General features: G+C 44.1%; 44 protein-coding genes (1 of these 44 running past the window's edge). 27 read left to right on the plus strand and 17 right to left on the minus strand.

Going from position 1 to position 57,671, the window contains the following annotated elements:
* Window positions 1-1,563 (plus strand): Ig-like domain-containing protein (locus QNI24_RS10905; RefSeq protein WP_283708711.1); only part of this gene is annotated, 1,563 nt, incomplete at its 5' end.
* A 66-nt stretch (window positions 1,564-1,629) separates the two neighbouring features.
* Here QNI24_RS10905 and pdxH read toward each other — a convergent pair.
* From pdxH to QNI24_RS10925, 4 genes are read right to left on the minus strand one after another with little or no spacing between them, the layout of a single operon-like run.
* Window positions 1,630-2,265 (minus strand): pyridoxamine 5'-phosphate oxidase, encoded by a 636-nt coding sequence (gene pdxH / locus QNI24_RS10910; protein WP_267177668.1) that lies wholly within the window; start codon window positions 2,263-2,265, stop codon window positions 1,630-1,632.
* Window positions 2,266-2,273: 8 nt separating this feature from the next.
* Window positions 2,274-3,431 carry a Gldg family protein gene (locus tag QNI24_RS10915; RefSeq protein ID WP_267177669.1) on the minus strand — a complete coding sequence of 386 codons (1,158 nt, stop codon included), beginning with the start codon at window positions 3,429-3,431 and terminating at the stop codon, window positions 2,274-2,276.
* Window positions 3,428-4,177, minus strand: a complete 750-nt coding sequence (locus QNI24_RS10920; RefSeq protein WP_267177670.1) for an ABC transporter permease — start codon at window positions 4,175-4,177, stop codon at window positions 3,428-3,430. Before QNI24_RS10920 ends, QNI24_RS10915 begins: the two co-directional genes overlap by 4 nt.
* Entirely contained in the window at window positions 4,167-4,856 is a 690-nt protein-coding gene (locus QNI24_RS10925; RefSeq protein WP_267177671.1) for an ABC transporter ATP-binding protein, read from the minus strand. Before QNI24_RS10925 ends, QNI24_RS10920 begins: the two co-directional genes overlap by 11 nt.
* A gap of 113 nt (window positions 4,857-4,969) precedes the next feature.
* Between QNI24_RS10925 and QNI24_RS10930 the strand changes: the two genes are divergently transcribed.
* Complete coding sequence (locus QNI24_RS10930; protein ID WP_267177672.1) at window positions 4,970-6,178, plus strand: DesA family fatty acid desaturase; 1,209 nt, start codon at window positions 4,970-4,972, stop codon at window positions 6,176-6,178.
* Window positions 6,179-6,256: 78 nt separating this feature from the next.
* Here the strand turns inward: QNI24_RS10930 and QNI24_RS10935 are convergent, their stop codons facing one another.
* Together QNI24_RS10935 and QNI24_RS10940 are read right to left on the minus strand one after the other, a co-directional pair.
* Window positions 6,257-10,069 carry an Ig-like domain-containing protein gene (locus tag QNI24_RS10935; RefSeq protein WP_283708712.1) on the minus strand — a complete coding sequence of 1,271 codons (3,813 nt, stop codon included), beginning with the start codon at window positions 10,067-10,069 and terminating at the stop codon, window positions 6,257-6,259.
* Between the two features lie 247 nt (window positions 10,070-10,316).
* On the minus strand, window positions 10,317-12,083 hold the full coding sequence (locus QNI24_RS10940; RefSeq protein WP_267176149.1) for an ExeM/NucH family extracellular endonuclease: 1,767 nt from the start codon (window positions 12,081-12,083) through the stop codon (window positions 10,317-10,319).
* 333 nt (window positions 12,084-12,416) lie between these two features.
* On the opposite strand from QNI24_RS10940, the gene QNI24_RS10945 reads away from it, so the two are divergent.
* From QNI24_RS10945 to QNI24_RS10960, 4 genes are all read left to right on the plus strand, one after another.
* Entirely contained in the window at window positions 12,417-12,974 is a 558-nt protein-coding gene (locus tag QNI24_RS10945) for a hypothetical protein (protein ID WP_267176150.1), read from the plus strand.
* Between the two features lie 158 nt (window positions 12,975-13,132).
* On the plus strand, window positions 13,133-14,377 hold the full coding sequence (locus QNI24_RS10950) for a lipoprotein-releasing ABC transporter permease subunit (RefSeq protein WP_267176151.1): 1,245 nt from the start codon (window positions 13,133-13,135) through the stop codon (window positions 14,375-14,377).
* Window positions 14,370-15,062 carry a lipoprotein-releasing ABC transporter ATP-binding protein LolD gene (gene lolD / locus QNI24_RS10955; protein ID WP_267176152.1) on the plus strand — a complete coding sequence of 231 codons (693 nt, stop codon included), beginning with the start codon at window positions 14,370-14,372 and terminating at the stop codon, window positions 15,060-15,062. The genes QNI24_RS10950 and lolD overlap by 8 nt, the downstream gene beginning before the upstream one ends.
* A 26-nt stretch (window positions 15,063-15,088) precedes the next feature.
* Window positions 15,089-17,320 carry a DNA internalization-related competence protein ComEC/Rec2 gene (locus tag QNI24_RS10960; RefSeq protein WP_267176153.1) on the plus strand — a complete coding sequence of 744 codons (2,232 nt, stop codon included), beginning with the start codon at window positions 15,089-15,091 and terminating at the stop codon, window positions 17,318-17,320.
* Between the two features lie 32 nt (window positions 17,321-17,352).
* Here the strand turns inward: QNI24_RS10960 and QNI24_RS10965 are convergent, their stop codons facing one another.
* The gene (locus QNI24_RS10965) at window positions 17,353-18,474 is read right to left on the minus strand and encodes an OmpA family protein (RefSeq protein WP_267176154.1); all 1,122 of its coding nucleotides are present in this window, start codon (window positions 18,472-18,474) and stop codon (window positions 17,353-17,355) included.
* Between the two features lie 299 nt (window positions 18,475-18,773).
* Here QNI24_RS10965 and QNI24_RS10970 point away from each other — a divergent pair, with 299 nt between their 5' ends.
* Genes QNI24_RS10970 through QNI24_RS10980 form a run of 3 tightly spaced genes read left to right on the plus strand, consistent with a single transcriptional unit; the run spans window position 18,774 to window position 21,175 of the window.
* Window positions 18,774-20,171, plus strand: coding sequence for an ATP-binding response regulator (locus QNI24_RS10970; RefSeq protein ID WP_283708713.1), 1,398 nt, complete (start codon window positions 18,774-18,776; stop codon window positions 20,169-20,171).
* Window positions 20,158-21,024, plus strand: coding sequence for a response regulator transcription factor (locus QNI24_RS10975; protein ID WP_267176156.1), 867 nt, complete (start codon window positions 20,158-20,160; stop codon window positions 21,022-21,024). The genes QNI24_RS10970 and QNI24_RS10975 overlap by 14 nt, the downstream gene beginning before the upstream one ends.
* A 4-nt stretch (window positions 21,025-21,028) precedes the next feature.
* Window positions 21,029-21,175, plus strand: a complete 147-nt coding sequence (locus QNI24_RS10980; RefSeq protein WP_267176157.1) for a DUF2256 domain-containing protein — start codon at window positions 21,029-21,031, stop codon at window positions 21,173-21,175.
* Here QNI24_RS10980 and QNI24_RS10985 read toward each other — a convergent pair.
* A complete protein-coding gene (locus QNI24_RS10985) occupies window positions 21,172-22,494 on the minus strand; it encodes a DASH family cryptochrome (RefSeq protein ID WP_267176158.1) in 1,323 nt (440 codons plus the stop codon). The two genes, QNI24_RS10980 and QNI24_RS10985, sit on opposite strands and share 4 nt — an antisense overlap.
* Window positions 22,495-22,526: 32 nt before the next feature.
* Complete coding sequence (locus QNI24_RS10990; protein WP_267176159.1) at window positions 22,527-22,793, minus strand: TIGR03643 family protein; 267 nt, start codon at window positions 22,791-22,793, stop codon at window positions 22,527-22,529.
* A 66-nt stretch (window positions 22,794-22,859) separates the two neighbouring features.
* On the opposite strand from QNI24_RS10990, the gene QNI24_RS10995 reads away from it, so the two are divergent.
* The 6 genes from QNI24_RS10995 (at window position 22,860) to QNI24_RS11020 (ending at window position 35,618) form a co-directional block, all read left to right on the plus strand.
* Window positions 22,860-24,368, plus strand: a complete 1,509-nt coding sequence (locus tag QNI24_RS10995; RefSeq protein WP_267176160.1) for a cryptochrome/photolyase family protein — start codon at window positions 22,860-22,862, stop codon at window positions 24,366-24,368.
* A gap of 326 nt (window positions 24,369-24,694) precedes the next feature.
* Window positions 24,695-26,173, plus strand: coding sequence for a choice-of-anchor Q domain-containing protein (locus tag QNI24_RS11000; protein WP_267176161.1), 1,479 nt, complete (start codon window positions 24,695-24,697; stop codon window positions 26,171-26,173).
* 332 nt (window positions 26,174-26,505) lie between these two features.
* The gene (locus tag QNI24_RS11005) at window positions 26,506-28,623 is read left to right on the plus strand and encodes a cadherin-like domain-containing protein (RefSeq protein WP_267176162.1); all 2,118 of its coding nucleotides are present in this window, start codon (window positions 26,506-26,508) and stop codon (window positions 28,621-28,623) included.
* On the plus strand, window positions 28,620-31,415 hold the full coding sequence (locus QNI24_RS11010; protein ID WP_267176163.1) for an InlB B-repeat-containing protein: 2,796 nt from the start codon (window positions 28,620-28,622) through the stop codon (window positions 31,413-31,415). Before QNI24_RS11005 ends, QNI24_RS11010 begins: the two co-directional genes overlap by 4 nt.
* A gap of 55 nt (window positions 31,416-31,470) precedes the next feature.
* Window positions 31,471-35,031 (plus strand): FG-GAP repeat protein, encoded by a 3,561-nt coding sequence (locus QNI24_RS11015; RefSeq protein ID WP_267176164.1) that lies wholly within the window; start codon window positions 31,471-31,473, stop codon window positions 35,029-35,031.
* 5 nt (window positions 35,032-35,036) lie between these two features.
* A complete protein-coding gene (locus QNI24_RS11020; RefSeq protein WP_267176165.1) occupies window positions 35,037-35,618 on the plus strand; it encodes a hypothetical protein in 582 nt (193 codons plus the stop codon).
* A 108-nt stretch (window positions 35,619-35,726) separates the two neighbouring features.
* Here the strand turns inward: QNI24_RS11020 and QNI24_RS11025 are convergent, their stop codons facing one another.
* Window positions 35,727-36,242, minus strand: a complete 516-nt coding sequence (locus tag QNI24_RS11025; RefSeq protein ID WP_283708714.1) for a DUF3592 domain-containing protein — start codon at window positions 36,240-36,242, stop codon at window positions 35,727-35,729.
* A gap of 202 nt (window positions 36,243-36,444) precedes the next feature.
* Here QNI24_RS11025 and QNI24_RS11030 point away from each other — a divergent pair, with 202 nt between their 5' ends.
* From QNI24_RS11030 to QNI24_RS11045, 4 genes are all read left to right on the plus strand, one after another.
* Window positions 36,445-38,730: a winged helix-turn-helix domain-containing protein gene (locus QNI24_RS11030; RefSeq protein ID WP_267176167.1), complete on the plus strand. Its 2,286-nt coding sequence runs from the start codon at window positions 36,445-36,447 to the stop codon at window positions 38,728-38,730.
* A gap of 15 nt (window positions 38,731-38,745) precedes the next feature.
* The gene (locus QNI24_RS11035; protein WP_267176168.1) at window positions 38,746-39,144 is read left to right on the plus strand and encodes a hypothetical protein; all 399 of its coding nucleotides are present in this window, start codon (window positions 38,746-38,748) and stop codon (window positions 39,142-39,144) included.
* A gap of 136 nt (window positions 39,145-39,280) precedes the next feature.
* On the plus strand, window positions 39,281-39,808 hold the full coding sequence (locus tag QNI24_RS11040) for a cytochrome b (RefSeq protein WP_267176169.1): 528 nt from the start codon (window positions 39,281-39,283) through the stop codon (window positions 39,806-39,808).
* Between the two features lie 295 nt (window positions 39,809-40,103).
* Window positions 40,104-42,677 (plus strand): hypothetical protein, encoded by a 2,574-nt coding sequence (locus tag QNI24_RS11045; protein ID WP_267176170.1) that lies wholly within the window; start codon window positions 40,104-40,106, stop codon window positions 42,675-42,677.
* A gap of 83 nt (window positions 42,678-42,760) precedes the next feature.
* Here the strand turns inward: QNI24_RS11045 and QNI24_RS11050 are convergent, their stop codons facing one another.
* Window positions 42,761-44,440, minus strand: a complete 1,680-nt coding sequence (locus QNI24_RS11050; RefSeq protein ID WP_283708715.1) for a patatin-like phospholipase family protein — start codon at window positions 44,438-44,440, stop codon at window positions 42,761-42,763.
* A gap of 402 nt (window positions 44,441-44,842) precedes the next feature.
* Window positions 44,843-45,364: a cob(I)yrinic acid a,c-diamide adenosyltransferase gene (locus QNI24_RS11055; protein ID WP_267176172.1), complete on the minus strand. Its 522-nt coding sequence runs from the start codon at window positions 45,362-45,364 to the stop codon at window positions 44,843-44,845.
* Between the two features lie 91 nt (window positions 45,365-45,455).
* Here QNI24_RS11055 and gcvT point away from each other — a divergent pair, with 91 nt between their 5' ends.
* From gcvT to QNI24_RS11095, 8 genes are all read left to right on the plus strand, one after another.
* Window positions 45,456-46,526 carry a glycine cleavage system aminomethyltransferase GcvT gene (gene gcvT, locus QNI24_RS11060; protein WP_267176173.1) on the plus strand — a complete coding sequence of 357 codons (1,071 nt, stop codon included), beginning with the start codon at window positions 45,456-45,458 and terminating at the stop codon, window positions 46,524-46,526.
* A 30-nt stretch (window positions 46,527-46,556) separates the two neighbouring features.
* Window positions 46,557-46,949 (plus strand): glycine cleavage system protein GcvH, encoded by a 393-nt coding sequence (gcvH, locus tag QNI24_RS11065; protein ID WP_267176174.1) that lies wholly within the window; start codon window positions 46,557-46,559, stop codon window positions 46,947-46,949.
* Between the two features lie 43 nt (window positions 46,950-46,992).
* Window positions 46,993-48,351 carry an aminomethyl-transferring glycine dehydrogenase subunit GcvPA gene (gene gcvPA, locus QNI24_RS11070; protein WP_267176175.1) on the plus strand — a complete coding sequence of 453 codons (1,359 nt, stop codon included), beginning with the start codon at window positions 46,993-46,995 and terminating at the stop codon, window positions 48,349-48,351.
* Between the two features lie 69 nt (window positions 48,352-48,420).
* Window positions 48,421-48,921, plus strand: coding sequence for a DUF2937 family protein (locus tag QNI24_RS11075; RefSeq protein ID WP_267176176.1), 501 nt, complete (start codon window positions 48,421-48,423; stop codon window positions 48,919-48,921).
* A 102-nt stretch (window positions 48,922-49,023) separates the two neighbouring features.
* Window positions 49,024-50,397, plus strand: a complete 1,374-nt coding sequence (locus QNI24_RS11080; protein ID WP_267176177.1) for a hypothetical protein — start codon at window positions 49,024-49,026, stop codon at window positions 50,395-50,397.
* A gap of 2 nt (window positions 50,398-50,399) precedes the next feature.
* Window positions 50,400-51,863, plus strand: coding sequence for a hypothetical protein (locus QNI24_RS11085; protein ID WP_267176178.1), 1,464 nt, complete (start codon window positions 50,400-50,402; stop codon window positions 51,861-51,863).
* A 255-nt stretch (window positions 51,864-52,118) separates the two neighbouring features.
* Window positions 52,119-52,448, plus strand: a complete 330-nt coding sequence (locus QNI24_RS11090) for a DUF3301 domain-containing protein (RefSeq protein WP_267176179.1) — start codon at window positions 52,119-52,121, stop codon at window positions 52,446-52,448.
* Window positions 52,445-54,199 (plus strand): ABC transporter ATP-binding protein, encoded by a 1,755-nt coding sequence (locus QNI24_RS11095; protein ID WP_267176180.1) that lies wholly within the window; start codon window positions 52,445-52,447, stop codon window positions 54,197-54,199. Before QNI24_RS11090 ends, QNI24_RS11095 begins: the two co-directional genes overlap by 4 nt.
* Window positions 54,200-54,321: 122 nt before the next feature.
* On the opposite strand, the gene QNI24_RS11100 is transcribed toward QNI24_RS11095, so the two are convergent.
* The 5 genes in view from QNI24_RS11100 to lysS are tightly spaced (at most 40 nt apart) and all read right to left on the minus strand, a layout consistent with a single transcriptional unit that may run on beyond the window.
* Entirely contained in the window at window positions 54,322-54,768 is a 447-nt protein-coding gene (locus tag QNI24_RS11100) for a hypothetical protein (RefSeq protein ID WP_267176181.1), read from the minus strand.
* A 40-nt stretch (window positions 54,769-54,808) separates the two neighbouring features.
* Window positions 54,809-55,408 carry a hypothetical protein gene (locus QNI24_RS11105; RefSeq protein WP_267176182.1) on the minus strand — a complete coding sequence of 200 codons (600 nt, stop codon included), beginning with the start codon at window positions 55,406-55,408 and terminating at the stop codon, window positions 54,809-54,811.
* Window positions 55,401-56,027: a LysE family translocator gene (locus QNI24_RS11110; RefSeq protein ID WP_267176183.1), complete on the minus strand. Its 627-nt coding sequence runs from the start codon at window positions 56,025-56,027 to the stop codon at window positions 55,401-55,403. Before QNI24_RS11110 ends, QNI24_RS11105 begins: the two co-directional genes overlap by 8 nt.
* A gap of 34 nt (window positions 56,028-56,061) precedes the next feature.
* Window positions 56,062-56,409: a PilZ domain-containing protein gene (locus tag QNI24_RS11115; RefSeq protein ID WP_267176184.1), complete on the minus strand. Its 348-nt coding sequence runs from the start codon at window positions 56,407-56,409 to the stop codon at window positions 56,062-56,064.
* A 7-nt stretch (window positions 56,410-56,416) separates the two neighbouring features.
* Window positions 56,417-57,671, minus strand: partial view of a lysine--tRNA ligase gene (lysS, locus tag QNI24_RS11120; RefSeq protein ID WP_267176185.1) — the 3' portion only. It continues 224 nt past the right edge of the window; the window shows 1,255 of its 1,479 coding nt (coding positions 225-1,479); its start codon lies beyond the right edge, outside the window; it ends in the stop codon at window positions 56,417-56,419.

The following is a 57,671-nucleotide window of genomic DNA, read 5'->3' on the forward strand; positions in this document are numbered from 1 at the left end:
GCTACCGTAACCGACGCTGCTGGCAATACCAGTAATGCCGATGCCTTCTTTACCTTAGATAACACGCCACCAGCTGTGGCTGTGTGTACTGTCACACCTGATCCAGCCAATGATGGCACCGCCCTGACCGCTACTTGTACTGGCGTTGAAACCGGCGCAACCGTCTCTATCCCAGGTTACGTTTGTGGCGCTGAGGCCGGTAACGAAGTGGTTTGTACCGCAACTGCTGGCCAGAATGGTGTTGATGGCGATGAAGTAGCTACCGTTACTGACGCTGCTGGCAATACCAGTAATGCCGATGCCTTCTTTACCTTGGATAACACCGCACCTGATGCACCGGTTTGTACAGTCAATCCGAATCCAGCCGCAAGTGGCACAGCAATTACAGCCACTTGTACCGGTGTTGAGACTGGCGCCACTGTGAGCATCCCAGGTTATTCCTGTGGCGCAGAGGCCGGTAATGAGGTGGTCTGTACTGCCACTGCTGGTAGCGAACCAGGTCAAGTCAGTGGTGATGCCACAGCAACAATAACCGATTTGGCAGGTAATGCTTCAACAGCTCCAGTAACGTTTACTTTAGATGATACCGCCCCAGTGGCACCGGTTTGTGTTGTTACACCAGACCCTGCCATGACGGGTGATACTGTAACTGCACTGTGTACTGGCGTCGAAACTGATGCAACAGTCACCATACCTGGCTATGTCTGTGGTGTTGAGACAGGCAATGAAGTTACATGTACAGCCACCGTGGGTGTCGATGGTGTGAATGGCGATGAAACTGCAACTGTCGCGGATTTGGCCGGTAACAGTGTCGATACGCCAGTCACATTCACAATCGATGACGAGGCGCCAGAGGCACCAACCATCAACTCACCCAGCAACGGCTCTAACGTTTCTGGCACTGGTGAGGTGGGTGCCACTGTGACTGTTGTGACCGATTCAGGAGCCACCTGTTCTGCTGTGGTTCAGGCTGATTCATCTTGGTCTTGTGACTTATCACCAGAGCCAGTTGATGGTGAGACCGCCACAGCCACTCAAAGGGACGATGCGGGTAATGAATCAGGCCAAGCAACAGCTGTCATTGCGTATGTTCCTGACTTATCAAGCTTCATAACCAATTGTGTGGCCGGGGTCAAACCCAACCAAACACTGCTTTATGAAGTCAGCATCATGAACTCTGGTAATTTCACCATCAATGGTGCTCAAGTGACCACGGCCTTTGGTAACTCATTGAGTGAAAGCGCTTGGGTTTGCCAAAGCCTGGGTGGAGCCAGTTGTGACAATGCCGCTGGCAATGGTGATTTGAATGAGCTGGTAGATTTACCAGCAGGTTCAGGCTTGGTTTATATGTTTGAAACAACAGTAACTGGTACTTTGTTAGATTTCATTGATGTCAATGCCACAGTAATGATGCCTAATGGCATCACAGATGTGAATGGTTTTGATAACTCGAGCTTTGACAGTGACTTAATTTACAACTTCATTTTCAAAGATTCATTTGAGTGTGCTGCACCAGGCACTGTCGAGGAGACCATGAATTTACTTGAGTCATTGTTGCAATGAAGCCACAGTAAATAGCCAAAAAAAAGCCGAGTAATCACTCGGCTTTTTTTGTGTGTAGTTAATTAATCAAGGCGCCAAACGATTGATGTGCCAATGGCCTTCATTAAGCTCATATTTAAATCGGTCGTGTAACCTGTTGGCTCTGCCTTGCCAAAATTCAAAAGATTCTGGCATGATGCGGTAACCACCCCAACTATCAGGCAAAGGAATTTTGCCGTCTTTGAATTTCTCTTTGACTTGATTCATCAATGTTTTTAACACTGTTCGACTGGATATGACCTGACTTTGTTCAGAAATCCATGCACCTAATTGAGAGCCTTTGGGTCTGGAGGTAAAGTACTTGAAAGATTCAGCTTTTGATATTTTTTCAACTTGACCGCTGATTCTGACCTGTCTTTCAAGATCTAGCCAAGGAAATAACAAGGATGCTTGTGGGTTGGCATCAATTTCTTGCGCCTTGGCACTGTTATAATTGGTAAAAAAAACAAAACCCCTTTGATCAAATAATTTCAATAATACGGTTCTTACCTGTGGCATACCATCGGCACGCACCGTGGCAATACTCATGGCATTGACTTCTTTTAATTCAGCCTCCCTGGCCTGTTGAAACCACTTCTCAAATTGAGCAAAAGGGCTGGCAGCCAAATCCTCTCGATTCAAACCAAATTGTGTGTATTCTTTTCTGATTTCACCAATATCCAAAATTCACCTCATTTATTTTTACGCCAAAAGATCACAGCCAACAGCAAAAACACCGCAGGGAGAAATAACAACATGATGCCAGAAAACCACAATACTTCACCCCGTTCATAGTAAAGCTGGGTGCCATTGTTACCAATTGTGGGTAAATCAATTCTGTCATCATACCTGAGTAACCAATCTACCATGCGGTATGACATTTCCAAATTTCCACCGCTGTCAATTTGTGCATTATTAAGAAAATCACTGTCACCCACTACCATCAAGCGCGCGCCATTAAGTTCTTGTGTTGCTGCCAGAGTTTGACCCTGGGTATTCTGCCACAACACCTGACTGCTGGTTGAAAATGGTAAAACACCACTCAAATCCAATGGCCTGTCAAAGTTTCTATTGATGTCATGATTCGGAAAGTTTTTTAACACCAGCTGTCCCTGATGATAAGCATCGGTTCGCATCACATCAAACATCAAAGCCAGTTGAGGCTGTTGTTGGATGGTTTCAGGATCTACCAACCAAAGCAGGCTGATGCCACGCATCACAGTTTGTTCCAACCACGCCATCTGCGCTTCATTCAATGGCTCTTGTGGTGACGCCAGCACCAACAACTTAGTCTGTTTGGGCAACCTTAGTTTGGCATCAAAAGGCAAAACAATTGATTTGTAGTTGGCTTGAGACAAGGCATTGATCCACATATTGAGTCCACTCAATTGATCTTTAGCAAATGATTTACTGCCCTGACCATCTAAAAAAACCAACCAATCATCGTTGTTGTTTTGACTGATACTTTTCAAGCCATTGAAAAAAGCTTCGTATGATAATGTAGCCAATTGGAACTCGCCTTTTTCATTGGCTATGATCATTTCACCTTGTTTGCGGATGTTGTATTGATCCACCAATGCAGCATGCTGATTCATATCAAGGTAATCAACTTCAACATCAGCTAAATGTGTGCTCAGGGGTTGTAAGAAATTTTTCACCAACACCGCTGCAGGAGAATCTGGCAAAGCAAAAACAGTGATTTTAAGTGTTTGCTGAGCGGATAAAACAGTGACAGCCTGAGGTGTTATTAAATCATCGTAGGTAGCAGCATGACGCCAATTGGGAATGTATTTTGCTGCCATCACCATGCTTATCACCCAAAGTAATATCAACAGCAGACGTTTTATCATGATTTTTTTACCGCATTGAGATTCATAACTGCAAGCTTTAGAAATACAGCTGCACCAGCCAAAAAGTACAACAAAGAGCTGACCCCTATTTCACCACTGCATAACCAGCGTAAATGATGAACAGGTGACAACAACAACAACCAATTCAAACCAAAACCCTGGTTATTGGATTCATAGCCAATGAGCCAAAACAGTATAAATACCAGTAAATTCAACAAAACTGCTGTTCCCGTGGATTGTAGTGCGGCAGAAATCATCAATCCTAATGCTGACAACCAAATAACATACAAGGCCATTCCCAACGCAGCACTGAATAACTGCAACAAATTAACATCACCACCATTAATCAATAATAATGCCACAACTAACATCATTAACCACGCAAAAAAAACAATCACCAACTGCGCTTTGAACTTTTGCCAAATCACAGCACCACTGCTGCTGCGGTTAATCAACAAATACCACAGCGTCTGTTGAGCGCGTTCTTGTGCCAGCGATAAACCTGTGGTTAATGCCACTGGCAACATCATTAATTGTGCCAGAGTAATCACAAATGGCTGCCACAAGGTGTCTGTTATATTGGGTGGGTTGGGTAAAGCACTGAAACTGCTCTGTAAGCTCACATACCTATCTAACATTTGCCAAACCAGCCATGAAGATATAAAAGTTATGATGGCCAAAACCAACCAGATTAATGGGCCTCGCCAAATACTTCTCAAGTCTTTTTGTGTGATACTAAATGACATTTGTTGTCTGTTTAATGGTCGATGATTGATTAAAATCTTGCAGTAAATTGCGGTACAGTTCATTGAGGTCTTCACCCTTGTAAGCTGCTGAATACAATACTTGCCCTTGGTGCATCACCACCACCCAATCAGCCATGGCTTGCGCCTCATGGATGATGTGAGTTGCCATCAAAATCACTTTTGACTTTCGCCATTGATTGATTTGTTGTTGAAAAACATCCATCACCGCTGGATCCATGCCATTCATCGGCTCGTCCATGAGTAATAAATCAGCATCAGTGACTGTCAGTTGTGCCAATGACAAGCGTTGCCGATAACCCAATGAGAGGTGTTTGGTTAACTTTTTATGCTGCTCATCTAATTGCCACAAATTGATGGCCTGATTCACTTGATTGGCGCTGGCACCAAACAAATCAGCAACAAAACTCAACTGCTCATTGACGGTTAGCTGAGGGTAAAAGCTCGCTGGTTCTGGCAACAAAAAAACATGCCGCAGGCCTGCAAAATTGATACTCCCGCTGCTTGCTTGACTCAGGCCAGCCAAAACCCTCAATAAACTCGACTTACCAGCACCATTGGCACCGATCAAAGCAGTCAACCCAGGGTTGGGTAGCGATAAGCTGAGGTTTGAGAGAATTTTGTGTTTTGAGCGGTTTAAACAAAGCGCTTTTAATTTCAACTGTTTATCCTCATTTAGGGGCTTATACCATACGTTTGGGTATGCGTTTTTAACTGGCTATTGGAAAACTAATTCATTATAGTAACCAATCCTACGAAAACAAAACAATTATTATGCATGAATTTTTAAACTTCCTCGAAACCGGTTTATTAAACCTGTCTGCATGGCAGTTGGTGCTGTACACCTTAATCGTGGTTCAGATAACTTTATCCGGTGTCAGCTTGTATTTACACCGAGAACAAACCCACCGTGGCATACAAATGCACCCAGTTATACAGCATTTTTACCGCTTTTGGCTGTGGTTCACTACAGGTATGTTGACCAAAGAATGGGTGGCCATTCACCGCAAACACCATGCTTACTGTGAAACTGAGGATGACCCGCACAGTCCACAAATCCATGGCATCAAGAAAGTACTGTTTCATGGCGTTACGTTGTACACAGCGGAAAGAAAAAATACCGAAACCATGGAAAAATATGGCAAAGGAACCCCTGATGACTGGCTTGAGAGAAACATCTACACCCGCTTTCATTATGTCGGTATCGTTTTATTGGCATTCTTGAATGTAGCCTTATTCGGTGTGATTGGTTTGCTGATTTACGCCATACAGATGATTTGGATTCCTTTCTTCGCAGCAGGCGTGATCAATGGCATCGGACATTTTGTTGGTTACCGCAATTACCGCACCGATGACTCTTCTCGAAACATCACCCGATTTGCTTTTTTTGTGTTTGGCGAAGAATTACACAACAACCACCATGCTTTCCCTTCATCCAGTAAGTTTGCCCATAAGAAAGGCGAACATGACATTGGTTGGTATGTGATTTTGGTGTTGAATAAGTTGCGTTTGTGTAAAATCAAGAAAGTGGTACCTGACCTATATGTAGACGAAGGCCATGCAGAAATTGATGGTGAAAATGTCAAAGCCATATTGACGCATAAATTCAACGTATTACAGGTCTATATCAAAGACGTCATCAAACCCTCTTTGACTGATGAGTACCAAAATGCATCCAAATCGTTCAAGAAAAAAATTAAGAAGTACACCCACACATTGTCATTGGACCCGCAGTTCTTAAAAACAGATATCAAGTCCAAATTCAATAACTATTTTCACGACAGTAAATCGCTCAACACCTTGCTTGAGTACAAAGCGGAACTACAAGCCATATGGGACAACAACTCGAAAAGTGTCGAAGAAATGGTTGCTGACTTCAAAGCCTGGTGTGCCAAAGCGGAAGCCAGTGGCAACAAAATGCTGCAAGATTTTGCCGTTTCTTTACAGCGTTATAAGCTACAAGCCTTTGCGCCAAGCCTTTGATAGCTAATAACTGTAGTTCATAACAGGCATAAAAAAACCGGGCAAACACCCGGTTTTTTTTGTATTCAAAGTAATTGATTACTGACAAACAAGCTGTTCAAAATCACTTCTAAAAATATAATCCTGAACATTCACAGTGAAACTGTAAGTGGGTGAAGTGTCATCGCCACTGTTAGCCACACCACCATCATCTTGTAATGCAACGGTCACCTCTGCTGCACCTGCGTTGCCACTGAATGTGTAGCTGACTTGACCGTTGTTATCTATATCGATACTGGATAATACGCCATTGGGATCTGACTGTATACTCACCAACATATCAGAAACTGACTGTGACGCATCTTCATTATCAGGACCGAAGTCAAACTGACATGCCACTGTCTGGTTCGGTGGATTACCGACTTCACTCAGGGCCACAAATACCATGTCTTCAACTGTCATCGATGGTTCGTCGTTCACACAATCTACCGTCACATCAACCGTGGCTTGGGTGCCACCATTCAAATCATAAACAAAGGAATCACTGCCACAGAAGTTATCATTGGGGGTGTAATCCACATTGTTACCGCTTTGCACCGCTGAACCGTTACTGGCTGAACCTACAGCTGTTATATTCAATGGGCCAGCATCGATATCGGTGTCATTACTGGTAACCAAAAGTACATTCAGACCGGAATCTTCATTGATTGTGAAAGCATCATTGACTGCCACTGGGTCATCGTCAATAGGGTTAACAGTGACTGTGACTGAAGCTGAATCCGAGCCGCCTTCGTTATCGATTATTGTGTATTCAAAAGTGGCCTGACCATTGAAATCTGCAGCTGGTGTAAAGGTACAAAAGATACCATCCAGCACCACACTGCCATTGCTGGCATTAAAACAAGATGTCGCTTGCAATATATCTCCATCAACATCTGAATCACCATTAACAACATCCACAGATACTGATGTATCTTCATCCGTATTCGCTGCATCATCTGCTGCCACTGGGTCGTCATTAACTGCATTGACCGTTACTGTCACTGAGGCCGAGGCGGTGCCGCCCTGACCGTCACTGATGGCATAGTCGAATGTACCCTGGCCGTTGAAATCTTGGGCTGGGGTGAATTCACAATTATTGCCGTTGCGATTGACTGAACCGTTACTGGCATTGCTACACGAGGTCACGCTCAGGGTGTCACCGGTGTCTACATCAGAATCACCATTCAATACACTCACCGCAACCAACTCATCTTCATTGGTGCTTGCCGCATCGTTTACGGCCACTGGGTCGTCATTAACTGCAGTGACCGTTACTGTCACTGAGGCCGAGGCGGTGCCGCCCTGACCGTCACTGATGGCATAGTCGAATGTACCCTGGCCGTTGAAATCTTGGGCTGGGGTGAATTCACAATTATTGCCGTTGCGATTGACTGAACCGTTACTGGCATTGCTACATGAGGTCACGCTCAGGGTGTCACCAGCATCCACATCTGAATCACCATTCAATACACTCACCGCGACCAACTCATCTTCATTGGTGCTTGCCGCATCATTCACGGCCACTGGGTCATCATTGACACAATCAACAGTCATATTGACTGTGGCACCAGAACCACCGTTTAGGGTATAAGTAAATGCATCACTGCCACAGTAATCGTCATTGGGGGTGTAATTGATGTTATTACCATTTTGTGCCGCCGTGCCATTACTGGCTGAACCCACAGCTGTGATATTCAAAGGACCACCATCAGGATCAGTGTCATTGTCAGTCACATCAAGTGAAGTGGTTCCGCTGTCCTCGTTAACCGTGTATGAATCAGCGACAGCCGTTGGTGGTGAGTCAGACAATGTGATACTGATGCTGACTTGACTGCTGGTACATTCTTGGGGGCTGCCATCATCACAGGCGTTGTAAGTAAAGGCATCGCTGGCGTTGTTGCCACCGTCATGGGTATAACTGAATGTACCATTGGCATTGAGATTAAAAGCACTGGCCTCTGTTGGACCACTGGTTAATACAGCGGAGATTGTGTCATCGGCATCGGCATCTGAATCATTGTCTAAGACAGAAGTCGCGCCACCAACCAAGGTGGTCACTGTTTGTCCATCATTAACTGCGATGGTCTCAACACCTACTGCTGGCGGTATATTACAAAACTCGCCAAAAGCCGTTTCATACAGGCCATTTTCACTGGTTGCTCCACTGCTGCGGGTAACAGCATGCTTATTATAAACCCAGAAACATTCGTCATTAGGATCGACAGCCACAGCTGAATAATCACCCCAGCGGTTGGTGCCACCGAAGGTGCGGTGGTAAAAATCTGTCCCTGGTCTGATAACTTGCGAACCTCGCATGGTCCCTGCCGCATCAGCTGGCGAACGCATGGCGAAATACGAACCTGGGAAAATGCTTGGCGATGAGGCGGAGAAACCCACACCAATACCGCCATCAGCATTAACCGCTATGGAAGGGAAAAAAGTGAATGTCCCAGCGGCAATATCCTCACCATCAATGATGCCAAAATCATTGGTGACGACGCCACCACCATTGGCATCAAAAACATACCATGAGGCCGAAGTTTCACCGACCTGACTGCCACTCTCGATGGTTGCGGAAGTAAATAATTGACCATCACGCCACACCGCATCCAACGCTCTGGGGTCATTGGTTTGTACCGTCAGTCCTGTGCCTGATTGTGGTGCTGAGGGCAATGCACCTGCTGTGGGTGGTTCTATATCACCCACAAAAATAAAACCTTGGGTGAATGAAACAGCTCCTGTGGGGTTGTCCACTCGCACAAACTGCCAGAATTCATTTGTACCATCTGAGAGACGAGAATAACCCATCAAATAGGTACCCATACCTGCTGGTGGATTACCATAGGTATGAGCCGGTTGTGAAGTCACTTCAAAACCACCACCGGCAAACGGATCAAGCGGACCTATGACTGTGGCACCGCCACCGGCATAAAAGGTGGTTTTATCAATCATCCACATCCTGACACCACCAAAGGTACCGGCATTGCCATAACCAAACATGTTGCCAGTCAGGTAAATCACTTCTTCATCAACGGCAAAGCCTGGGTAATCAAACCAACGATCAGCTCCATTAATAAAAACCTCACTGTTAAAAGCAGTCATGAACCACGCGCCATTAGGATCTGAAGTGGCTGATACCGCAACCAAAACACGTGATGTGTTATCTGGGTCGCCACCGGCTGTGTCTTGCCTTTCTAGGGTGACCACCACAAAGCGATCCTCATATTGGTCATAAAGAACTTTGGGGTCAAAGGTAAAATTAAGTGGTGACACCGGAGCAAAAAATGACTCCAGTGAACGGCTGCTGCCATTGCTACCGTCTTTGTCATAGAATTCGATTGATGTATTGAAGACATTGACCACCTGATTGGGACCGGCTGCCCCATGAGGATCTGCTGGAATAAAGATAAAACCACCGTTGTTGGCGGAATTAGTTAACTGTCCACCGGCACTGATGGATGAGACCAGACTTTTATTCTCATTACCACCCGGTTTTAAGGACCTGTCTTGTAGCTTGTTTTTTTCATCGTCACTGAGCTCCTCATACCTGAAGCCACCCTTGCGAAATTTAGGCGTGGTATCAATCATCGCCGTCAGACTGTCTTGCAGTTCTGGGTTCAGCATTTTATAAGTGGCTTGTGGTGTAACCATCCTACCGGGCACTGCAATGCCATAGGCAGTCCCGCTGGATAAAGCATTGAATGTGGCTGGCATTTCATCAGCGGGTAAAAAACCAATGTCAGGTTTGTTGGTTGTTTCAATAGCTGTTGAAACGTCAATACCCGACTCAGTTATTTCATCTTGAATTGAAAACAGATAAACCACTGGTATCACTACCACTAACAATCCAATCAGTAATTTTATTTTCATCTATACCCCTCGTATTTATCAATTATTTAATATTAAATAGACTATCATCGCAGAAACAGATTTGCACTGGTTTTCAAGCCAACCAAGTATATATTTCAATAAATATACACAAAAAACAGAAAATCAGTTCAAGCTTCAGAGGTGGGACATAAAAAATGGCCCACAATCATGATCCTGAAAGAAAATTCAGATCGCTCCAGCCAATGGTTGACCGGATCAGCTCCTCAGGTTCAGCTTTGCTGGTCAATCATTGTTTTGAATCAAATGAAATACCCGCTAATACCACATCATGGTCAGAGGATGAATACGGATTTATTTGGAACAATGATTCGGGTCTTTCAATGCCTTTGTCCAATGGTTCATTGTTATATCCATATTCATCAACAGACACAGAGTTAATGTGCCATTGGGTTAAGCCAGTTATCAGCTTTTTACCTGCTTCATTAGCCAAGATATAATCCAAAGAACCCACCTGACCACGGTAGCTACTGGTCCAGTTATTTTTACCCAAAAAGTCATCTGCTAAATTCAGGTAGCCCATTACTTTTAACTTTCGCATCGGGTCTTCAAGTTGGTAGGAATTAAAATCGCCCACCACAAAGGTCGCAGCAGCACCTTGTTTGGTTGGATCGGTATCTAACCACCTGGCCAATTGTTCGGCCACTTGTGTTCGGACTGGGTTATAACAACTTTGGCCATCATTTTGATTCATATTCAACCCTTCAGCATCGCGACAGCTTTTTGATTTAAAGTGGACCGTTGCCACATTGAACAAGTTATCCGACCCAGCATTGAATGTTTGTGCCACGATAATGCGATTACGTCGCTCAAGAAACTCAGGCTCACTGTCTTTGTTCAACAAGGCATGTGAACCTTGTGGTTGCACCTTGTTGTTTTGGTAAATCAATCCTACTTTGATGACATCACCACCCAGCGCGCCAGTATCGATGAAACTCCATTGATTAAATCCAGCTGATGTATTCAGTGCTTGAGTCAATGCTTTGATTGACTTGCTGTCGTTGTTTTCTAATTCTTGTAAGCCAACCACCGCAGCATCCGCAGTATTGATGACATGAACCAGTTTAGCCAGTTGCCGTTGGTATTCAGCTTTGTTATCCGCTCCTCTACAGCCAAAGTTTTTGGCTGGGCCGCATTTCTCAGTGCCGTCATCAATCGAGGTGAAAAAGTTTTCAACATTGAAAGCAGCAATTTTTAGTTCACCACCAACTTTGGGTGGCATGGTTTTTGAACTGATCAATGAGTTGCTGAAGACCAATGGTTCAGTCGGTTGTAGCTTGTATTGTCCAAAAGCGTAATGCATGACACCGGTCGTCATTACCTGCTGACCTAACTTAATCGGATTGGCACCATCCAAGGGCAAAGCTGAATGTGACTCTGAAGACTGAGCAAAAGCATATTTCAGCATTGAACCATCATCAATGATCAAGCGATTCAACCGATTTTTAGCAACCACCTCCTCAACTGACTCGCCTGGGAGAACCACCGATGTCGGGTTCATTAATATTTCAGATGAAACCACCAACTCGCCCAAAGCCGCCATTTGGTAATTGTCCGTGATGACTTGGGGTTTTGCCAACGTCACTCGCATCCCCTCCAAGTGTTCAAGATCACCTTTTTCTAAAGGCAGTTCGATTGCAACAGCATTTGGCAGCATTTGTTGCTTGGCACAGACACGAGTGCGTTGTGCGTGTTTCAGCTGAGTCACACCAAATTGTTCTATCACCTCACCATGGGTGATCACCACATCACCGACCTGAAAAGGGATTTGGCGGTTGTTTTCTTGAATGAATAGCCCTTCTGACGTTTGTTGGTTCTGATCCGGTGTTAAATTCTGAATAAAATAACCACCCAATCGATCTTTGCCACGAAAATCACCAGTCACAATGCCCTTGACCCAAACTTTTTGTTGGATAAAGGTGCTGTTTTGTCCATTTCCTTGTATGACATTGATTGGTGTGGTTGGTTGACTGCAGTCAGTTTTTGCAAAACTCATTGGACTGTACAAACAAAATATCAGGGCACTTAAAAATATACGCATTGGGGTCATTGTGGCTAAAAAGTGTGCTTATATTATCATGTGTATTCAGCATATCGCGTCAGAAAAAATAATAAATAATTAACCGCAACTTTACTCACCGCAGGTTTTAAACTGGCTTTTACACTGACTTCAAGTAAGTCAAATTCTCATTCATAAAAAACCCACCTATATTGTTTTTAACTATGAAGTTAACATTTTTTTTAACTAAACATCTGTTATAGTAGCGAATCTTGTAATGGGCAAATTTGCCCTTACGTGTTCACATATCATTAATCGGAGGATAATATTATGAATAAATTGAGAACATTATTATTGAGTACCTTAGTTGTATTTGGTTTAGCCGCTTGTGGCGGAGATGACAGCAAGTCAGATCAAAGCGCCATGGAGAAAGCCAAATCAGAAGTCAATAAAGCTGCTGAAAAAACAGCTGATGTTGCCAATGACATGGCTGATGCTGTCAAAGACGGTGCAGATTCTGCAGCAGAAACTTTGAATGATGGCTTTGAAGCCACCAAAGAAGCCGCCACCGATGCCGCTGAAGCTACCCAAGAAAAAGCCAGCGAAATGGCAGACGGTGCAAAAGCCATGTATGAAGAAGGCAAAGAGGCTGCAGGCGAGATGGCTGAGGAGGCTTCTGAAAAGGCCAAAGACATGTACGAAGAAGGCAAAGAAGCCGCTTCAGATATGGCCAATGATGCAGCAGATAAAACAGCAGAAATGGTTGAAACTGCCAAAGACAAAGCGGGTGAAGCCGTTGAAGCCAGCAAAGAAAAAGCCGGCGAAATGAAAGAAGAAGCTAAGAAAAAAGCCGAAGAAGTGATGGAAGATGATGACGGCGGAAGTTGATTTTCAACTGACTCATGCAAAAAACCGCTTAAGTTAATTAAGCGGTTTTTTTTGTGCTTTAAAATGCCAATAAATGAAGATGAGTTAAAACTTTAATTATTAGATTGTGTCTTAACATACTTTAAGCCACAATATAATTTGTACAGCAAAACTGAGCTATGAACTTACCTTTATTTATTGGACTGAGATACACCAAAGCGAAACGGAAAAACCATTTCATCTCATTTATTTCACTGATATCCATGGCTGGAATTGCTTTGGGTGTGATGACAGTGATCGTAGTGATTTCAGTCATGAACGGTTTTAACAAAGAATTCCAAGAACGCATTTTAAGCACTGTTTCTCATGCCACCATCTCTGCTTTTAAGGGCGACCATTTAAACGATTGGCAAAATGCGCTGGAAATCGTTGAACGCAGTCCTCGTGTTGAGGGCGCGGCACCCTATATCCAAACCGAAGGCATGTTACAAGGTTTTCGCACCGAGGGCGCTTTGATTCAGGGCGTCCTACCTGAGTTTGAACGCACTGTAACTGAGTTCCAAAACTCCATGTCTTACGGCAGCTTTGATGACCTCAAAGACGGTGAATTTAATATCATCTTAGGGACAGATCTTGCTGCCCATTTGGGCGTTGGCCCTGGTGAAACTGTCAATCTGTACGTTCCCGAATTCAGAACCACTGCAGTGGGTGTTACGCCACGATTAAAACGCTTCACTGTGGTGGGTATTTTTGAAGTTGGTATGTATGAATATGATTTCAAACTGGCCCTCATTCATATGGAGGATGCCAGAAAATTACTGAGGATTCCCAAAGGTGCTGCTGAAGGTGTCAGGATTAAAGTAGATGACTTGATGCAGGCACCACAAATTGTGCGTGAACTGGCACCAGACTTGGATGGTTTTTATCGCATCAGAGACTGGACCCAAGAGCATGTGAACTTTTTCAAAGCCACGCGCACAGAGCGCATGGTGATGTTCATCATCTTATCCATGATTGTGGCGGTTGCTGCATTCAATATTTTATCTACACTGGTCATGCTGGTGACAGAAAAACAAGCTGATGTAGCGATTTTGCGTACCTTGGGAATATCAAGCGGTCAAATCATGGGCATATTTATGGTTTCAGGCACTTTAATCGGCCTCATTGGAACCACTTTGGGTACGATTTTCGGCATCATAACCGCCATCAACATCAACAGCATCATCCAAACATTGGAGGGTTGGTTTAATACCGAGTTTTTATCTAAAGACGTTTATTACATCACCGAAATTTCTGCCGATTTACAAACCATGGATGTATTAACCATCATTGGCATTGCATTTGGTCTATCTATATTGGCCACCATCTACCCTGCATGGCGGGCATCTCGAGTTGAACCCGCGGAGGCACTGAGGTATGAATAACAATACCGTTTTAAGTTGTCATGGACTGACTAAATTTTTTGTTGATGGACAACGAAAAATCAGGGTTTTTGAAAACTTGGATTTTTCCGTTGAGAAGGGAGATACCGTTGCCATCATGGGCGCCTCAGGCTCTGGTAAAAGTACCTTGCTGCACTTATTGGGTGGACTAGATACTGCCAATGCTGGAGTTATCAAAATCCAAGGTCAAAGCATCAATGATTTAAGTGCCAAACAACGCGGTCAATTAAGAAACAAACATTTGGGTTTTGTTTATCAATTTCATCATTTGCTGCCTGAATTCTCCGCTTTGGAGAATGTCATGATGCCTTTGTTGATTGGCAAAACCAATAAATCAGAAGCATCTGATCGAGCTGCAGCCATCTTGTCACAAGTGGGGCTGGCAGAACGCTTAAGCCACCGCCCAGCACAATTATCTGGTGGTGAACGCCAACGGGCTGCGATTGCCCGTGCCATGGTGACCCAACCAGCTTGTATTCTGGCTGATGAACCCACCGGAAATCTGGATGAAAAGACCGCTGCCAAAGTAATGGAATTGTTCATCGAATTGAAACAACAATTTAACACCGCCCTGATATTGGTCACACACGACCAAAAAGTGGCAGACTCAATGCAGGAGCGTTATTTACTAACAAAAGGAACTTTGCTCAAATCAAACCCAACTTAACATTCATAAACCCGATTAATGCCACCATGGCATTGATCGGCGCGGCACTGATACTCTGGCTGCCAGCGCTAAGTGCTGTATTATTCAACACCGGCTTGCTGGCTTTTGTTGTGGTGTTATTGTTGCTGCGAAAAATACCTGGCATATCACCGCTGTGTTTTTTATTGGGCGGCTTACTGTACGCCATGTGGCACAGTCAACAGCACCTAGAACAACAGATCAAAACACCACAAAACATCAATCTAACGGTCCACATAAAGTCTTTACCGCGCTATTCTGAACACAAAGTGAGTTTCATTGGGCAGGATGCGCTCCATGGCAGTACCTATTTGTTCAATTGGTACCAACAAGATGAACCCCAGCTCAAGCTTGAGCCAGATCAAACCTACCACATCAAAGCACGCCTTAAGCCACCCCACGGCTTGGTTAATGGAGTTGGCTTTGATTTGGAACAGTGGCTGTTCAGGCACAACATCAGTGGCACCGCCACCATAAACTCGATTCAGGCAGCAGCCCACAGTGATTGGCACTTTTGGGGCTGGTTAAATCAATGGCGTTCGCAATTATCACAACAAATTGATGTTGCCTTTGAAACACCAAAGGTCAGCGCCTTGGTGCATGCCTTATCAATTGGTGATAAGTCACATTTTGATCAACAACAAAAAACATTGTTCCAAAGAACCGGCACCGCACACCTCATCGCCATTTCTGGCTTACACATTGGCATGGTGGCACTGACGGGGTGGTTTTTTGGGGCTTTGTTGTTCAGACTGCGACCCTCTGAGCGTATTAATAAACAACTTTTACAAGTCATATTTGGCATCTTGTTTGCTGCGTTTTACGCGGGTTTGGCTGGCTTAGCTATCTCAACCCAAAGGGCATTGATCATGCTGGTGGTCTTTGGCGCATTCAAAGTTATGCGCCGTCACGCATATGCCTGGGATGTTTGGGCCATGAGTTTGCTGGTAGTAATAGCATTTGACCCACTGCATGTGCTCGACCCAGGTTTTTGGTTATCCTTTGTTGCTGTGGCCATTTTGATTTTCACTTTCTCAGGGGTTTATAAAAACCTGCAGCCAATGATAGGCTTTTTTAAAATACAAACCGTCTTATTAGTGGGCATGTTACCGCTTGGCTTTATTATTTTTCAACGCATTAACCTGCTTGCACCTTTGACCAACTTCCTGATGATTCCGATTATGACATTTGTATTGGTTCCGATGTTGATGGTGTTTTTACTGCTGCTCCAATTAAGTATACCCATACCCAACATAATGACTGATGTTATTAGTTTTAGTGCCAATCAATTCATGGTTTTGTTAGAGTGGTTTGATCAATTCACTTGGCTTTCTGTATCACTTCACATCAATCATTGGTGGCAATATTTGTGGCTGACAGTCGGTGCATTTATATTGATTTTACCGGCTGCTGTACCAGGTCGATTGTTGGGTTTGGTAATGGTTATTGCAGGCCTGCTTCCAACAGATCAGGGTATCAAAGCAAATCATTTTAAGGCACACTTTTTAGATGTCGGACAGGGCCTTTCTGTGGTAGTAAATACCCGTAACCACACCTTGGTCTATGATGTTGGCGCTTCCTATGACAGTGGCTTTAATATGGCCGATGCAGTGCTCCTACCCTACCTCAACAAACTGTCTGTTGACACAGTGGATGCCTTGGTCTTGTCACACCAAGACAACGACCATTCTGGCGCTGCCGAACAATTGAAAAAGCAAATCAAAATCAAACAAGTCTGGGGCACAAAAAACCACCACAAAGCCTGTTTGCGCGATAACAAATGGCAATGGGACGGCATCACATTTGAATTCCTCAGTCCATATAACTTGACACCCTATTTGCGCAACAATTCATCTTGCGTATTAAAAATAAGTAATTCAGATCATGCTTTGTTGTTAACTGGAGACATTGAGAGTCCGGTTGAATTTCGTTTGACAGAAAACAACTTCGAGGCCATCAAAGCCGATGTGCTTTTGATGCCGCATCATGGCAGCAAAACATCATCCACAGCTGCATTTATTCAAGCTGTTGATCCCCAATGGGCCATTAATTCATCAGCCAGATTTAATCCGTTTGGGCATCCAGCAAATGAAGTATTGAGGCGCTATCTTCAAGAAGACATCATAATCAAAGACACCCAACAACATGGCCTGATTACCATATCCACTTTTCCAAAATTGAAGATGCAGTCATATGCCGCAGAAAACCCACGAATCTGGCGCACAAAAAAACCCGAATAAATCGGGTTTTTTTGACATTATTGAAGTAAAAATCAGTCTTGGATAACCAATTCAGTTCTTCTGTTTTTGGCTCTGCCTTCGGCCGTATCATTGGTTGCTATCGGGCTTGACTCACCGTAACCTTTCCAAGTCATGCGATCTGCCGAAACACCTTGCTCAACCAAGTAGTTATAAACCACTTGAGCACGACGCTCTGAGAGGTCCTGATTATAAGCTTCTGAAGCAGTGGAATCGGTATGGCCCGCCACTTCAACAACAATCGAACCATGCTCACCCATGGTGGCAACAGCAGCATCTAAAATAGCAATAGACTCATCTTTCAAAGTGGCTTTATCAAGATCAAAGTAAACGCCTTGTAATTCAATGACCACCTGCACTTCACAACCATCGGCATCAACCACCGCACCGGCTCTGCTGTTTGGACATTTGTCCATGGAATCCTTAACACCATCATTATCGGCATCGCCATCATGACAACCGTAAGCATCAACTGCCATTCCAGCTGGGGTGTTAGGGCAACGATCAGTTTGATCACTGACACCATCGCCATCTGAATCTAATTGTGGTGCAGGCTCAACAATCTCTGGCGCTGCAGCAGCTTTTGCCGCGGCACCCAATGCGATATTCAAGCCCATGCTGAAAACATAATCATCATAGCTGCTGGCGGTACCGGTGTAGTCATCGGTATCCAGGCGGTATTTCACTTCAGACATAAAACCCACTCTGTCTGTAACCATTTTACGCACACCCAAACCCAGGTTGAGCATCATGTCAGATGAATCAATCGCCTGTGCAGCAGCACTGCCGCTGCCATCATGATCCAACCAACCGATTCCGGCACTCAAAAATGGGCGCATGCTTGAACCTTCATTAAAGTGGTAACGTGTTACCAAGCCCAAGCCTGTTTGCGAAACAGAACCCGGAGAAGCATCTAGATCCAAACTGACTTGATCGTATTCAACATCAACTGACCATTTGTCATTGATGAATTTACCCAGCCCCAACCCCAAACCAAAATTAGACTCAAGGTTTTTCTCGCTGTCAGTTGCGTTGAAGTTGACCATTGGTGATAACATCCAGCGATCGTCATACTCTGCTGCCAATGCTGCACCTGCAACACAAGACAACGCCAGACCTAATAAGGTTTTCTTCATAGTTCTCTCCTAACCAAATTGAATTTAATTGGAAATTATAACACACACAACTTATCTGTAATCAGTTTGTAAAAGAGTTTAACAAAATGATCATAATCACATTTTTTTTACCACATCATGCTGTGACTTCAGCCCATATTCTGCTATCATCATTGCCCCTATATCAACCACACTGGGTAGGCAGAATACTCGTCAATATGACAGCATACATCATCATTGTAGTTTTACTTTTGTTTTTGATTGGGCTGACTATTCGCCACATCAAGCTATCCCAAAAGCTCCGTTCATCTGCTGATAAATTGAGCAAGGTAACAGCGCCAATTGATGAACAAAAACCTCAGCCTGAAGACTCTGCCAGAAACAAATACCTGTTAGCCATTTCTCATGAATTAAGGACACCTTTGAATGTCATCATGGGCTACGCTCAAATTCTAGAAAATCAAGCCGTTGAACAAGACCCCAACAAAGAAAAATACACTTTGATGCGTCATAATTGTGAGCACTTGGCTCATTTGATAGAGGGCATACTAGAATTTTCAGCCATTGAATCCGGCAAGCTAAAAGTTCACCAGGAATGGATTGATTTGAGTGAAATGCTGAAACAGTTGAGTTTGATGTTCAGTAACCAAGCCACTAAAAAAGGCCTGGCGTTTACCACCCACTTTGATGAAAAACTACCCAAAACAGTTAAGTCAGACCACAAACGCCTGCAACAAATACTGATCAACCTGCTATCAAATGCGATTAAATTCACTACCAAGGGGCAGATTGATTTTTCCGTCAAATACCGCAACCAAGTGGCCACATTCAGCGTCAAAGACACCGGCTGTGGTATTGATCAATCAGACTTAGAAAAAATATTTATCCCTTTTGAAAGACTGGAACAAGGACAACACAAAACACCCGGTACTGGGCTGGGTTTACCCATCACCCAAATGCTGGCAGAATTATTGGGTGGTGAACTGACCGTTAACAGTGAATTATCCATTGGTTCGGAATTTACTTACAGAATGATGTTAGCGCCACAGACTGCATTCAATCAAATGCCTGAGAGCAACCAAGCTGCGTTAAACAATGAGCCAAGGCTTGCACAAAGGCATGAAATATTGGTGGTAGATGATGAGGCCAGCCACCGACAATTATTAACCGATGTATTAAAGACTTATGATTTTTCAATCACAACAGCAGTTGACGGCGTAGCCGCTAAGAAAAAATTGCTGGAAGTTAATTTCGAATTGGCCATAATTGATGTGGCCATGCCAAACATGAATGGCTGGCAATTGGCCAAATGGATCAATGAGTATCAACCAAAGACAAAAATCATCATGCTTTCGGGCAACCCCAGAGATCAAGAGAAATCACTGGCTGTTCAGTACCATAACTACTTAAGCAAACCGGTTAATATCAATCAATTGATGAGTCAAATCAGTGAAGCATTAAACTTAAACTGGCAAAAACAAACGAACTCTGCCACCACCAATGAGCAACTCAAAACTGTAGGTATTTCTGCCACTGATTATGCTGCTTTACATAACATGATTGCCATTGGTCACATCAACGGCATCGAAAATTATTTGCAAGGTATGCTCGAAGCCAATAGACTGAATGAGCCTCAACACAAACAACTCATAGCACCGGTAAAAAACATGAACTTAACCCAGTTCACCGGTATGATTAAACGACATGACCAGCACTAACCCAATCATACTCGCTGTTGATGACAACACCGACAGCTTAAACCTACTCAACACGGCACTCTCCGCTGAGGGTTACACCGTGCTGGTAGCCAGTAGTGGACAGCAGGCCATTGATGTGTTGCAAAAAGCCACTCCCAACTTGGTTTTACTGGATGCCATGATGCCAGAAATGGATGGCTTTACTGCCTGTAAAATCATCAAACAACAACACCCTGATATACCTGTTATCTTTATGACTGGGCTTAGCGAAACCGAACATGTGGTTAATGGACTTGGCCTAGGCGCCGTTGATTATTTGGTCAAACCGCTGAATCACACAGAATTGGTGGCCAGGGTCAAAGTACATATCAGCAATGCTGAAATCAACAACAACACCAAAGCGGCGCTGGATTCTACTGGACAACATCTGGCTGCTATCAATCAACAAGGCGATGTGATTTGGACCACGGAAAAAGCCCAAGCTTTGGTTGCAGGCTTTAACAGCAAAGTAAAAAGCCATTTATTAAGCTGGCTGGCACAAGCAGAGACAGATCAGCAATTACAAGTGCAACAAGGACAAAACACCCTGGTCATTAGTTACATCCATGCTCAAAACGATGGTTCTCATCTGATCAGAATCAAAGCCCAAAACCTCAAACTCTTGACCCAAACACTGAAACTCAAACTGAAAATCACTCGCCGTGAGGCCGATGTTTTGTACTGGGTAGCACAAGCCAAAACCGACTGGGAGATCGCCCAAATCTTGGGTATCAGCGAACGCACTGTGAATAAGCATTTGGAACAGGTCTACCGCAAACTCAATGTAAACAACCGCACCGCCGCCAGTGGTCTGGCGCTGCAAGCAATCAATTAAAAACATGCATAAAAAACCACACCTTCCCAGTAAAATTTGTCCTGTTTGTCAATTAACTTTCAACTGGCGAAAAAAATGGCAGAAAAGCTGGCCGGATGTTATTTATTGCAGCGAGCGCTGTCGCCGCAATAAAAACAAAGCAACAACCTAACTCAGCACATATGAAGGCCGCACAGATTGTGTTGTCACATCATATTCAGCCCATCGCTTGACAAAATGACCTTTTGGATCGTGGGTTTTTTGTTGTTTTTCAATATTAAAATGCCGTCCACCACGAGGGTCTGCACCGACACCAGCAATGTATTGCCAGTTGCCCCAATTGGAGGCCACATCATAATCTATTAGCTGCTGTTCGAAATATGCCGCGCCCAAACGCCAGTCCACTCCAGCATCATTAATCAAATAACTGGCCGCTATTTGCCGCCCTCGATTGGACATGTATCCGCTTTGATTGAGTTGCCTCATGCAGGCATCAATCAAAGGTACGCCAGTGTGGCCCTTCGACCAATCAATGAATTTTTCGCAAGCCTTTGGTGTCTTCGAAGTCGCAACATCAGAACCTTTAGAATGAAATAAACGGCTGCCTTGTTTCAGTCCATTCCAGTGAAAGAACTCACGCCAGAGCAATTCAAAAAAGATCCAATAAGTTGATTCATTGGCACCACGCTCAGCTTCGTATTGACGCAGTTGCTGCATGATTTGTCGGGGTGATACACAGCCCCATGCCAGCCATGGAGAAAATTTAGTTGAATGTGACCAGCCCATCAGTTCATTCCTGACTTTTTTATAACTACTGGGTAAATCACTGGCCATATATTGATTCAAATGGGCCAAGCCAGCAGTCTCACCACCCTTGAATTGACTGCCCTCTACACTTGCATGTGCAGACAACTCAGACCAGCGATCAATGCATGACCGCTGTGAGTCGGGCCACCTTTGGGGCGTCGCTGAAACAGCTGGCAAATCAGTTTTTTCTACCCGCTTGCGAAATGGGGTGAAGTGCTTAGGTAATTCATTCAAAGTCATGGGCAACTCAGAGAGCACATATAAGCTTTGGTTGTCATGAGTTTTTACCGGGTATTTTTGACTGATGGTCTCAATTGCTTGGCGTTCATAAAAACCTGCTGTGGCACTCACATGGATGGATTTGATGGTGAATTCATCTGCCGCCGCCTCGATGGCATCAACCCAACCTAAGGTGCTGACAGTCAAGTCCATCTGCTGGTTATTCAAATTGTTTTTGAGGTCTGATACAGACGCCATCAGGAATTGCCAACGGGCAGCACCCATGGCTGGACTTTGGTTTCCTGTGCGGTTGAACAAATGCGGTTCCAGAGCATACAAACACAACAATGCGTTGTTGTTCTCATGGGCATCATCAATGGCAGCTTGTAAGGCGCTGTTGTCTGATAGGCGCAAATCATTGGAAAATAAATATAAGGTTATTTCTGGCATATTGGCTGTTTTCACTGTGTCTTCACCGGCAACATAAAATAATGTGGCTATTTGTGCTTGTATTGCGTTGGGCAGTAAGCTCGACTGACGCCCTCAGGCCGCATTTTTAAATGCTTGGTATTGCGACCCGTGACCCTTTTTCGCCACATTCGAAAACTCGAAGCTCGCATGTTCGAGCGCATGAGCTTAATCACTTCAGGCTCTGCAAGGTGGTATTGGCTTTCAATGGCTTCAAAAGGCGTCCGATCTTCCCAAGCCATTTCTATGATTCGAGAAATGTCAGCAGGATTCAGTTTTTTGTATTGTTTGCTCATATTCGCAAGTTGCTAAACTAAAAAGCCAGATTATTAAACTCACAGTGAAATTGGAATGAAGAAAACATGAACAGCGTAAATATAATATGGCCGCATCAACTGTATAAGAAAAACCCTTTGGTTACCTCTGATGCCGATTGCATATTGGTGGAGGTTGATTTATTTTTCACTCAATACAAATTTCACCAACAAAAAATAGCGTTTCACCGAGCATCCATGCAAGCCTATGCAAAACTTATTGAATCCAAAGTCAATTCATTGCGTTATGTTGATGCCTATAAACCAACCAGTCAGGTTGACAAATTGATGGCTCAATTGGCAGATGATGGCATCACCAAAATCAACACCATTGACAGTACCGATGATTGGTTGGAAAGAAAAATTGACGCGGCTTGCAAACAACATGGAATTGAAAGGGCTTGCAGAGACAGTCGTTTATTCCTATCACCTTTAGGGAAAATAAAAGATTTTTTTCGAGAGGATAAAAACACCTATTTTCATCATCAATTTTACCAACAACAACGCAAACGCTTGCATATATTGATGACTGCTGAAAACAAGCCGGTTGGTGGTCAGTGGAGTTTTGATGAGGATAACCGCAAAAAGTACCCCAAAGATAAAACCCCACCTGAAATCAGTTGGCCTGAAGACAATGCAACCTACCAACAAGCCAATGAATATGTGAAAACACATTTCAATGATTATTTGGGTGAGCTTAACACAACAGCTGATTCATCATTCAGGTACCCCATCACCCACGAGGCAGCCGAGGCATGGTTTGATGAGTTTCTGAAAACCAGGTTTCATGCTTTTGGCGACTTTGAGGATGCAATGGTAAAAAAACAACTGATACTGCACCACAGCGTCATCACCCCGATGTTGAACGTGGGTTTGCTCTCGCCTCAGTGGGTGGTAGAAAGGGCTTTGTCTTATGCCGATGCCAATGATGTGCCGCTCAACTCACTGGAAGGCTTTATCAGACAAATCATCGGCTGGCGTGAATTCATGCGCGGACTGTATGAAACCCATGGCAGCACCGAACGTACCACCAATTACTGGAAGTTCAACCGCCCCATCCCCAAAGCTTTTTACACCGGCGAGACCGGTATTGAGCCGATTGATGTCACCATCAAAAAAGTCTTGGAGACCGGTTATTGTCATCACATTGAACGTTTGATGGTGCTGGGCAACTTCATGCTGCTGTGCGAATTTGACCCTGATGGCGTTTACCAGTGGTTCATGGAATTATTCATTGATGCTTACGACTGGGTCATGGTGCCTAATGTGTATGGCATGAGTCAATTTGCTGACGGTGGACTGATGGCGACCAAACCATACATCAGTTCCAGTAATTATGTCTTGAAGATGAGTGATTATCCCGGTGGCAAAAAGTCCGAAGCTTGGCGTTCAATCTGGGACGGCCTGTTTTGGCGCTTCATGCACAAACAACGTGCATTCTTCGAGTCCAACCCACGCATTGGTATGTTACTAAAAACATGGGATCGCATGGATGACGAAAAACAAAAGAAACACCTCAATTGCGCCGAACAATACCTCAGTCAATTAGACAATTAGAGACGTAACTTCGGAAGGCTGGTGATAAGCCTGACCGTCACTCTTGGTTGGTGAGCAAAGCGAATCAGAAAGAGCAAGTCCGAAGTTGCTAGATATGTTCGCCGCACTCGCTTTTTATTTTTGTCGGGAACAAAAATGAATGAAGCCCCAAAGGTATTCTTTTTGCCCTGAAAACAGTGAACAATGCCACAGCTTGTGGTTTGTATCTGAATAAGTATTTCATATTTCTTCAATGAAATTTAATCTTGTTTTCATGATGACGTCATGATTAAAGTTCGCCACAAAGCTATGTTATTCCTCTTAACTTCAATCAAACTGGAATCAACATGAAAAACAAAACTTTTACACAACCCATAAAATTGCTTGCATGTGTTTTGATGTTTCTCAGCGGAATAAGCCAAGCTGCTGAATTCATTGTACAAACAGATTTAGACACAGGAGGTGGCCAAGTGATCAGCGAAATCAGTCCCGATGTATTCACCATTGACACCTTGCGCTCGGCCGTTGAGCAGGCCAACGATGAAAACAATTTTTCTGGCCCTGATTTGATCAGGTTTGATGAAAACATCACCACAACCAATCCAGGTAGCTCCACCGTTATTATCCTCAACTTGGTCGGTGATCAATTCGAATACCAAACCCAAACCAGTGATTCTGCATTGGCCATCGACAGTGCCATAACCATTCAAGGCACACTGCCAGATTCTCAAGTGCCTGCTATCAAGTTAGAAGCCGATGGCTTGCGTCACTTTCAAATCAATCAGGGTGGTAGACTCAGGCTTTATGACTTGACTTTAAGTGATGGTGAAACACCACTGAACAGCTCAGGAAGAGGTGGTGCAGTGGTGGTTGATTCCAACGGCAAATTAGAAACCAAAAACACCGCTTTCAGTTTCAATGATGCAGTCAATGGTGGCGCCCTGGCCTTTCAGTCAGGCGCATTGGACAGCCTGATTCAAAACAGCACTTTTTCCTTCAACCAAGCCAGTGATGATAACCCAGGTACTTCAGACTTGGGCCAAGGTGGGGCCATATTTGCCGACACTGGAACCCATATTGTGACCATTGAGAACACTGTCTTCAGTTTCAATATTGCGGATGCCCACGGTGGCGCCTTATATATGGACCGACCTTTCGAAGTGCTCAGCAGTGAGTTAGACCGTAACCAAGCAGACCGCAATGGTGGTGCGGTGTATGCCAGCGAACAATCAAATTTTACCCTCAGAAATACGCTGTTTTTTGATAACTTATGCCAGTGGAGAGGAGGTGCTCTTTATACCCGCAGTAATACCATGGATGCCAGCCTGATATTTAATTCAACAGTGGCTGAAAATAATGCCGGTTTCGACTTGTTGCGTGAATCATTCGATAACCCATTACGCGGCATATCTTCCGCTGGCGGCGGCATCTACTCATCCATTGGTGATAACTTAATCATGCACAACAGTATTGTCGCTAAAAATCGAGAAGTTGGCGTGCCTGATGACATTTCAGCTGAGCTTTTAGAAAGCAGTAGTTTTAACCTGTTTGGTGTCGATGGGACTGTTTTTGGTGTCAGCGACAACACCAATGGCAACATCATAGGTACGGTTTCTGAACCAATCGATCCTCGCTTAAAAATTAACGTGCTGTTGCAACCCACAGGGCTGCTCTCAGACAGCCCTGCCATCAACAGCGGCAGTAATGCACAAGTCACCATCGCTGGACTGGATACTGACATCAATGGTGTTGACCGCATCATTGGCACAGCAGTTGATCGCGGAGCATTTGAAACTGATGTATTGTTTTACAACGGATTTAACTGAATCGAAATAAAGCTCAGACCAGCCAAAGCAAAGGTGAGTTGCTTCGCCTTTGCTCTGGCCAATCAAGTTCAATAAACAGACGCAAAAAAATCCAGTTATGAGCTGAAAGACTTTTGATCTGTCTCTATCTTGAATTTGTAAACATGTGATTGAATTTTATTAAACAATTCATTACAGCCTATTCCCTACAGCGGCGTAACAGGCTGTTTTTAAATATTTTTCATAAATAAAAAAGATTTAAAAACAAAATTAAGAATCTATTCATTGTTTCATCATGATTTAAGCCAGCGCATTTCATACACTCAAATCACTCTTATAACCGTGAGCTGAACATGTTGAAATTATTTAAAACCATCACCTTTGCACATGCTGTGATTTTGTCATTGACCTGGGCACTGCCCGGCCAAACAGCAACTATTACCATCAACTCATCTGCTTTGATTGCAGCCTCTGCTGATGATGGTTTGTGTACATTAGGTGAGGCAGTTGACGCAGCCAACAACAACACCCCATCGGGTGCAGTGCTGGGTGAATGTGCTGCTGGTGAAGCTCACCCAATCATTGACGTCATCACTTTTGATACCGCCATACTTCCAACCACATTCAACACCGTCACTGAGTTGGTCTTAGCCGAATCTGTCATCATCAACGGCCCCAGCAAGGAACTGGTTACTTTTACTGGTATTGCACAGAACAGGGTTTTTAAAGTGTTTAATAATTTGGCAGACCAAACTTTCATCATAAGAGATGTGTCGTTTGACAGTTCTTCCATTCGCGCCACATCCGAATTCTACGGCGCGGCTATATGGGGACAACATTACAACGGTTCTTCTTTGCGGATCAATCGGGTTAACTTCATAGGCAATAATGCTGAATTAGGCGGTGGCGCATTGGCTTTGTTTGGAGGCTTTGATAATTCCACAGTGATCAATAACAGTTATTTTGCTGATAATTTTGTATATGCAGAAAGCAGCGGTAACGCTGGTGGCGGAGCCATCTTTATTGGTGCCAACCAACAAGTTGATATTAAGAACAGTACTTTTGAGAGGAACACAGCAACAAACCTTCCTGGTTTACAAAACCCACTGGATGATGCTGCCGGCGGTGCCATCTTGATTCGTGCCAATGGCGTGGGCTTTGAATCAGTCGTCAACATTGAACAAAGCACTTTCTCAGACAACATTGCAGACGGTGTAGGTGGCGCTTTGGCCATGGGCGGACCTGGTTATCCCAACGAAATTTCAGAAGTTACAGTGAAACACAGCACGATAGTTTCAAATGAATCAGACTTTAACAGCGATCAAACCGGCAATGATTCCGGTGGCGGCGGCATTTATTCATCTTCTTCCATACCAGTCAATTTGTTTAATACCATCGTCGCTGCCAACAGCGATAATTCTCAAGACCCTGCACCTGATTTGGCTGGCGCCATCATCTCCACTGGTTATAACTTGATAGGTAACAACGAAAGCAGTGCCAATGCCTTCCCTGTTGGACAGCCAAACATCAATGATGATTGGGTCGGTGGAATTCCCATACTCATCATTCCCCTGTTATCGCCACTCGCTGACAATGGCGGCATCACCCCCACTCGCTTACCGCTGAACAACAGCCTGGCGATAGATAACGGTAAATGCAACATCATAGAATCAGATCAACGACAACAACATAACCCAGAAACCAATTTACGAACCATCGATCAACCGGATGTTCCCAATGCGCTCACAGGATGTGACATTGGTGCTGTAGAGCTGGGGACATCGCCAGCCAATGAAGCGCCTAATGCCATTGATGATGATTATGATTTACTTGAGGGTGAAGTTTTACTGCAAACACCTCAATCAGGCTTGCTGGCCAATGACGTTGATGGCGACACTTTGTGGGTCATATCTGCCGGCAGTTTCAACAGCAGCGGTGATGTGGGCGTGGTTGAATTGTTGGCAGATGGTGCCTTTGAATTCACTCCATTCGATACAGATGCCAACGGCCTGACGACATTTGAATACAGCATAAGCGATCGCATCAATGATGCCAGTGCAGTGGTGACTTTAAATATTGAACCGGTCAATGATGCACCCCAATTTGATGTGAACTCAAATGTTTTGGTTGGCACACCGAGCCAATATGTGACCTTATCTTGGGCCAGTAATTTAACCCCTGGCCCAAGCAATGAAAGCGATCAAACATTGGTTTTTGTCACGCAAATCTTATCAGCACCAACAGGCTTCTTTGCTGGTTTTCCAAGTATTGATTCAGCCACCGGTGAAATCAGCTTTGAGTTAGCAGCAGATGCCAGTGGCCAGGCAGAATTATCAATCAGTTTGCGCGACAACGGCGGTACCAGCAACGGTGGCCAAGACACCAGCCCACCGGTGTTATTGACCATAGCTACATCAGACATCATCTTTGCTGATGGTTTTGATACGCAAGCCAACAGGAATATACGATGAAATTCACCACAACAATCTTACTTTTAACGTTATCATCTGGTATCCAAGCAAATGTTTTACATTGGTTATCACAACCCGAATCTACTGCTGGTACTGTTATCAATGGCGACATTGTTAATGCCAAAATATCAGCCAACGGTCGTTATGTCAGTTTCCTGAGTGTTGCCACCAACCTGGTCTTTGATGACACCAATAAATTAGCCGATTTATTTATCAAAGACTTGCAAACAGGCGTTACTACCCTTGTCTCCACCGACAATGAGGGCAACCAGATCACCGATTATGGCATTGATGCATTCAGTGCACCCACTTCTGATGGTCAATGGATTGCATTCAGCTCAAGGTCAGCGCAATTACCAGATGGTGTGGGTTTTTCCAATGAGTCACTGTATGTTAAGAACTTACAAACAGGAGTCGTAAACAACCACAGTGACATCGGCTTACCCACTTACTTTTCAGTGCGTAGTGATGATATTTACCTATCTGATGATGCACAAAACGTTACTTTCACAACTTCTAATTTGATTCACCCAGATGCCGGCTCTGGCGTCCAAATTTATAGAAAAAATTTGATCACCAGCCAGTATGAGTTGATTTCCGTTTCTATAGATGGCATCACCGGTGCCAATGATTTCGTTTTGAATTTTGGCGACGTCAGTGATAACAACCGATACGTGGTCTTTTCAACTGATGATCAAAACATGATAGACGAGATTTTGAATAACAACGGAGACAATGTCTACCTCAGAGACACCCTGAATGGCACCACTACTTTGATTAATCGTACACCCAATGGCGATTCCTCAGCAGCATTTGATTCATCAATCAGCAAAATGAGTGTGAGCAATGCTGGCCAGGTGGTTTTTGTCACCTCTCAAGATGATTTGGTGCCAGGTGATAACAATGGAGTCAAAGACTTGTTTTTATACGATGGTGGTGTAATCAGTCGCATTAACCTGTCCCCACAGGGTAATGAATTGACCGACACAGTGCCTTTTGAACCCACCATCAATGGTGATGGTACAGTGGTGTTCTTCAGGGACAACACCACAGGTCTGATATCACCCTTGGTTGATGACCCCTATTTCGATCAATTCCGTTATGATTTGGACACTGAAGAAATCACACAAATCACAATCGGCCCTAATGATGAACCAGCAAACAATGAGACTTTCAGCAAAGCCAATATTTCTACCAATGGTTCTCGGGTAGTATTTTCATCAAGAGCCACTAACTTAACTACAGCTGCAGTCTCACCATTTCATCAATCACTCTATGCCTTAAACAATAACAGTGGTCAGTTGCTGCACTTGAGCAATGCGGCATATGACCCAATGACCGCTAATAATGGCTCCTATCTACCTTCCATCAGCAGTGATCAAATGTCAGTGGTCTATGCTTCTGACGCCACCAATTTGACTAACGAAGTGGTTCCAGCTGAGAGGAATTTATACCTATTTGACCGTCACACCAACAGCCACCAAATCATTGGTCGCAAAGTGTTCTCCGTCAACCAAATTTCAGCATCAGGGCGTTATGTGGTGTATGCCTCTGAATACTTTCAACCTTCTGGAGAAATAGATTTAAGCTCTGATTATTTGTTTTTATACGATCGCCTTAATGACAGCTACACACAAATCGCGATTGGTTTGTATGCACAAGTCAATAACAATGGCCAAGTGGTATTCGCTACCTATGAGTCATTTGATGTAAACGACCAAAATAACAACAGTGATGTTTATGTTTATTCTCCATTAACCCAAGCAATCACTTTAGTCAGTAAAAACAGCACTGGTGAAGCTGTTGGTGGGTTTTTTCCTGACATCAGTGGCAGCGGCAGCAATGTTTGGATCACATTCAATTCAAACAGCGCAGAATTGGTTCCCGCTGATACCAATGGACTGGGTGATGTATTCATGCAGCGATGGCCCGATGGTTCTATCATCAGAGCATCAGCCACAGTCGCAGGCTTGGAAGCTGATGGTGATTCTTATGCGCCATATATTTCTGAGAATGGCAACCGCGTGGTGTTCAAAAGCACCGCACAAAATCTCACGCCTGAAGATTACACCGAAGCCGATAATGAACAACTCATCATGTACGATCGCATCAGCCAATCGCATTACTTAGTAACGCGTAACGATGATGGCTTACCAGTAGCAACCAACAGTCCACAAATATATTTCTATGCCATTTCTGATTCCGGTCGTTATGTCAGCTACGAATTTGAAGATGGTGGCTCTATTTTTGATGTGGATTTTATAAGCGATGATGACAATCGCAAAGATGTGCTGCTTTATGATGTTGAGAATCAGAGCACCCAAATCATCTCACAATACATCAACGGCAACAACAGTGACGACCCCTCAGAACGCCCAAAAGTGGTTGAAGATTTGAATCAAGACCCACCCTTAGTGGGAGTGGTTTTTGAGTCCAAAGGAGGCGACCTAACCGGCCGAACTGACCACCCTGGCAGGTTCACAGAAATCATCTTATACCAACAAGGCGGTGATGATTTGAACTTGACTGTTGATGTCATCGGACCGGGCTCAATCAGTGGCAATGCGGGTATCAATTGTTTCACCACATGTGAATATGGTTTTGCTTTGGGGGTAAATTTATCATTGGTGGCAACGGCAGATAACGGCATGGTTTTCGATCGATGGGAAGTTGATTTTGGTGATTGTAATGATGACAGCAACCCATGTGCATTGGTCATGGACCGCAACAAAACCATCACAGCGTATTTTTCTGATCCCAATGAAATCATTTTCAGTAATGGCTTTGAATAAGCCATTCAACACAACAGACACCAAGCAGATAAACTCAGTGTGTAGGAGAGAAACCATGAAAGCGCAATTCAATATGACCTTAATTTTTTTATTAATCATTACCAGCTGTAGCTGGGCCAGCGCCCCGCCTAAAGGTGTGAGCTCGGAACAATGGCAAAGCATTCAAAAACAGATAGCGGCATCTAAATACCACCCCCAACCCCTCGAAAATGGGTTTTATACTGCTTTGAATGCAGCTCAAGGCTGGCAGGTCAAACATGCGCCTGATGGCATGACCACCATTAAAAACAAGCACATTCGCATTGGCATGAAATTAAATTCGATTGGTTCACAGCAGATAAATGGCAAACCAGAAATTGAGATTAAAGACAATAATTTGTATTACCACCACAGTCCAACCATCAAGGAATGGTGGGTTAACTCTGCGGATAAAACCGAACAGTGGTTTGGCCTCAAAACTCGACCCATCACCGGCAGTCACGAAATAAAAGTGGGCATCGAAATCGATACCAACACCCAAGTTTCTCAGGAGGACAACCAGTTGGTGTTCACTGCTGAGAACGGCCAAAAAATCAACTATGACAGACTGAAGGTCTGGGATGCCCATGGCACGGTGCTGCCCAGTCGCATGCAATTGGCCGATGGCAGTGACCACTTTAACCTGATCATAGATGACCGCTTGGCCACTTATCCAATCACCATTGATCCGAGTTTTAGCTACGAGCATTACTTGAAGCCAACGGTTATTGATGAGTCTGATTTTTTTGGAACATCAGTGGCCATATCTGGAAATTACATGGTGATTGGCGCACCTTATGAGGACAGTACATCAGGATTAATCAATGGTGACAGCAGCGATAACAGCGCTTCTGCCACAGGTGCGGCCTATATCTTTAGTTTTGATGGTTTCAACTGGGCACAAGAAGCCTATCTAAAAGCCAGTAATGCTGAAGCAGGCGTCTTATTCGGCAATGCTGTAGCCATCTCAGGTTCGACAGTTGTAGTCGGGGCCTACCGAGAAAATGGTGACAGCCACAGCACAGCATCAACACCAAATAGCAATGCAATTCAGGCCGGAGCAGCGTATGTTTTCACCCGCAGCGGAGGAACCTGGGATCAAGCAGCCTACCTAAAGGCCAGTAATGCAGAAAGTTTTGATAATTTTGGTGCAGCCGTTGCTATAGATGGCGGTACCATTGTGGTTGGGAGTATTTATGAAGATGGTGATACCAATAGTACAGCTGAAAATGCTAACAATAATACCACCAGAGCCGGAGCTGTTTACGTTTACAGAGGATTTGGCGAGAATTGGAACCTTGACGCTTACCTCAAGGCCAGCAATGCTGAATCCAATGATTACTTTGGCAATGCAGTTGCTATTAGTGGCAATACCATTGTCGTTGGTGCTATTGAAGAAGATGGTGATGCCAACAGCATGGTTAATGCACCCAACAATGCCGCGACTGAGGCAGGTGCAGCTTACGTATTCACGCGAGATGGATCGATTTGGAGTCAACAAGCTTATTTAAAAGCGCACAATGCCGGAGCTGGAGATGAATTTGGCAACTCGGTTGCGATCGATGATGAAACTGTAGTTGTGGGTGCGCACTTGGAAGATGGCGATGTCAATAGCACCATAAATTCATCCAATAATAATGCCATAGATGCCGGTGCTGTTTACGTCTATATTCGCGAAAAAAACACTTGGACACAGCAAGCCTATACTAAAGCTGAGAATACAGATTCGGAAGATGAATTCGGTTATGCTGTGGACATTGCTGGAAATACGATGATTATTGGAGCACCTGAGGAAGATGGTAATGAATTAAGCACCATGGCATCGCCTAATAATTTTGCACGCGACGCTGGTGTAAGCTATGTGTTTGCTCGAAATGGTTCACAATGGCAACAAAAGCAGTACCTAAAAGCAGCGAGAACTGGTCCTGGTGACAATCTTGGAGAATCGGTTGCGATAAACCTTAATCACATTGTGATTAGCGCTACTTCAGAAGATGGTGATGCCAACAGCACAATCACCTCACCCAATAATGATGCATTAAATGCAGGTGCAGTATATGTCTATGAAGGGAGTTATTTGATTGGCGGTCAATTGATTGGTTTACCTTTTAATGGATCATTAGATTTAGCCCTCAATGGTTCAAATTTATTGACCTTAACCAGTAACGGTGAATATGAGTTTCCAAATGATGTCAGTGGAACCAGTTCATATACGGTGAGTATTTCCAACACACCAGCTGGCTACACCTGTTCCATTGTCAATTCAGCTGGTACATTAAGTTACGATGACATTACCGATGTCGATGTGTTTTGCTCAACCAACTCCTACAGTGTTGGAGGTTCAGTCAGTGGATTGACTGGGACTGGTCTGGTCTTGCGTAATAATGGTATTTTTGACGTAATCATTAACAACAATGGCAATTTTACATTTGCCTCAGAATTAGCCGATGGTACGCCTTATGAAGTGATGGTGTTGACTCAACCAAATGATGGTTCAACCTGCACAGTGAATAATGGTATTGGCATCATTTCTGGCAGTGACACCAGCATCAGTGTGGTTTGTTCAGGCGGCAGCTATGACATCGGTGGCACGGTCAATGGTTTATCCGGAACGTTGGTGCTACAAAACAACGGCGGTGATGACCTAACCCTCACCAACAACGGTGGTTTTACTTTCGATATGCCTATCGACGATGGCAGCGCCTATTCAGTTGATGTCAGTTCACAACCCAACGATCAAATCTGTAACATCAGCAATGGCAGTGGCACTGTATCGGGCGCAGATGTAACGGATGTAGCCGTAGTATGTGTTGATAACACTTTCTTCATTGGCGGCTCAGTCATTGGCTTAAGTGCAGCTGGTTTGGTGCTGCAAAACAACGGCGGCGATGATTTGAACATCATGGCCAATGGTGCTTTTACTTTTGCTGAGCCAATCATCGATGGCAGCACCTACTCGGTTGAGGTCAGTTCACAACCCAACGACCAAATCTGCACCATCAGCAATGGCAGCGGTACTGTATCTGGAGCAGATGTAACGGATGTAGCCGTTGTGTGTGTTGATAACACTTACTTTATTGGTGGCTCAGTCAATGGCTTAAGCGCACCAGGTTTGGTGCTGCAGAATAACGGCGGTGATGACTTGAATATCATGAGCAATGGTGGTTTTGTGTTTGATGAACCCTTAACCAATGGCAGCAATTATGCGGTTAGCATCAGTGCAGAACCGAATGGTCAGGCTTGTTCTGTCAGCAATGGTGCTGGCATAGTTGCTGGTGATGATGTGATTGACGTGATGGTTAGCTGTGCAGACAACACCTATCTGTTAGGTGTTAATGTCAGTGGACTGACTGGTCCAGGGCTGGTCCTACAAAATAACGGCGGCGATAATTTGACCATCACCCAAAATGGCATCACACCATTTGCTACCGAATTATCTGATGGTGACAATTACAACGTTACCATCGCCACACAACCCAATAACCCTGGAAATACTTGTGAAACAGTTGGCGTCAGCAGCGGCGTTATAGCCGGCACCAATAGGTTGGTTATTGTGCAATGCGGCAATGATTTGATATACAACAATGGTTTTGAATGACACCCATGCGCCAAGTATTTGAAGCAGCGGGCTGGCAACCATTTGTTGACCATTGGCCGCCACATTCTGGCTACCACAGAACACACAATGGTTCAGTATGGGAGCTGGATTGGCGGCTGCTGTCCAAGCACCAATACATTGGAGTAAACAGCGAATCGGCTGTTCGCATCCGCCAGTCATCTGGCATGCGACTGGGCTTTCATTGCGTCGTTGAGAAACCAAGCCGCTTATTGATCACGACTGTCTCAAGCGTTACTTTTATCGCCTGGTTGTTTGACAAAATCCTGAAACTCAAAGGATTCAGGCGCAGCAAGAAAACCATTGGCATCAATCGCGTTTATCATCAAGATAGCCAAATGGCTAATAAATTATTAAGTCACTCAGATTTTTTAGTCAGCGCACAACAGTTAAGTAACTGCGACACATTGGTCAGTTGGGAGTTGGAACTGTTACCAGGTCATCTATCCATTAACCTGACTACCAAACCCAATATAAACCCTGATGCTGAGATGCTCTCATGCTTATTTCAAATGGTTTTAAGTTTGCGCCAACAATTGGAAAAGATACCCTGCTTTGAGACCCATTAACTCAGTTCAGTCGAAAAAAAACGCATCCAAAACCGGGGCAAAAAGCCTGAAACAGCTCAATTGGTTCAGGGTGGAATCATGGTATTGACATTTTTGTTGCTGCCGACTTTATTGATTCTGGGCTTGCTCTTTATTCTGAGTTAAAACTTTAAGATTCAGCCAAAAGCACATCCAAGTCAAAACACCACAACACAATGCCATGATCATAGGAACCCAAGTGGACCACAAAATGCCAGTTTTCAATACCGAACTTTGTGGGTTATCTGGATCAAAATAAACCGTCACTGGTTGATCGGCTGTAAAGGGTGATTTAAGTAGCCATACTCTGGCCGAATATTTATCATCAAATCCATCCTTAACTGTTGTTCCTGTGCCTAAAGAATAACGCTCTGAAAAATACAATTCTCCCTGGTAGAAATAGGAATACTTCACTTCAACCACATAATCAATGTAACGCCTGAGGGTATCCCCCGCTTGATTGATGCGGCCAACGACTTTGGATTCAACCACCTTGCCATCAACAGATGGCCAAGTCATGCTCTGGGCAGCAGTAAACAACAACCAAGCCCCAACGACAAAAAACAAAACAGTTAAAGCCCCAAAACCCCAGCCAATTTTTTTCATTCTACTCACCTATACTACTTGTTTATTACTTGCCATAAATATAACAAGCTGTATTAAATAAATGATGAGCAGAACCTGATTTTATCTTGAATTTTTCAATTCAATGCACTTAAATTAATTTTATCCCAGATGCGGCTCAATGCTATAGTGTGATTGAACACAGCCCATTAAACTATGTATTAAAAGGAAGACCTCTACTCGAATGAATTACCACTTTGAGGCGTTCAGATACGACGCCAAACAAAAACAATTAGAGCATGAAGGTATACCCGTTGAATTGACCAAAAAATGTCACGATTTACTGGTGTACCTTTTAGAAAACCCCAGCCAACTGATTGATCGAGACGCTCTGATCGAACATGTGTGGGGTGGTCGCGTGGTAACTCATAACACCATCGATCAATGTATCTTAAAACTACGTAAAGCGCTTAATACAGCACAACCAGGTGATTATATTGAATCCGTTTATGGCCAAGGCATCAGATTTTTGCCAGCCATTGAACAACAACACACAACACAAACTCCATCGAAAAAACAAAAACACAACAAAATATGGCTGTTCTTGCTGTTGATAACTCTGACAATTCCTTTGGGCTATTGGCTGAGTGCTGATAAGGAAACTAACGAAATAGCCTCGTGGCAAAGTTCAAGCACAGCACACAATGCATCTAAATCTGCTGTGCCACAAAAAGCAGCGAAAGATGATTGGTTGCTTGATGGTGGCAGCACTTACTTGGGCTATTTATTGCATTTATACCCGCAGATAGAACTACAAAAGATACAAAGAATCAGAACCACAGATACTCAAAAACCCCGATTAACTATAGATTTGATAGTCGCCAAGCAAACTGATTGGGTGGTTCATATAGATTTGTACCAACAGCCCAACGATGAGGGTAGCATCAATAATTACCATGCTGATTTGAGCCTTTCAAAAAGTGGCATCGAGGTTGAACAAACTCAGTTAATTAGCGCCAGATTATCCATGTTATTCCCGCAAATCGCTGATTGGGTAGCACAACAAGATGGACTGGAGTCGCCACAACAAATCATTGATGCCAATGTATTCACCCAAAATGAATCCGCTTTGCTGAGTTTTTTTCAAGGCTTGACTGAACAAATCAAAGGCAACAGTGAACAGGCTTTGGTTTATTATACGCAAGCCACTGAGGCTGACCCTAGGTTCAAATTGGCTTGGTACGAAACGGCCATAGCCTTGAGAAAACAGGGTGACACCAAAAAAGCCATCAGCGTTCTCAATGCCATCAATAGCAACGACCAGTGGCTGACATTTCGCGTTGCTGTTGCCAAAGGCATTACCCTCAACATACTCGATGAACCTGAAGCCGCAAACCAAGCTTATGAAGCTGCACTTGAGAGCGCCGAGGCCACCAATAACACCGATGGTATGGCCGCCATTTATATCAACCAAGCCATTTTGTACAGTGACATGAATCAATATGATGAAGCTGAACAACGCTTGTTGTTGGCGCTGGATTTACCCGATATGTCTATGCAGCATCGCAGGTATGGGTCTATCATGAACACCTATGCAAAAGTGGCTGCCAACATGAATAATTTACCGCTGGCAATTGAACAATCTAAAGCCGCCATTCAAGCCTATCAACACTCAGGTAATCTGCGTTATGAGATGCTAGCCAAATCACGATTGGCCGGTTGGTTAATTGATGCCAACCAATTTCAAACAGCAGAAAAATTGGTCAAAGAATCTTTATCTTATGCCAAGCAACTCAATAACCCCCGTTCAATCAGCAGTAATCGCAGTAAATTGGCGATGATTTATCAACAAACAGGCAGGTTCAATCTCGCCCTTGAACAATGGCAAGATGTGCTCGAACTTAATACCAAGCTTGACCTCCTGGCTTACAAAATTGATGCCTACCACTGGATGATGAAGCTCCATCTGGCCGACAATAATTTAATCCAAGCCAAAACAGTCATAGACCTGGTTGAGCAAATGACAGCTGAGAACCCTGATGCGAATTGGCAGGTTGAATTGGCATCGCTTAAACTCATGTTGGCCATTCATCAAGAGGATCAAAACCAAGCCACAAAACTATCACAACAGTTACTGCCATCATTCCCTGATAGGATGCTGGTTTATCTGGGTGATTCAGCCAGATTGGCAGGCAATGATTCGGAAGCCGAAAAGCACTATCTGACTGCTGTACAGGCATTTTCACAACCAGTCAAACCGTTGCCATTAAGTGAATCCCTCAATCGCTTGAATGATTTGTACCTCAATTACAAACCACATTTATTGATTGCCAACATTGAACAAACACGGGCACTCGAACCATTTATCTACCCACTTCAAAAATACCAAGCAGTGGCAGCTTTCAATAACGACGATCAGATTAAGGCAATGAGCTTGATGCAAGAACTTAAGTTAAAAGCCGGTGATTATTGGCAAGCAACAGATCAACAGTTATTAACCGCCATGCACAACACACAAGAAGTGCCTTAACACATTATTATGAATATGAATGAAACCAGTATCATCCTCAAACTCAATGGTTTAATCAATTTAATCATTGGCGCTTTACTGGTTTTCATGCCCAGTCAAGTGATTGATTTCCTCAGCACCACCAAGCAAGTGCCTGAGGTAGTGGTTTTATTATTGGGTATGGCTTTGAATTTGATTGGCATGTTGTTACTTTGGTGTGGCAATCGCGACCACCTCAGCCCAAGCTTAATCAAGGCCTTCATATTGCTTGATTTAATCTGGGTCATATTTGTTTTTGCTTTGATTTTCAGTCAAACTTGGATCACTTCAACAGTAGGCACCACCACCACAGGCTTGATAGCCATCGTGGTTGGTAGACTTGGCTGGCTGTTGTGGCATAACCACAAAGCACCAGCGAAAAGTGTGTCTCAATAAGCACCAACTGGCTTGATTTGTCTGTCAGCCAAGATGACATGACTTGCTTGGTTGAATTACTTGGTTAAAACAATCCCAAAATAATTCAAATATGGTATATTTATCAATGATTTGAATAACAAAAAGAGGCATATCAATGAAAGACACAACAGCAGCTTACGGCACAATCACAAAGGTATTACACTGGGGCATGGCCCTGCTGCTATTGTGGCAGTTTCTCAGCGCTGGCGCACGCTACTTTTTTGAGGACACGGCAATTGAGGCGTTTTTCTGGCCGTCGCACAAGCCCTTGGGTGTGGTGTTGTTGGTGTTAATCGTGTTGCGTTTGGTGTGGGCTTTGATGAATCGGAACAACCGACCGCCCTCAGTAGGCATGGCAGCGAAACTGGGACATTTGTCGTTGTATGCTCTGGTTTTACTTACGCCCATTGTGGCATTGATCAGACAGTACGGTTCTGGACGGTCTTTTGAGGTGTTTGGGATTCCAGTTTTTTCAGGTTTTGAAGGCGAACGCATCGAATGGATGATGGATTTGGGTGGTAACTTTCACGGTGAAATGGGCTGGGTGCTTTTGTTGTTTGTCACCGGCCATATTTTCATGGCTTACCACCACCGCAAGAACCCCAACAAAACCGATGTGTTGCCTCGCATGTGGAAAAAATAGCCCAACACATCTTTTAAGTCATCATTAATTGATAAAGACATAGCTGGTGTGGCTGATTTGTTTTCAGTCACAGCCAATAACCATTTTATATAACTTGGCCAGAGTAGCACTTGTCCCTAATGACCATACCCAAAGATTATCAAACAGCCTCAACCACCCTTTTTTAATTATAGCTTGTTCAATGAGAACTATTAACGCTATACTAATATGTATAACTAAAATCAAATCTCATTCATCACCTCATCATGTTCTTTGATCGGGGTGCAACATGTATATAACTGTATAAGGGGGAGTTATGACAACAAAAAGTAATGCACAACAGGGTAATACACCGATAAGCTACGCGATTGAGGCACGCTTCAAAAAGCCGGCTGAAATCAGCTATTCAATACCAGGCTCATTGTTATCAATTTTAAGCCTGCTGTTCATGGCAGTGCTGTCAACACTGATGTATGTGCAATTGACCGAGCCACAACAGGCTTTCTTGCCTTGGCTCAGTGACTTGTTACCATTTTTAAAACCACCAAAGACTGATTCGGCTTTGGCGACTTGGGCTTGGCTGCCATTTGCTTTTACCATTTTCGGTAGTGCGCTGGGCATGATCTTTGAGCTTTGGTTACTGCTCACTGGTCAAGCGTTCCAACAAACCAACACACCTTTTCATCGGTTCATTCGTAACATCAGGTTATTGAACCTTGGGCCAGTGGTGGCTACTATTTTATTTTTCTTCATCTGTATATTGATTACCGATCCAAGCATGCGCCTGGTACTATTATACCTGTCAGGAGCCATAGCTTTTGGTTTGGGCTTTGCTTTGTTTTTTAATGGCGCCCCTGGTTTTGTCTTTATAATGTTGGCTGGCCTACAAGTCACCCAAATCATTTTGGTCTTGACCCACAGCATACCTTTTGGTGGCTCAGCGGTGGCCTATTTATTGGTGGCCCAATCGGTGCTGCAGTTAACGGCTTTACTGATTACCACAGCCACACCATTAAAAAGTACTGGGTTTCATACTTTGAGTACCATTTCGGGTGTTTGTTTGTATGTGGCATTGGTGAAGATAACCAATGCCAGCCCAAACTTTTCACACGATGTGGCAGTGTCCTTGCCACAGTGGTCAGTGCTTTGGTGGGGTTTTATTGTGGTTTGTTTGGCCGCTATGGTGGCCGTAGGCTATGCCTTTCCCAAAGTGTTTCAGGCTTTCAGAACGGTGTTCAGTCATGCCATTTGGACTTTACAGTACTTTGTTTTGGTCAGCGCCAAGCGCTTTCCTAAACCGTTCAACTTGAGTCAAGTTTATAACAACACCAATGACAGACCAGTTGCATCCAGACTGAAACCATATTATCAGGTCCACTCCCAGTACTTAATGAAAGATTTGAGCATCCCTGCCGATGAGGACATTGAGCGCAATGTAACGATTTTCAAAAAACTGCTGAATAAAGCGACGAAAGGCTTTAAGGCCATCGCCATGTTAGACCATGTGATTCCACAGTCTAATGTCAATACACCGCTGGCTGATAAACAAAGGATGGCCATCTGGAGTGATGGCCGTGACTTTTGGCCGAAGTTTTTTTCCAGGAAACTTTTTGGTTACACCCTGCCCGATCGAGGCCATTTTGAAACCACACCTGAACCTGTGATCAAGGCATTTAAGGAGGGCCAATTATTGGCTTACCTGGTTGAATCAGGCGTGGGTTCGCCGTTTTTGACAGCGCGTGAAGGTGGCGGCCTCGAAGTCGACTTCAGTTATCTGGAACACTTTGAAACCAAGGCTGATTTTGAAGCCTACGGTGGCGGGGCCCACTTTGCCATCAACAATGATCTGAAAAAGCTACAGCTAACCGCTGTGGTAGCACCTTCATCAGGCAAAGTCATATCAGCCAATCCACATGACCCAGAATTCAGGGCAGTTGAAGCCCAAGTGCTGGCATCCTTGTATTATGAAGTAATTAGCGGTAAACACTTGGCTGAAATCCACATGACTTATAACTTGGTTGAAGTGACCATGCACAACGCTTTCGATGTCCAAGGCCAATGGCAACACCCGTTCCGCACTTTCATGTATTTACACTTGTTCTCGCATGAGCTGGCCGAGGAAATCACCACCGAGCATTTGGTCCAGGACGGTGCTGTGTTCTCGCAGATTTTTGCCACCACCCACGATGGCATGATTGATCATTTGAATCATACTTATGCCAATTTTGAGTACGGTACCGATGAGAACTTTGAATACAGAAAACAGCTGATGTTGGATGATGACAATGACGTGTTACCCAACTCTGCCATCAATTGGGAACTGAAATACGCCGAGATATGGCACAAATACACCAGCAACTTGATTGACGTCATTTATGCCGATGATGAAGCGGTGGTTAACGATAAGTACCTACAAGATTTTCATGATGGCTTGAATCTGGTGATGCTGAAAGGCTTACCTGAACGTTATGATGACTTTAAAACCAAATCAGGTGTGGCTCGGTTTGCCTCAGACACCATTCATCACCTGGTTATCAGACACCAGGTTTATGGCACCACCGGCATCCGAGCGGCGCTGGATCCCAGAATCAGTAAAACACAGGTACCTAAAGACGGTTCGACCTATGCGGTTGATGACTGGCGTTCTTTGGCTTATGTGGCTTTGGCCACGGGTAAAGCCCGCTTTACTTTGTTGTTGGATGACTTCACTTACTTGCTTGAAGGCGTTGATGAAAAGTTTGCAAAACCCATGCACCAAATCTTTAATCAGTTACAAGAAGATTTGCGCATTTTAGAGGCTGAGTGGAACACCACTGAGGAGGAAAAGACATTCAATTATAATTATTTCAGAGCCGTACCATCGGGTTTACATACTGGCCCGGGCTACTGATTCAATAGTACTTTCTATAACTAAAAAGCCAGCGTATCAGCTGGCTTTTTTTTGTGATTGAACCCAAAGATTAAACAATCTTTTTATTTTTTCTGATACATCCACTCAAACATGGCGCGGTTGGTTATGCCATCGGGGTTGCCTTGGGTATTTTTCGATGCCACATTCCAACACGACAGGTGGGCCAACAAATTGACCTGCCTGGGGGTCAAACCCAAATCAATCGTTTGGTAATTGGGAAAATCATTGAACAGCCAAAACTTCAGCTTCATGCCCAGCCGCACGGTGAATTTTAATTGCTTGCACCACGCTTTGACTGGGTTGTTATAAACCCACAGCATGTTGACTGCGCCAGCTTCAACGGCGTATTTCTGATTGGCCAGAACCTTCAAGCCTGGCTGATAACACAAAGCTGTACCACCGGCTTGTGCAGCTTGCCAAAGTTGCGTCAAGTAGTCATCAAAGTCTTGTTCAAGAAACACTTGGTTCGCTCTGAACACCTCATACCCTGGCTTAAGTGACTTGTGGTTTTTGTAGGGTACATAGCCATGACCTTCGGTGTAGGGTTGGTAGCCGAACAGCGGAGGCACTTGGTCATCCACTTTCACCAAGCCCAAGGCTTTGTCATAACCCAGTGCTACTTCGGTGTTTAAAAACGAGATGATGTTTTGTGTGCCCTGACGCAGCATGCTGGCCACTCCAGAGTTATCCAAATCACCACCATCAGCAAAAGCATATTTTTTGGCTTTGTTTTGTTGTGGTTGATTGACTGGCCAATAATTGTAAACTGGCAACAGGCCATCTAACTCGGCATGTTGGGCACTGATCACTTCGGCATAAAATGAACTGCTGATACCGGCCATGTCATGCAGCGCAAAGTGATGTTTTGGCACAGCCACTGTCTGCAGATCATCACCAGCTGCTTGTTGTTCGGTTGAATTCAAAGCAAATGAATCAACGCCACCGCCTCCAATATCTGGTGATGAAGGGTCTTGAGTTTTAAAATCAGCCATGACACCTGAATAAAATGGCGAAAACATAAATGGCAACAGATTAAAGTCACCTTGAACCTCGTGTGGAATCATGCTGCCTAGAATGATTAAATCGGGCCGGTAGCGATCGGATGGGAAGGTATGAAATTCATCAACAATCATCTCAGGGTTATTGGTTTTGATGTGTTGATTGAACCAATCCTCATCATAGGTGAAGTACTTGGAATCATTCCAGCCGGTGAACAGGCCATAAGGTTTGAACACATGCCTACCGATTAACCTGACCCACAGTTCATGCGCTGGCACGCCATCGGCCAACATATCCAGAGATTCAGCCGTAAATTTCGCCACCCCCAGTCGCCCGGGTATGCGCCCCATGTTATTCGCTGGCAGGTAATCCAATGCGGTATTTTTATCACTGCCGCGGTGCTGATTCCAGGTCAATTCATTGGGTGCCAATGTGGTGACTCCCAACAATTCATCATCACTGATGTGCTCTGGGATGTATGCATACACCGTACTGGCCCAAGCCCCACCAGAAACACCCGAAATCACCGCAGTCTTATCAATCAAACCCAAATGCCGCAAGCCCCTGAGCTGACCCATGGCCGCTGATAAAGCCCTCGATCCACCCCCAGAAAAACAAACCGCAACGGATTCGCCCTGTGGACTGACTGCTGATTTAGTTGCTGATTTGGGCCTTTGATTGGTCAGTTGATTGGTTTTATACGGAAACAGATTTACCGTATAACTGTCTTTAGATGCTGCCATGAATCCCCCATACTGGTTTATTTATTTATCCAATGATTATACATTGATGTAAATGCCCAATGTGATTTTAGGGAAACATTTAGACGTTTTATATACCGTGTCTCGTTCCTCAGTGCGCAGTCCAAACTGACAAACCACCGACATCCTGGGCACTGACACGTGAAATTAACAGAGAATCGTCTGTTTCTGGTTCCTATGCGCCAGGGTGGGAGGCCATAGGCTCAATATCAAGGACTGACTGGAATTCAAAGTCATTACCTGTGAATCATACTAAAAAACTGGGACTTGCTGATCTTAAATATGCATTCCCACGCTGGAGCGTGGGAACGAGAAGAAAATGATGTACAGAGAAATTTTAACTGGGCCGCTTTGAGTGCAGGGTGGGCTGGCTAATAGATACATTCACCCCGCTTGCCAAAATACCTCATCGCCACCATTTAAAATACGGGCCAAAACAAATAGATAATCTGATAAGCGATTGAGGTATTGCATCACCTCGGGTTCGATTTCATGGTTGTTGGCGGCTTGCCAGGCGCCCCGCTCGGCGCGGCGGCAAATACTTCTGGCCAGGTGAGCGGCACTGCCGGCCTGGTTGCCGGCGGGCAGAATGAACTGTTTCAATGGCTCGAGTTGGTCTTGCCAAGTATCGATCCACGCCTCCAGTTGTGTCACATCGCCTTGGGTGATGTTGTTGTCTTTGTATTGGGCCACTTGGGCACCGACATCGAAAAGCTTGTGTTGGATTTTTGACAGTTGTTGGTCAATGTTCTTATCATGGCTCAAAGCACGCATCATACCCAGTTGTGCATTGAGTTCATCGACATCGCCCATGACTGCAAAAAGTTGATCAGTTTTGTTGATTCTTTCGCCGTTGGCTAGGCCACTTTCACCGCCATCGCCGCTGCGGGTGTATATTCTTGTCATATAATCTTTATATTCCTTATTCTTTGGTTGAAAATAGTGAGTTCTTTAGCGTATAGTTCGTCAGAATTTTTTGCAATCTTTAATAGGTTAGATGAAGCAAACAGTATTGAATCAAGCGCACCGTGATGCGGGCGCGAAAATGGTCGATTTTGGTGGCTGGGACATGCCCATTAACTACGGTTCTCAAATCGTAGAACACCATGCCGTCAGACAAAATGTCGGTATGTTTGATGTGTCACACATGACCGTCATCGACATCCAAGGACCAGAGGCCACCGCTTTCCTGTATCAGTTACTGGCCAATGACATCACCAAACTCAACCTCAACCAAGCCCTTTACAGCACCATGCTGAACCATGAGGGTGGTGTGATTGATGACTTAATCACTTACAAACTGGCTGATGATGATTACCGTGTGGTGGTCAATGCGGCAACCCGTGAGAAAGATTTGGCTTGGATTGAGTCACAAATCATCGAATTCGATGCCAACATGATCGAACAGGCTGATACCGCCATGATTGCGGTTCAAGGTCCCAAAGCGATTGAAACATTACAACCCTTGATCACAGTTGATTTAAGTGAAACCAAACGTTTTTATGCCGCCTACAACGATGACATGTTTGTTGGACGAACCGGTTATACCGGCGAGGACGGCGTTGAGATTATCGTTCCCAGTGACCAAGCCGAAGCTTTGTGGCAACAGTTAATCGATGCGGGTGTTCAGCCTTGTGGTTTGGGCGCACGCGATACTTTGCGTTTGGAAGCTGGCATGCATTTGTATGGCCAAGACATGGATGAGCATATCACACCTTTGGAGTGTGGTTTAGGCTGGACGCTGCGTAAAGACAATCAAGCGTTCAATGGTGCCGAAGCTTTGGCTGCCAAGCGAGAGGCTGGCGTTGAGAAAAAATTAATTGGTTTGGTTTTGGAGGGTCGCGGCATCCTGCGACACGACCAAGTATTGGTTGATGACGAGGGCCATGAAGGCATCATCACCAGTGGTGGTTACTCACCATCAACAGAAAAAGCCATTGCGATGGCGGTTGTTGACAAAAAAATGAACCCAGATGCGGTAAAAGTACAAATCAGAAACAAAACACTGCCTTGTCGCGTTGTTAAATTACCTTTTGTCAGAAATGGCAAATCATTAATTGAGGCCTGATTTAGGGGCCAGAAGAAAGAGGATTGAATCATGAGTTATGTACCAGATAATTTAAAATACACCGCCAGTCACGAATGGTTGGAAGATTTAGGTGATGGTAAGTACCGTGTTGGTATCACTGAGTTTGCACAAGAACAATTAGGCGACATTGTATTTGTTGAATTACCCGAAGTTGACGAATCATATGCCCAAGAGGATGAATGTGGCGTGGTTGAATCGGTGAAAACCGCATCTGACATATACTGCCCATTGGTAGGCACCGTAACGGCTGCCAACGATGCGTTGGAGGACACCCCTGAATTGATCAATGATTCACCCTATGATGACGGTTGGATTTTTGAGTTAGAGCTGGGTGAAGATGCTGATTTGGGTTCTTTACTGAGTGCTGAAGATTACCGCAACTCAATTGTTGATGACGAGTAACTCACTGACCTTTTAACTGTTTTTAGTACACACATAAACCACTATGCCTTTTATCCCACACACAGAACAAGAAATCAAAGAAATGCTGGACACCATTGGTGTTGAAAGCATCAACCAATTGTTTGATGAAATCCCACCAGAATTGATTTCGTCTAAATTGGACGAAATCCCTGACAGCATGAGTGAAATGCAAGTCACTCGACACATCAACCAATTGGCCAAGAAAGATGGCACACCGATGTGTTTTGCAGGAGCGGGTGCCTATGAGCACCACATACCCGCAGCCGTTTGGCAGTTGACCACCCGTGGTGAATACTACACTGCATACACCCCTTATCAGCCTGAAGCGGCCCAAGGCACACTGCAAGTGATTTATGAATACCAAAGCATGATGGCTCATTTGACGGGCATGGATGTATCCAATGCGTCTTTGTACGACGGATCCTCGGGTTTGGCAGAGGCTATTTTAATGGCTGTTCGCGCCAACCGCAAAAGCAAAGGTAAGAACATCCTTATCCCAAAAAACATCAACCCAGTCTACATTCAAGTGGTCAATAACATTGTTAAAAACCAGGAAATTAACATCATTGAAATTGATTTTGATGCCAAGACAGGATTGGTCGATCATGATCATTTGAAGTCATTTGTTGATCAAGACATCACTGCAGTGGTGGTACCACAACCCAATTACTTTGGCTTGTATGAGGACGTGCACGGCATGACCAATTGGGCCCATGAGCAAAACGCTCTGGTTATTGGTTTGGTTAATCCCATGTCATTGGCCCTATTATCTGCCCCTGGCAACTGGGGTGAAAAAGGCGCTGACATCTGTTGTGGTGAAGGCCAGTCAATGGGTGTTCCAATGTCATCAGGTGGTCCTTATTATGGTTTTCTGACCTGCAAAGAATCTTTTGTCAGAAACATGCCCGGACGCATCGTCGGCATGACCACTGATTTAGAAGGCAAGGAAGGTTTTGTTTTGACCTACCAAGCCCGTGAGCAGCACATCCGGCGCGCCAAGGCGACCTCAAACATCTGTACCAACCAAGGCCTTATGGTCACTGCATCAACCATTTACATGTCATTATTGGGCTCAACAGGCCTGCGCAATGTGGCAGCCAACTGCATCAACAACACCGACAAACTGAAACAAAAAATCAACGCTACCGATGGTTTAGCGGTGTTGTTTGATGGCGCTGGCTTTCATGAATTTGTGGTTAAGTTAGACCAAGCCAAAGCGGCGGAGGTGATTGAAAAAATGGCAGCAAGAGACATCGTCGCTGGCGTGGACATTTCAAATCACTACCCAGAACTGGGAGAAGTTTTGTTGTTGTGTGTCACTGAAACCAAAACCGACGAGGATTTGGATTATTTCATTGAAAACTTAAAAGCCTGCCTGTGATTTAAAACAAATAATCACACTCTCAAGCCGGTTCCTTGTGACCGGCTTTTTTGATGCTAGAATAAACCCATGATTAAAAGCCTGATTGATAAAATATGCTTCACCTTGGGTGCCATTGTGTTTTTGCAATTGCCGCATTTTATTGAACAATACACCCAGCGCATGGGCGGTTATGCCAGTTCACAAAGCGAGCAGATTAAAGAATACCAAGAAACCGCAGACTTACATTTTGCTGGTGACTTAGAGGCATACATCGAACGTTTGCAACAAAATGCCGACCCAGCTGTTGCCGCATCGGCGCAACAAATCAGCCAACGGGTGGAAAAAACCCAAGACATCCAACGCGAACTGGCAGTGTTTGAAGCCGAACCTTTGTGGTATCAAGTGCCCTATTTCATTACCCACATGCGCCTTGACCTAGTCAATGGCACCGCGAAAAACTTTTCGCCTGGCTTACCAATTAATTTATGGGCCTGGGGATATGGTTTGGTGGGCGGCGTCCTATTCAGTTTGATTTTTAATGGTTTCATGCTCATTCCCAAGAAAATAAGTAAAAAAAAACAACTTTGAAATCGATTTAATCTAAATCTAACAACCCATGTGTTTAAATAATTTCTTCAGACTAATCCAATTACTCTGAAACATTCATTCAATATAAAAAGGGATTAAATCATGAAATGTATATTGTTCGTACTAACACTATTTAGTTTTTATTTACCAACTCAATCTCAAGCCGTTTCTCTGAGTGAAAATCATCAGGGAGAAGTGCTCATATTTCCTTATTACACCGTAAACAACAACTTAAATACACTGTATTATGTGGTCAATTTAACGGCCAATCCTAAAGCCATTAAAGTGAGGTTTGTTGAGGGTGATAATGGGGCTGAGGCGCTTATTTTTAACGTTTACTTAGACCAATTTGATGTTTGGTCAGGTGCGTTGGTGCCAACCACCTCATCAATCATGGGTCATATTGGAGAGCAAAGCGTATTGCACGTCAGTGCTGATCAATCATGCACGCCATTTTTAAATAAGTCTGGTCAAGAATTTTTACCATTTGTGATAGACAACGACCCCAATAACAATGATTTATCAAGAACCACAACTGGTCACATTGAGATTATTGAATTAGGTGTATTAACTAATGAAGAATTCGGCTCTGCCGCCGCTGTATCACATGGCACCAGCGGTGTGCCAGCCAACTGCCAACTTTTGCTAGACGCTTGGTCTAACGGTTATTGGATCAATGACTCCACGACCGATCTTTCCAACCCAAATGGTGGCCTGATGGGTTCAGCATCAGTGGTTGATGTTGCCAATGGTGCTTCCTATGGTTTCAATGCGGTGGCTTTAAATAGTTTCTGGCAAAGTGCAGCGGAACATACAGAACCAGGTAGCATGCTGCCTGATTTATCCAGCGGCACCACAGAATCAAATGTCACAATTAACGGCCAAGTTGTCACTCAAAATTGGCCAAATGGGTATGAAGCCGTTTCAGCGACTTTGATGCAAAGTAAATTGTTCAATGAATACTCCATCGAACCAGACTTTAATGCAGCGACTGAGTGGGTAATTAGCTTCCCAACTAAAAATTTTCATGTCAACGACTTGACGCCCATCCCTCCATTCACTGAAACCTGGAACCAGATTGACGCTTGTGAAGAATTCAGTTACCGAGTTTTTGACAGAGAAACTAACAACAACCAAAACACTATCGGCTCACCACCTCCACAAGGAGCCACCCCCTCTTTGTGCTATCAGACCAATGTGATTCAATTCATCAAAAGTTTCTCAGAGCCTGCCATCAATACTGAAATTTTGGGCGCCATAAATCGACTTTTATTAGAAACAGAGGGATTTGATAACGAATTCAACTCTTTGAGTGGCTGGGCTGAAGTTGATTTCACAGCGAATTCAATGGGAACCTATCAAGGCCTACCAGCGATTGGCTTTCAAGTCCAAAAATTCAGCAACACCACAGTTGATGATTTAATCGCAACTTACAGCAGTTTAAATGGACACAAGGGCATACTTGAGGAGTTATGATTATGACGAAAACTGATAAAACAACAGAGCAAAATAAAAAGATTTTGAGTTTAAAAATGATTTGGCTGGCTGTCATTCTGATACTTGGCCTTAACAACATCCAAGCGGCAAGCGTTGACACCAAGGGAGTTGGAGAAGTTTTGCTCTTTCCTTATTATACGGTAAACAATGACATCAACACTTCATACGCCTTGGTCAATACCAGCAACCAAGCCAAAAGCATAAAAGTCAGATTCCTCGAAGGCGATAACAACATTGAAGTCTTAGTATTCAACGTTTACTTATCGCCTTTTGATGTTTGGGTGGGTACATTATCACCCACCATTTCAACCATTGCTGGTCACATTGGCGAACCCTCTGTTTTACACAGTACTGATGATAATTCATGTGCACCTTACCTCAATAAAGCAGCCCAAGAATTTCTGCCTTTTGCTATAGACAACCAAGACTTACTGAGTGTTTCACAGGGCAATAACAGCATGGAGAGAAGCACAGAAGGACACATAGAGGTCATTGAAATGGGTGTGGTCGTTGGCGATTCTGCAGATGCTATAAGCCATGATGCCAATGGCATACCCAACAATTGCTCACAGTTAGAAGACGCTTGGGGTTCTGGAAAACCTTATTGGAGTATTGATCCAATGCAAGACTTGGAGCCAGCATCTGGTGGTTTGATGGGCAGTGCCACCCTACTCAACATCAATCAAGGCACTGCTGTGTCATATGATGCTTTAGCAATCGATGACTTTTGGGCAACTGATGCAGAAACACACACTGAACCCGGCACTTTAGTGCCAAACTTGGCACAGATTGATACCGAAACGAATGTCATATTCGGTGATCAAACAATCAATTCGAGTTGGCTAAGTGGCCATGAATCAATTTCTGCCCTATTGATGCAAAAAAGTTTGTTCAATCAATATGATTTATTCAGTTTTATCAACGCAAGTACAGAATGGGTTGTTAGTTTCCCAACAAAAATCTTTCACACCAATAATCAAATAATAGGTACCTTTATACCTCCGTTCAGTAGTTCTTGGAACGGGCTAGAGGCTTGTGAAACAGTTTCAACCACAGTTTGGGACAACTCTCAACTCAGCAATGCCCCTGCACCTTTGGATTTATGCCAAGCTGTGAATGTCATAGAGTTCAAAAATCCCAGTGAGCCGGCGAACACCACATCGGCTATATTAGGCTCAACCAACCTAGTGACCAGTAATTCAGTCAACTTAAATCAAGCTGGTCAATCTGGTTGGATGAAACTTGACTTATCTGCCAACAATCAAAGGATGGTTGACGATAATGCCTTCACATATAACGGCTTACCAGCAATGGGCTTTATGGTAAATAGGTACACCAATGCAGGTGCACCGGTAGGCGTTTTGGCTCAATATTCAGGCTTGTATATGCACACAACACAAAAAAGTATTCAACCAGACATCATTTTCAAGAGCACGTTTGAATAGCAGCATAGTTTTTCAGTGAAAAATAAACCAGCCAGTAACCTCGGCTGGTTTATTTGAAAAAAGCCACCCTTCTACAGCACCACCCGAACCTATCCGTTCAGCCACCAACCAACAGTCTTGGTTCTTTGTACAAGTTAAATAGACTCAGATAAAAACAAAAATAACACTTTAAATAGACTGATTAGACTCAATATCACCTAACATGATTCCACTCAGCAAAACGATCAGGTTTTTCTGTAAACTCTGAAGATAACTATGACTGAACTCACTGTTTTAATCATCTTTATTGCCATAGGCTATTATTGGTACAACCAAGTCAATGCCTTGGACGCTTCACGCCTGGCTGGCAAAAAAGTGACCAACCACAAAGGTTGGGCTTTTTTAGATGACTCAATTTCACAAAAGGCCATCAGAATAAAACCACGTTTTGGCAAATTGGCATTGTTGCGGATATTCGAATTTGAGTTTTCTGACATCAACGCCCAACGTTTCAACGGCATCATCACCCACCATGGTGGTGTGGTGACTGAAATAAAGTATTTTCACGCCAATGAAATTGAGACCGTGGCTTTGACACAACAATGATTCTCGGCAGGGTACTCACTTACGGCAAAGGTTTTAGAGCACAAGCCATATGGGCCAGCATTTGTTCTGTGGTAAATAAATTATTTGATATCGCACCTGAAATTCTGATTGGCATTGCGATAGATGTGGTGATTAATCAAGAAGATTCTTTTGTTGCCAATTTAGGCGTGGTCGATCCGAAACATCAGCTTTACCTGTTGGGCTTTTTGACTTTCTTGATCTGGGCTGGCGAATCCATTTTCCAGTATTTATACCTGCGTAATTGGCGTGAGTTGGCACAAAAGATTCAACACCGCTTTCGGGTTGATTGTTATGCCCACATCCAACAAATGGACATGCGTTTTTTTGAGAACCAGTCCACCGGAAGACTCACCTCCATCCTCAATGATGATGTGAACCAACTGGAACGGTTTTTAAACATTGGCGCCAATGACATCCTTCAAGTGGTCACCTCAGTGCTGGCAGTCGGTGCGGTGTTCTTTCTGCTTTCTCCCAAATTGGCGCTGTTGGCATTCACCCCGATACCGGTAATTATCTTTGGCGCTTTTTATTTTCAACGCAAAGCCGAACCTCGCTATGCTGAAGTGCGCGAGAAAGCCGGTGAGATTGCCAGTGCCATCAACACCAACATCGCCGGTGTAGCCACCATAAAAAGTTTCACCAAAGAGCAACACGAAAAACAACGCATTTCAGTCATCAGTGATGAATACGTGCGCGCCAATGAGGCTGCGATTAAAATTTCATCGGCTTTTACCCCGGTCATTCGCATGGCCATACTGACTGGATTTTTAGCCACGTTCATCGTCGGTGGATTGGATACTTTGAATGGTGACCTGGCAGTGGGTGCGTATGGTGTGTTGGTATTCTTAACTCAACGCTTGCTGTGGCCTTTTCGGGACTTGGCCAACACGATGGACTTGTATGAACGCGGCATGGCTTCAGCGAGGCGTATTTTGGGCCTGCTGGATGAACCTATACACATCAAAAACCATGAAGATGCCCAAGACATCAAGCTGCAAGGCTCCATCAGCATCAAGGATTTAACCTTCAGCTATGATGCGCAGTCATCGCCCGCCTTGAAAGACATCAACCTTGAAATAAAAGCGGGACAAACCCATGCTTTTGTTGGTCAAACCGGTTCCGGTAAAAGCACCATCATTAAATTACTGATGCGTTATTACCATGCCCAGCAAGGTCGCATAGAGTTAGACTCAGAGCCTATTTCCAACATCAACATCAGTGCTTTGCGTTCACAAATAGGCCTGGTATCACAAGCCACTTTCCTGTTCAATGCCAGCATTTTCGAAAATATCAAATACGGCAATGAATCAGCCACAGATGAGGCAGTTTTTGAAGCTGCCAAGCAAGCCGAAGCGCACGAATTTATCAACAAACTGGATCAAGGCTACGATACCACTGTCGGCGAGGCTGGGGTGAAATTATCCGGCGGTCAAATCCAAAGGATTGCACTGGCTCGGGCGTTGTTAAAAAACCCACAGATTTTAATTTTGGATGAAGCCACTTCTGCGGTTGATAACGAGACTGAAGCAGCGATTCAAAAGTCTTTGAAAATAATAGCCGAGGGCAGGACCATCATTTTGATTGCTCACCGTTTATCAACGGTGGTGCAAGCTGACCAAATCCATGTACTTGAAGGCGGTTCAATCTGCGAATCTGGAAGCCATGAGGAATTATTGAAAAAGCACGGTCGCTATGCTCAATTGTGGCAGATTCAAACCGGCGGAGGCTGATACACTCACCAATCTCGTTCAGCATAATCTTGCAGGGTAATGGTGCCATCACCATCGATATCGGCATGTTTACCATCTAAGGACTCCAAATATTCAATTTCATGCTGTGGTGCGCCAATTTTCTAAGCCACCCTGACTTGATAACTGATGGCTAACCGCTCTGCTTTGAAGTCTGCCCAATAGCGATCAGGGGTTCTGCTGCCATTCTTAGGTCGGAACTTTTTGTACAGATAGGAGTGGTAAGCATCATGGGCAATTGAGCTGGCGCACCATGACAACGAATAAGAGGCTGTTTTGTTGCTCATTTGATACATGGGCGGTCGGTGCCATGCCACCATACCACTGGAAGACGCCTGAGCAATCACACCGACATGCTTGTTAACGAACTTATAGGATTCACGGTATTTTTCAAACAACAAATCCAAACAGGCCGCAGTTCTGAGTTGAAAAGATTCACTGCCTGTAACCAACATGCGGTGTTTTCTTTGCTGCGCATCGACGTTCATGGTCAGCATCAAAAACACCAGCACAATGGATAATAAAAACTTGCATTCACTGTATTTTTTCATGCTATTTTTTTCGAAAATCTAAATGCCATTAATGCAGGTTTTACCAATCTCTTTTCTTATAATCTTTGAGGGTAATGTGTCCATCACCATCAATATCAGAGTGAGTCCCTTTGATATTGTACAAGTAATTGATTTCATTTTCTGGGGCTCCGATTGCTTTGGCTGTCTGACGCTGATAAGTAATGGCCTTTCCTTCCGCTTTGAATCCCATCCACAATCTGGCTGGTGTTTTGCGTTTGTCTTTTGGTTGATGGTATTGATAGAGGTATGAATGGTAGGCATCGTGAGCCATGCTACTGGCACACCAAGTCAATGAATAAAAAGCTGTTCTGGCACTCATTTCATACCGTGGCGGATCAGCTGTTGCTACCATGCCACTTTTTTTATGCAATTTAATTTCACCCACATATTGTTTAACAAACTGGTACCTTTCTGGCGCTTTTTCGGCCAGTAAATCCAAGCACTTTTCTACTCGCTGGGTGAACCTCACAGTTCCTGTTATCAGCAACCCGTCTTTTTTGGTTTGTTGGTATGCAAATGGATTGAGTTGATTATTCGCCAAACCATGCTGCGTAAACACCAACATCAATGCAAAAATCCATCCTGATTTAATGCCATTCAAAATATTTTTTTTACTCAATTACTGTATACATCAACAAACCGGCTAAGAGCACAAATAACAGCACAGTTAATAGGTCCATGACTTGTTTGAAGGTATTGTTCTGCATAAAACCAGCTGTGAACTTGGCTGTCATGTAGGCCAATCCACCGAAAACAAAGATGGTAACAAAAATAAAGATCAAGCCCAGTATAATTATGCGCAACTGGTAGCCAGGCTCGTCCAATTGGGCAAACTGTGGGAACAAAGCCAAAAAGAACAACAACACTTTGGGGTTGGAAATATTCATGATTACACCACGCAAGTAGTAGGAACCCTGTAGTTTTTTGACTTGATCGGCTGGCGCAGTGCCTATTTTTTCATTGCGGTGAACCCAAGTGAGCCAAGCCAAATACAATAAATAGACAGCCCCAAATAAGGCAATAACATTCATAGCCATTGGACTGGCGCTGATAAAGGCAGAAAAGCCCAATAAGATTAAGGTCGTGTGAACCACCACCCCACTGGCTAGACCCAGCGTCAGTTGTAGGGCTTTGTTGAAGCCTTCTTTCGCGGCTATGGCCACCACCAAGAGGACATCGGGGCCGGGGGTTAATGCCAGAATGACTGCAGTGAAGGCAAAACTCAGGTACAAAGACATCGTCCTGAATCAGTCGGTTGAAGAGTGAACCGTATCAAGTGCCGTAGGTTTCAACTTCGTGCACATGGTCACCCAGCAATTGCCACAAGGCCACCTGTTTTTCTTCAGGAATTGAGATGTAATGCAAGGCTATTTCGCGGTCGTTGATGCGAGTCACCTTGGATGAGACATGCAGATTAAAAACATCATTAACCACAATCTCAAGGATGCAAACTGAGTTGAGTTCAATCTCATTGATGCTTTCGTCCTCAATCGGTTCAATCAAGATACCAGATGCAGAAATATTTTTAACTTGGCAAACGCAAGAACTGCCTCTGAATAACAACAGACAGGACGCATCAACTGCTTTTCTGGCGTATCTAATACCTTGATCTTCACTCATCTTTTTATCACTCGGGTTTCATATATGGAAACAATAATACATCTCGAATCGAAGCAGAGTCTGTGAACAACATCACCAATCGATCAATACCTATGCCTTCTCCAGCTGCCGGTGGCATGCCGTATTCTAAAGCGCGGATGTAATCATCATCGTAGTGCATGGCTTCATCATCGCCAGCTTCTAGATTTTCCACCTGCTGTTTGAAACGCTCAGCTTGGTCTTCAGGGTCATTTAATTCCGAGAAGCCATTGGCAATTTCGTTACCACAAATAAACAATTCAAATCGGTCTGTAATCTCCGGATCATCATCGTTTCTGCGCGACAGCGGTGATATCTCTATAGGATATTCTGTCACAAATGTAGGTTGGATGAGGTTGTGTTCAACGTTCAAATCGAATAACTCAGCCAATAATTCGCCTTTTTGCCACTTTTTGTTGTATGAAATACCTTTGTCATCACAGTACTTTTGCAAAAGTGACAAATTATTACAGTCATCCAGCGACAAATCATCACTGTATTCTGCCACTAACGAAGCCATTGACTGGCGTTTGAATGGCTGCCCAAAATCCAGTTCATTGCCTTGGTAACTGAACTGAGTTGTGCCTTTGACCTGTTCAGCCAATGAACGGAATAACTGTTCAGTCAAATCCATCAAGTCATTGTAATCAGCATATGCCCAGTAAAACTCCATCATGGTGAATTCTGGGTTGTGTTTGGTTGAGACGCCCTCGTTTCTGAAGTTGCGGTTGATTTCAAATACTTTTTCAAAACCACCCACCGTTAATCTTTTCAAGAACAACTCAGGTGCCACCCGCAAATACAATTCTAAATCCAAAGCATTGTGGTGGGTTGTGAAAGGCTTGGCAGTGGCACCGCCTGGAATCATGTGCATCATCGGTGTTTCCACCTCTAAGAAATCAAGGTCTTCCATGAAGCGCCTGATGTGTGAAACCATTTTTGAGCGGACTTTGAACACATCGGCTGATTCATTGTTTACAATCAAATCGACATAACGCTGACGGTAACGAGTTTCTTGGTCAGATAAACCATGAAATTTTTCCGGTAATGGTCGCAATGATTTAGTCACTAAATTCAACTCAGTTACATTGACAGATAATTCATTGGTATTGGTTTTGAAAAGTTTGCCTTTGCCATAAACAATGTCACCCATGTCCCAGGTTTTAAAATCAGTGAAAACCTCTTCGCCAATGCCTTTTAATTGCACAAAAAGTTGAATATCACCTGATACATCTTTCAGTACC

The organism is Marinicella marina (assembly GCF_030065545.1).
Taxonomy (GTDB): Bacteria; Pseudomonadota; Gammaproteobacteria; order Xanthomonadales; family Marinicellaceae; genus Marinicella; species Marinicella marina.

Bases quoted from the DNA above. Each gene is read 5' to 3' on its own strand.
- QNI24_RS10950 (WP_267176151.1), top strand. From the start codon at position 13,133: ATGAACTTACCTTTATTTATTGGACTGAGATACACCAAAGCGAAACGG.
- QNI24_RS11090 (WP_267176179.1), top strand. From the start codon at position 52,119: ATGACTGAACTCACTGTTTTAATCATCTTTATTGCCATAGGCTATTAT.
- QNI24_RS10980 (WP_267176157.1), top strand. From the start codon at position 21,029: ATGCATAAAAAACCACACCTTCCCAGTAAAATTTGTCCTGTTTGTCAA.
- QNI24_RS11095 (WP_267176180.1), top strand. From the start codon at position 52,445: ATGATTCTCGGCAGGGTACTCACTTACGGCAAAGGTTTTAGAGCACAA.
- QNI24_RS11055 (WP_267176172.1), bottom strand. From the start codon at position 45,364: ATGACAAGAATATACACCCGCAGCGGCGATGGCGGTGAAAGTGGCCTA.
- QNI24_RS11045 (WP_267176170.1), top strand. From the start codon at position 40,104: ATGACAACAAAAAGTAATGCACAACAGGGTAATACACCGATAAGCTAC.
- QNI24_RS11015 (WP_267176164.1), top strand. From the start codon at position 31,471: ATGAAAGCGCAATTCAATATGACCTTAATTTTTTTATTAATCATTACC.
- QNI24_RS11080 (WP_267176177.1), top strand. From the start codon at position 49,024: ATGAAATGTATATTGTTCGTACTAACACTATTTAGTTTTTATTTACCA.
- QNI24_RS10965 (WP_267176154.1), bottom strand. From the start codon at position 18,474: ATGAAGAAAACCTTATTAGGTCTGGCGTTGTCTTGTGTTGCAGGTGCA.
- QNI24_RS11115 (WP_267176184.1), bottom strand. From the start codon at position 56,409: ATGAGTGAAGATCAAGGTATTAGATACGCCAGAAAAGCAGTTGATGCG.
- QNI24_RS11075 (WP_267176176.1), top strand. From the start codon at position 48,421: ATGATTAAAAGCCTGATTGATAAAATATGCTTCACCTTGGGTGCCATT.
- gcvT (WP_267176173.1), top strand. From the start codon at position 45,456: ATGAAGCAAACAGTATTGAATCAAGCGCACCGTGATGCGGGCGCGAAA.
- QNI24_RS11010 (WP_267176163.1), top strand. From the start codon at position 28,620: ATGAAATTCACCACAACAATCTTACTTTTAACGTTATCATCTGGTATC.
- QNI24_RS11030 (WP_267176167.1), top strand. From the start codon at position 36,445: ATGAATTACCACTTTGAGGCGTTCAGATACGACGCCAAACAAAAACAA.
- QNI24_RS11040 (WP_267176169.1), top strand. From the start codon at position 39,281: ATGAAAGACACAACAGCAGCTTACGGCACAATCACAAAGGTATTACAC.
- QNI24_RS11085 (WP_267176178.1), top strand. From the start codon at position 50,400: ATGACGAAAACTGATAAAACAACAGAGCAAAATAAAAAGATTTTGAGT.
- QNI24_RS11110 (WP_267176183.1), bottom strand. From the start codon at position 56,027: ATGTCTTTGTACCTGAGTTTTGCCTTCACTGCAGTCATTCTGGCATTA.
- QNI24_RS11050 (WP_283708715.1), bottom strand. From the start codon at position 44,440: ATGGCAGCATCTAAAGACAGTTATACGGTAAATCTGTTTCCGTATAAA.
- QNI24_RS10930 (WP_267177672.1), top strand. From the start codon at position 4,970: ATGCATGAATTTTTAAACTTCCTCGAAACCGGTTTATTAAACCTGTCT.
- QNI24_RS10935 (WP_283708712.1), bottom strand. From the start codon at position 10,069: ATGAAAATAAAATTACTGATTGGATTGTTAGTGGTAGTGATACCAGTG.
- QNI24_RS11000 (WP_267176161.1), top strand. From the start codon at position 24,695: ATGAAAAACAAAACTTTTACACAACCCATAAAATTGCTTGCATGTGTT.
- QNI24_RS10915 (WP_267177669.1), bottom strand. From the start codon at position 3,431: ATGATAAAACGTCTGCTGTTGATATTACTTTGGGTGATAAGCATGGTG.
- QNI24_RS10940 (WP_267176149.1), bottom strand. From the start codon at position 12,083: ATGAGTTTTGCAAAAACTGACTGCAGTCAACCAACCACACCAATCAAT.
- QNI24_RS11020 (WP_267176165.1), top strand. From the start codon at position 35,037: ATGCGCCAAGTATTTGAAGCAGCGGGCTGGCAACCATTTGTTGACCAT.
- QNI24_RS10995 (WP_267176160.1), top strand. From the start codon at position 22,860: ATGAACAGCGTAAATATAATATGGCCGCATCAACTGTATAAGAAAAAC.
- QNI24_RS11025 (WP_283708714.1), bottom strand. From the start codon at position 36,242: ATGAAAAAAATTGGCTGGGGTTTTGGGGCTTTAACTGTTTTGTTTTTT.
- QNI24_RS10920 (WP_267177670.1), bottom strand. From the start codon at position 4,177: ATGTCATTTAGTATCACACAAAAAGACTTGAGAAGTATTTGGCGAGGC.
- QNI24_RS10960 (WP_267176153.1), top strand. From the start codon at position 15,089: ATGGCATTGATCGGCGCGGCACTGATACTCTGGCTGCCAGCGCTAAGT.
- QNI24_RS11005 (WP_267176162.1), top strand. From the start codon at position 26,506: ATGTTGAAATTATTTAAAACCATCACCTTTGCACATGCTGTGATTTTG.
- gcvPA (WP_267176175.1), top strand. From the start codon at position 46,993: ATGCCTTTTATCCCACACACAGAACAAGAAATCAAAGAAATGCTGGAC.
- QNI24_RS11035 (WP_267176168.1), top strand. From the start codon at position 38,746: ATGAATGAAACCAGTATCATCCTCAAACTCAATGGTTTAATCAATTTA.
- QNI24_RS10975 (WP_267176156.1), top strand. From the start codon at position 20,158: ATGACCAGCACTAACCCAATCATACTCGCTGTTGATGACAACACCGAC.
- gcvH (WP_267176174.1), top strand. From the start codon at position 46,557: ATGAGTTATGTACCAGATAATTTAAAATACACCGCCAGTCACGAATGG.
- QNI24_RS10990 (WP_267176159.1), bottom strand. From the start codon at position 22,793: ATGAGCAAACAATACAAAAAACTGAATCCTGCTGACATTTCTCGAATC.
- QNI24_RS11100 (WP_267176181.1), bottom strand. From the start codon at position 54,768: ATGAAAAAATACAGTGAATGCAAGTTTTTATTATCCATTGTGCTGGTG.
- QNI24_RS10945 (WP_267176150.1), top strand. From the start codon at position 12,417: ATGAATAAATTGAGAACATTATTATTGAGTACCTTAGTTGTATTTGGT.
- lolD (WP_267176152.1), top strand. From the start codon at position 14,370: ATGAATAACAATACCGTTTTAAGTTGTCATGGACTGACTAAATTTTTT.